The organism is Pseudomonas sp. o96-267, from assembly GCF_003935465.1.
In the GTDB taxonomy this organism is placed as follows: Bacteria; Pseudomonadota; Gammaproteobacteria; order Pseudomonadales; family Pseudomonadaceae; genus Aquipseudomonas; species Aquipseudomonas sediminis.
Genome location: NZ_RHQP01000006.1, coordinates 1 through 46,905, shown reverse-complemented (window position 1 = coordinate 46,905; position 46,905 = coordinate 1). Strand labels below are relative to the sequence as shown.

43 protein-coding genes and 3 pseudogenes are annotated in these 46,905 nt (G+C 62.2%); 17 read left to right on the top strand and 29 right to left on the bottom strand.

All coding sequences use genetic code 11. The annotated features are described in order from the left end of the window. Positions 1-204 precede the first annotated feature (204 nt). The 6 genes from EGJ86_RS05485 (at position 205) to EGJ86_RS05460 (ending at position 6,820) form a co-directional block, all read left to right on the top strand. On the top strand, positions 205-999 hold the full coding sequence (locus EGJ86_RS05485) for a gamma-carboxygeranoyl-CoA hydratase (RefSeq protein ID WP_099524477.1): 795 nt from the start codon (positions 205-207) through the stop codon (positions 997-999). Positions 1,000-1,001: 2 nt separating this feature from the next. Continuing rightward, a complete protein-coding gene (locus tag EGJ86_RS05480) occupies positions 1,002-2,930 on the top strand; it encodes an acetyl/propionyl/methylcrotonyl-CoA carboxylase subunit alpha (RefSeq protein WP_125834337.1) in 1,929 nt (642 codons plus the stop codon). Positions 2,931-3,028: 98 nt separating this feature from the next. Next, positions 3,029-3,928, top strand: coding sequence for a hydroxymethylglutaryl-CoA lyase (locus EGJ86_RS05475; protein WP_125834336.1), 900 nt, complete (start codon positions 3,029-3,031; stop codon positions 3,926-3,928). Between the two features lie 304 nt (positions 3,929-4,232). Next, entirely contained in the window at positions 4,233-5,060 is an 828-nt protein-coding gene (locus EGJ86_RS05470; RefSeq protein ID WP_125834335.1) for an alpha/beta fold hydrolase, read from the top strand. Next, positions 5,047-6,000 carry a GGDEF domain-containing protein gene (locus EGJ86_RS05465; RefSeq protein WP_099524484.1) on the top strand — a complete coding sequence of 318 codons (954 nt, stop codon included), beginning with the start codon at positions 5,047-5,049 and terminating at the stop codon, positions 5,998-6,000. Before EGJ86_RS05470 ends, EGJ86_RS05465 begins: the two co-directional genes overlap by 14 nt. A gap of 70 nt (positions 6,001-6,070) precedes the next feature. After that, positions 6,071-6,820 carry an ABC transporter substrate-binding protein gene (locus EGJ86_RS05460; protein ID WP_125834334.1) on the top strand — a complete coding sequence of 250 codons (750 nt, stop codon included), beginning with the start codon at positions 6,071-6,073 and terminating at the stop codon, positions 6,818-6,820. A 3-nt stretch (positions 6,821-6,823) separates the two neighbouring features. On the opposite strand, the gene EGJ86_RS05455 is transcribed toward EGJ86_RS05460, so the two are convergent. Next, on the bottom strand, positions 6,824-8,044 hold the full coding sequence (locus tag EGJ86_RS05455) for a PilT/PilU family type 4a pilus ATPase (RefSeq protein ID WP_177432777.1): 1,221 nt from the start codon (positions 8,042-8,044) through the stop codon (positions 6,824-6,826). Positions 8,045-8,193: 149 nt separating this feature from the next. Between EGJ86_RS05455 and EGJ86_RS05450 the strand changes: the two genes are divergently transcribed. Further along, positions 8,194-8,472 (top strand): peptidylprolyl isomerase, encoded by a 279-nt coding sequence (locus tag EGJ86_RS05450; protein ID WP_013715799.1) that lies wholly within the window; start codon positions 8,194-8,196, stop codon positions 8,470-8,472. Between the two features lie 7 nt (positions 8,473-8,479). Here the strand turns inward: EGJ86_RS05450 and EGJ86_RS05445 are convergent, their stop codons facing one another. The 4 genes from EGJ86_RS05445 to EGJ86_RS05430 all read right to left on the bottom strand — a co-directional run bounded on the left by EGJ86_RS05445 (position 8,480) and on the right by EGJ86_RS05430 (position 11,542). After that, the gene (locus EGJ86_RS05445) at positions 8,480-9,391 is read right to left on the bottom strand and encodes a LysR family transcriptional regulator (protein ID WP_125834333.1); all 912 of its coding nucleotides are present in this window, start codon (positions 9,389-9,391) and stop codon (positions 8,480-8,482) included. A gap of 68 nt (positions 9,392-9,459) precedes the next feature. Next, on the bottom strand, positions 9,460-9,939 hold the full coding sequence (locus tag EGJ86_RS05440) for a nuclear transport factor 2 family protein (RefSeq protein ID WP_125834332.1): 480 nt from the start codon (positions 9,937-9,939) through the stop codon (positions 9,460-9,462). Positions 9,940-9,948: 9 nt separating this feature from the next. Beyond that, the gene (locus EGJ86_RS05435; RefSeq protein ID WP_125834331.1) at positions 9,949-10,539 is read right to left on the bottom strand and encodes a TetR/AcrR family transcriptional regulator; all 591 of its coding nucleotides are present in this window, start codon (positions 10,537-10,539) and stop codon (positions 9,949-9,951) included. 82 nt (positions 10,540-10,621) lie between these two features. Beyond that, entirely contained in the window at positions 10,622-11,542 is a 921-nt protein-coding gene (locus EGJ86_RS05430) for a LysR family transcriptional regulator (RefSeq protein WP_125834330.1), read from the bottom strand. A 139-nt stretch (positions 11,543-11,681) separates the two neighbouring features. Between EGJ86_RS05430 and EGJ86_RS05425 the strand changes: the two genes are divergently transcribed. Continuing rightward, complete coding sequence (locus EGJ86_RS05425; RefSeq protein WP_125834329.1) at positions 11,682-12,077, top strand: RidA family protein; 396 nt, start codon at positions 11,682-11,684, stop codon at positions 12,075-12,077. A gap of 42 nt (positions 12,078-12,119) precedes the next feature. On the opposite strand, the gene nfsB is transcribed toward EGJ86_RS05425, so the two are convergent. After that, positions 12,120-12,770 (bottom strand): oxygen-insensitive NAD(P)H nitroreductase, encoded by a 651-nt coding sequence (gene nfsB / locus EGJ86_RS05420; protein WP_125834328.1) that lies wholly within the window; start codon positions 12,768-12,770, stop codon positions 12,120-12,122. A 404-nt stretch (positions 12,771-13,174) separates the two neighbouring features. Beyond that, the gene (pdxY, locus tag EGJ86_RS05415) at positions 13,175-14,053 is read right to left on the bottom strand and encodes a pyridoxal kinase PdxY (protein ID WP_125834327.1); all 879 of its coding nucleotides are present in this window, start codon (positions 14,051-14,053) and stop codon (positions 13,175-13,177) included. A 182-nt stretch (positions 14,054-14,235) separates the two neighbouring features. Here pdxY and EGJ86_RS05410 point away from each other — a divergent pair, with 182 nt between their 5' ends. Further along, on the top strand, positions 14,236-16,140 hold the full coding sequence (locus EGJ86_RS05410) for a patatin-like phospholipase family protein (RefSeq protein WP_125834326.1): 1,905 nt from the start codon (positions 14,236-14,238) through the stop codon (positions 16,138-16,140). A gap of 59 nt (positions 16,141-16,199) precedes the next feature. On the opposite strand, the gene EGJ86_RS05405 is transcribed toward EGJ86_RS05410, so the two are convergent. The 10 genes from EGJ86_RS05405 to EGJ86_RS05360 all read right to left on the bottom strand — a co-directional run bounded on the left by EGJ86_RS05405 (position 16,200) and on the right by EGJ86_RS05360 (position 27,142). Next, the gene (locus EGJ86_RS05405; protein WP_125834325.1) at positions 16,200-17,216 is read right to left on the bottom strand and encodes an ABC transporter substrate-binding protein; all 1,017 of its coding nucleotides are present in this window, start codon (positions 17,214-17,216) and stop codon (positions 16,200-16,202) included. A gap of 97 nt (positions 17,217-17,313) precedes the next feature. Then, a complete protein-coding gene (locus tag EGJ86_RS05400) occupies positions 17,314-18,180 on the bottom strand; it encodes an ABC transporter permease (RefSeq protein ID WP_074941051.1) in 867 nt (288 codons plus the stop codon). Between the two features lie 12 nt (positions 18,181-18,192). Then, positions 18,193-19,068 (bottom strand): ABC transporter ATP-binding protein, encoded by an 876-nt coding sequence (locus EGJ86_RS05395; protein WP_125834324.1) that lies wholly within the window; start codon positions 19,066-19,068, stop codon positions 18,193-18,195. 5 nt (positions 19,069-19,073) lie between these two features. Continuing rightward, a complete protein-coding gene (locus EGJ86_RS05390) occupies positions 19,074-20,117 on the bottom strand; it encodes an ABC transporter substrate-binding protein (RefSeq protein WP_125834323.1) in 1,044 nt (347 codons plus the stop codon). Positions 20,118-20,169: 52 nt separating this feature from the next. Next, positions 20,170-21,060 (bottom strand): TauD/TfdA family dioxygenase, encoded by an 891-nt coding sequence (locus tag EGJ86_RS05385; RefSeq protein ID WP_125834322.1) that lies wholly within the window; start codon positions 21,058-21,060, stop codon positions 20,170-20,172. 391 nt (positions 21,061-21,451) lie between these two features. Next, positions 21,452-21,934, bottom strand: coding sequence for a phosphatidylglycerophosphatase A (locus tag EGJ86_RS05380; protein WP_125834321.1), 483 nt, complete (start codon positions 21,932-21,934; stop codon positions 21,452-21,454). Between the two features lie 128 nt (positions 21,935-22,062). Then, positions 22,063-23,079 (bottom strand): CNNM domain-containing protein, encoded by a 1,017-nt coding sequence (locus EGJ86_RS05375; RefSeq protein ID WP_092375849.1) that lies wholly within the window; start codon positions 23,077-23,079, stop codon positions 22,063-22,065. Then, positions 23,076-24,449: a hemolysin family protein gene (locus tag EGJ86_RS05370; protein ID WP_125834320.1), complete on the bottom strand. Its 1,374-nt coding sequence runs from the start codon at positions 24,447-24,449 to the stop codon at positions 23,076-23,078. Before EGJ86_RS05370 ends, EGJ86_RS05375 begins: the two co-directional genes overlap by 4 nt. A 317-nt stretch (positions 24,450-24,766) precedes the next feature. After that, positions 24,767-25,957 carry a GGDEF domain-containing protein gene (locus tag EGJ86_RS05365; protein WP_125834319.1) on the bottom strand — a complete coding sequence of 397 codons (1,191 nt, stop codon included), beginning with the start codon at positions 25,955-25,957 and terminating at the stop codon, positions 24,767-24,769. Between the two features lie 402 nt (positions 25,958-26,359). Further along, the gene (locus tag EGJ86_RS05360) at positions 26,360-27,142 is read right to left on the bottom strand and encodes a MetQ/NlpA family ABC transporter substrate-binding protein (RefSeq protein ID WP_125834318.1); all 783 of its coding nucleotides are present in this window, start codon (positions 27,140-27,142) and stop codon (positions 26,360-26,362) included. A 283-nt stretch (positions 27,143-27,425) separates the two neighbouring features. Here EGJ86_RS05360 and EGJ86_RS25570 point away from each other — a divergent pair, with 283 nt between their 5' ends. After that, positions 27,426-27,578, top strand: a complete 153-nt coding sequence (locus tag EGJ86_RS25570; RefSeq protein WP_177431981.1) for a LasR-specific antiactivator QslA — start codon at positions 27,426-27,428, stop codon at positions 27,576-27,578. 98 nt (positions 27,579-27,676) lie between these two features. Here EGJ86_RS25570 and EGJ86_RS05355 read toward each other — a convergent pair whose 3' ends face one another. From EGJ86_RS05355 to EGJ86_RS05340, 4 genes are all read right to left on the bottom strand, one after another. Next, positions 27,677-28,522, bottom strand: a complete 846-nt coding sequence (locus EGJ86_RS05355) for an alpha/beta hydrolase (protein WP_125834317.1) — start codon at positions 28,520-28,522, stop codon at positions 27,677-27,679. Further along, entirely contained in the window at positions 28,519-30,888 is a 2,370-nt protein-coding gene (locus EGJ86_RS05350; RefSeq protein WP_125834316.1) for a TonB-dependent siderophore receptor, read from the bottom strand. Before EGJ86_RS05350 ends, EGJ86_RS05355 begins: the two co-directional genes overlap by 4 nt. A gap of 64 nt (positions 30,889-30,952) precedes the next feature. Continuing rightward, positions 30,953-31,870, bottom strand: a complete 918-nt coding sequence (locus tag EGJ86_RS05345) for a DUF4880 domain-containing protein (protein WP_125834315.1) — start codon at positions 31,868-31,870, stop codon at positions 30,953-30,955. After that, the gene (locus EGJ86_RS05340) at positions 31,870-32,388 is read right to left on the bottom strand and encodes a sigma-70 family RNA polymerase sigma factor (protein ID WP_125834314.1); all 519 of its coding nucleotides are present in this window, start codon (positions 32,386-32,388) and stop codon (positions 31,870-31,872) included. Before EGJ86_RS05340 ends, EGJ86_RS05345 begins: the two co-directional genes overlap by 1 nt. Before the next feature lie 460 nt (positions 32,389-32,848). On the opposite strand from EGJ86_RS05340, the gene EGJ86_RS05335 reads away from it, so the two are divergent. Further along, a complete protein-coding gene (locus EGJ86_RS05335) occupies positions 32,849-34,435 on the top strand; it encodes an ABC-F family ATPase (protein WP_125834313.1) in 1,587 nt (528 codons plus the stop codon). A 60-nt stretch (positions 34,436-34,495) separates the two neighbouring features. Here EGJ86_RS05335 and EGJ86_RS05330 read toward each other — a convergent pair whose 3' ends face one another. Beyond that, entirely contained in the window at positions 34,496-35,104 is a 609-nt protein-coding gene (locus EGJ86_RS05330; protein WP_125834312.1) for an FMN-dependent NADH-azoreductase, read from the bottom strand. A 119-nt stretch (positions 35,105-35,223) separates the two neighbouring features. Between EGJ86_RS05330 and EGJ86_RS05325 the strand changes: the two genes are divergently transcribed. Beyond that, complete coding sequence (locus tag EGJ86_RS05325) at positions 35,224-36,141, top strand: LysR substrate-binding domain-containing protein (RefSeq protein WP_106732468.1); 918 nt, start codon at positions 35,224-35,226, stop codon at positions 36,139-36,141. On the opposite strand, the pseudogene EGJ86_RS25565 reads toward EGJ86_RS05325, so the two are convergent. From EGJ86_RS25565 to EGJ86_RS05315, 3 genes and pseudogenes are all read right to left on the bottom strand, one after another. Beyond that, positions 36,126-37,124 (bottom strand): annotated as a pseudogene (locus EGJ86_RS25565) (methyl-accepting chemotaxis protein); the annotation flags it as partial. The gene EGJ86_RS05325 and the pseudogene EGJ86_RS25565 sit on opposite strands and share 16 nt — an antisense overlap. 159 nt (positions 37,125-37,283) lie before the next feature. Continuing rightward, positions 37,284-37,808: pseudogene (locus EGJ86_RS25560) on the bottom strand (cache domain-containing protein); the annotation flags it as partial. 115 nt (positions 37,809-37,923) lie between these two features. Next, positions 37,924-39,243, bottom strand: a complete 1,320-nt coding sequence (locus EGJ86_RS05315; protein ID WP_125834310.1) for a Na+/H+ antiporter family protein — start codon at positions 39,241-39,243, stop codon at positions 37,924-37,926. Between the two features lie 185 nt (positions 39,244-39,428). Here EGJ86_RS05315 and EGJ86_RS25555 point away from each other — a divergent pair. The 3 genes and pseudogenes from EGJ86_RS25555 to EGJ86_RS05305 form a co-directional block, all read left to right on the top strand. Continuing rightward, positions 39,429-40,667 (top strand): annotated as a pseudogene (locus tag EGJ86_RS25555) (chemotaxis protein); the annotation flags it as partial. Between the two features lie 150 nt (positions 40,668-40,817). Then, complete coding sequence (locus tag EGJ86_RS25550; RefSeq protein ID WP_372237959.1) at positions 40,818-41,573, top strand: methyl-accepting chemotaxis protein; 756 nt, start codon at positions 40,818-40,820, stop codon at positions 41,571-41,573. Positions 41,574-41,659: 86 nt separating this feature from the next. Further along, positions 41,660-42,256, top strand: a complete 597-nt coding sequence (locus EGJ86_RS05305; protein ID WP_125834308.1) for an NADPH-dependent FMN reductase — start codon at positions 41,660-41,662, stop codon at positions 42,254-42,256. 103 nt (positions 42,257-42,359) lie between these two features. Here the strand turns inward: EGJ86_RS05305 and EGJ86_RS05300 are convergent, their stop codons facing one another. The 4 genes from EGJ86_RS05300 to EGJ86_RS05285 are packed head-to-tail and all read right to left on the bottom strand — an operon-like array spanning position 42,360 to position 44,963. Beyond that, entirely contained in the window at positions 42,360-43,676 is a 1,317-nt protein-coding gene (locus EGJ86_RS05300) for an ATP-binding protein (RefSeq protein ID WP_125834307.1), read from the bottom strand. Then, a complete protein-coding gene (locus EGJ86_RS05295) occupies positions 43,673-44,341 on the bottom strand; it encodes a response regulator transcription factor (RefSeq protein ID WP_125834306.1) in 669 nt (222 codons plus the stop codon). Before EGJ86_RS05295 ends, EGJ86_RS05300 begins: the two co-directional genes overlap by 4 nt. Beyond that, the gene (locus EGJ86_RS05290) at positions 44,341-44,655 is read right to left on the bottom strand and encodes a PepSY domain-containing protein (protein WP_125834305.1); all 315 of its coding nucleotides are present in this window, start codon (positions 44,653-44,655) and stop codon (positions 44,341-44,343) included. The genes EGJ86_RS05295 and EGJ86_RS05290 overlap by 1 nt, the downstream gene beginning before the upstream one ends. Continuing rightward, the gene (locus EGJ86_RS05285) at positions 44,655-44,963 is read right to left on the bottom strand and encodes a PepSY domain-containing protein (protein ID WP_099526821.1); all 309 of its coding nucleotides are present in this window, start codon (positions 44,961-44,963) and stop codon (positions 44,655-44,657) included. The genes EGJ86_RS05290 and EGJ86_RS05285 overlap by 1 nt, the downstream gene beginning before the upstream one ends. A 146-nt stretch (positions 44,964-45,109) precedes the next feature. Between EGJ86_RS05285 and EGJ86_RS05280 the strand changes: the two genes are divergently transcribed. Both EGJ86_RS05280 and queD read left to right on the top strand, forming a co-directional pair. Next, on the top strand, positions 45,110-46,189 hold the full coding sequence (locus tag EGJ86_RS05280; RefSeq protein WP_125834304.1) for a patatin-like phospholipase family protein: 1,080 nt from the start codon (positions 45,110-45,112) through the stop codon (positions 46,187-46,189). 127 nt (positions 46,190-46,316) lie between these two features. Further along, complete coding sequence (gene queD / locus EGJ86_RS05275; protein WP_125834303.1) at positions 46,317-46,673, top strand: 6-carboxytetrahydropterin synthase QueD; 357 nt, start codon at positions 46,317-46,319, stop codon at positions 46,671-46,673. The last annotated feature ends 232 nt before the right edge of the window (positions 46,674-46,905 follow it).

Below are 46,905 nucleotides of genomic sequence, written 5' to 3'. Positions count from 1 at the left end.
CGACCCCGCCCGCCGCGCGTGCCGCGGCGCCCCCCCCCCGCGCGCGGCCCCCCCCCCCCCCCCCCCCCCCCCCCCTCGGGGGGGGGGGCGCCCCCCCCCCCCCCCCGCGCCGCCCCCCCCCCCCCCCCCCCCCCCCCCCACACCCCCCCCCCCCCCCCCCCCCCCCCCCCCACCAGAGCCAGCGCATATTTCGAGCCTGACACCATGACCGACTTCACCACCGTACAGCTTGAGAAAGATCCACGCGGCTTCGCCACCTTGTGGCTGAACCGCGCGGAGAAGAACAACGCCTTCAACGCCGAGATGATCCGCGAGCTGATCCTCGCCCTCGACGCTGTCGGTGAAGACAAGAGCCTGCGTTTCCTCCTGCTACGTGGCCGTGGCAAGCACTTCTCCGCCGGCGCCGACCTGGCCTGGATGCAGCACGCCGCCACTCTGGATTACAACGCCAACCTGAACGACGCCCGCGAACTGGCCGAGCTGATGTACAACCTGCACGGCCTGAAGATCCCAACCCTGGCCGTTATCCAGGGCGCGGCCTTCGGCGGTGCGGTGGGCCTGGCCAGTTGCTGCGACATGGCCATCGGCGCCGAGGACGCGCTGTTCTCGCTGTCCGAGGTGCGCATCGGTCTGGCGCCAGCAGTGATCAGCCCCTTTGTCGTGCAGGCCATTGGCGAACGCGCGGCCAAGCGCTACGCACTCACCGCCGAACGCTTCGACGGCAAACGTGCCCGCGAACTGGGCCTGCTTGCCGAGTGCTTCCCGGTCGCTGAGCTGGATGCTCAGGTCGAGGCCTGGGTGGCCAATCTGCTGCACAACAGCCCGCAAGCCATGCGCGCCAGCAAGGATCTGCTGCGCGAAGTCGGCAGCGGCGAGCTGACCCCCGCCCTGCGCCGCTACACCGAGAACGCCATCGCCCGCCTGCGCGTCAGCGCCGAGGGTCAGGAAGGCCTGCGCGCATTCTTGGAAAAACGCCAACCGTCCTGGCAGGAGCAATGACCATGATCGACACCCTGCTGGTCGCCAACCGTGGCGAGATCGCCTGCCGCGTGATGCGCACGGCCAAGGCCATGGGCATTCGTACCGTGGCCGTGCACAGCGCCATCGATGCCAATGCACGGCATGTGCGTGAAGCCGACATCGCTGTGAACCTCGGCGGCGCCAAGCCTGGCGAAAGCTACCTGCTGATCGACAAGATCATAGCCGCCGCCAAGGCCAGCGGCGCGCAGGCCATCCATCCCGGCTACGGTTTTCTCTCGGAAAACGCCGGTTTCGCCCGCGCCATCGAGCAGGCCGGATTGATCTTCCTCGGTCCGCCCGCCTCGGCCATCGACGCCATGGGCAGCAAGTCGGCTGCCAAGTCGCTGATGGAAGCTGCTGGCGTGCCGCTGGTGCCCGGTTACCACGGCGAAGCGCAGGATCTCGACACCTTCCGCGAGGCCGCCGCGCGCATCGGCTACCCGGTGCTGCTCAAGGCTGCCGCTGGCGGCGGTGGCAAGGGCATGAAGGTCGCCGAATCGGAGGCGCAGCTCGCGGAAACGCTGGAATCGGCGCAGCGCGAAGCGCAATCCGCCTTCGGCGACTCGCGCATGCTGGTGGAAAAATATGTACTCAAGCCGCGTCACGTGGAGATCCAGGTATTCGCCGACCAGCACGGCAACTGCCTGTACCTCAACGAACGCGATTGCTCGATCCAGCGTCGCCATCAGAAGGTGGTCGAAGAAGCACCGGCACCGGGCCTGAGCCCCGAGCTGCGCCGCGCCATGGGCGAAGCGGCTGTCAAGGCGGCGCAGGCCATCGGCTATGTCGGTGCCGGCACCGTGGAATTTCTGCTGGATGAGCGCGGCGACTTCTTCTTCATGGAGATGAACACCCGCCTGCAGGTCGAGCACCCGGTCACCGAAGCCATCACCGGGCTCGATCTGGTCGCCTGGCAGATTCGCGTCGCCCGTGGCGAGCCGCTGCCGATCAGCCAGCAGCAAGTACCGCTGAACGGCCATGCCATCGAAGTGCGGCTGTACGCCGAAGACCCGGATCACGATTTTCTCCCGGCCACCGGCACTCTGGCGCTTTACCGCGAGGCCGCCAATAGCGACGGCCGGCGTATCGACAGTGGCGTGGCCGAGGGCGACAGCGTTTCGCCCTTCTACGACCCGATGCTGGGCAAGCTGATCGCCTGGGGCGAGAACCGCGAACAGGCGCGCCTGCGCCTGCTCGCCATGCTCGACGACACTCTGGTCGGCGGCGTGAAGACCAACCTGGCGTTTCTGCGCCGTATCCTCGCCCACCCGGCGTTCGCTGCCGCTGAACTGGACACCGGTTTTATCCCGCGCCATCAGCAATTGTTGCTACCGACACCCGCTGAATTGCCGGAGATCTTCTGGCAACTGGCGGCCGACGCCTGGGTACAGAGCGAAAGCCCTGTACAGCGAGCGGACGACAGCCATTCACCCTGGGCCGCCCGCAGTGGTTGGCGTGCCGGCGGTGCAGCGGAAATCGAATTACACCTGAGTTGCCAGGGCGAGAGCCGCAAGGTGCGCGCAAGCAACCGGGCGTGCTTGCAAGGCGAAGAGCTGCTGGCCGACATCGACGGCACGCGCCAGCGTCTGCGCGCCATTCGTAAAGGCGAAACCCTCTACCTGCAATGGCAAGGCGAGCTGCACGCGATCACCCGCTTCGACCCAATTGCCGCTGCCGACGCCAGCCATGCCCAGCAAGGCGGCCTCAGTGCACCGATGAACGGTAGCATTGTCCGCGTACTGGTCGAGCCCGGCCAGGCGGTCGAGGCCGGCACTGCACTGGTGGTGCTGGAAGCGATGAAAATGGAGCACAGCATCCGCGCGCCAGAAGCCGGCACGGTCAAGGCGTTGTATTGCCGCGAAGGAGAAATGGTCAGCGAAGGTGCGGTGCTGGTGGAGCTGGAGCCGTAGGGGCGATCCACTTCAGCCCATAGTTTTAGCTCAGTCCTGCCGCAAGCGGTGCGCACAGCGCACCCTACGGCCAATCGCGACAAACATGAGGAAACCCGATGAACCTGCCCAAATCTGTACGCCTGGTGGAAGTCGGCCCGCGCGACGGCCTGCAGAACGAGAAGCAACCGATCAGCGTCGCCGACAAGGTACGTCTGGTCGACGACCTCACCGCCGCCGGCCTGAGCTATGTGGAAGTGGGCAGCTTCGTCTCGCCCAAATGGGTTCCGCAAATGGCTGGCTCCGCCGAAGTGTTCGCCGGCATCCAGCGTAAACCGGGCGTTACCTACGCCGCCCTGACGCCCAATCTGAAAGGCTTCGAGGCTGCACTGGAAGCCAAGGTCGAGGAAGTGGCCGTGTTCGCCGCCGCCAGCGAGGCCTTCTCGCAGAAGAACATCAACTGCTCCATCGCCGAAAGCCTGCAGCGCTTCGTACCGCTGATGGAGGCGGCCAAGGCCGCGAACGTGCGTGTACGCGGCTACGTTTCCTGCGTACTGGGCTGCCCCTACGATGGCGATATCGCGCCGGAACAGGTCGCCCGCGTCGCCAGCGAACTGTACGCAATGGGCTGCTATGAAGTGTCGCTGGGCGACACCATCGGCACCGGCACCGCCGGCAAGACGCGTTCGATGCTTGAGGTGGTCGGTCGCGACATCCCGCGCGACAAGCTCGCCGGGCATTTCCACGACACCTATGGCCAGGCCCTGCCCAACATCTACGCCAGCCTGCTCGAAGGCATCAGCGTGTTCGACAGCTCGGTCGCAGGTTTAGGCGGCTGCCCCTATGCCAAGGGCGCCACCGGCAACGTCGCCAGCGAAGACGTGCTCTACCTGCTGCAGGGCCTGGGCATCGAAACCGGCGTGGATATGAACAAGCTGATCGCTGCCGGCCAGCGCATCTGCGAGGTGCTGGGCAAGGCCAACGGCTCGCGGGTAGCGCGGGCACGCCTGAGCCGATAAGCGCCGTAAAGTGGATGATGCTTTTTTCGTCCACCGTTGCGAGGAGATTGGCCGGGTGACATGCGCCAACACCACGCGGCCAAACAGGCCGGCGAAGATCGCCCTCGGCCAACCGGTGAAGAACACCGATATCCTTGAAAATCCAAACAAACGCTAGAGATGTATCGCAGCCTGGCAGAGCTGCGAAACGAGCTGTAGCGATAAGCCACCAGTCAGAAAAAATCACTATACTGGCGCCATTTTTTCGTCTTCACAGCAGCTGAGTCGTGGCCAAGGCCGCCTCGGCAAATGGCAAGGTGGCGGCATGAACATCATCCAGCGCAACAACGTTCAACGCTTGAAAACGGAAACAGCCGATGCCCCGACGCTCATCTACGGCCACGGCTTCGGTTGCAATCAGGAGATGTGGAGCAAGGTCACGCCAGCCTTCCGCCAGCACTGGCACCAGGTACTGTTTGACTATGTCGGCAGCGGCCGCTCCGATGCCAACGCCTTCCACCCTGCCCGCTATGCCCAGCTTGAGGGTTACGTGGACGACCTTCTGGAAGTTTGCGACGCGCTGGAACTCTCGGGCGATCTGACCTTCGTTGGCCACTCGATCAGTTGCAGCGTCGGCATTCTTGCTGCCATCAGGCGCCCCACGCTGTTCTCCCGGCTGATTCTTCTCGGCCCTTCTCCCTGTTTTCTCAACGATCCGCCCGATTATCGGGGCGGGTTCGAACGCAGTGACCTGGAGGGGCTGCTGGATCTGATGGCTCATAACTATCTGGGCTGGGCCCAGCAATTCGCACCACTGGTATCAGCCGACGAGACTCCCGCAGTCACCCGGCAGCTCTCCGACAGCTTCTGCTCGACCGACCCAGTAATGGCCCATGCTTTCGCTCACGCCACCTTCTTCTCAGATATTCGTCCGGCGCTACAGTCGTGCCCGTCGCCCTGCCTGATCCTGCATCACCAGCATGACGCACTGGTTCCCACATCAGTGGCCGACTATCTGCAAAACGCACTTGCAGACAGCACCCTGGAAACGCTGGACATCAGTGGCCATTGCGCGCACATGAGCCATCCAGAGCTGGTGAGCGCCGCCATGCATCGCTACCTGCAGGGAGCACGCACACGTGTTCTATCTTGACCGCCTACCCGGCCCGGTACTGGTCACTGACTGCAACGGCCGAGTCAAGCACTCCAATTGCGATTTCAAGCGCCTGGCAGGTGCGGGCGCGGCCGAAGGCATGGACCAGTTCTTTCCGCCGCCCAGTCGCATCTTCCTGCAAACCCACGCCTGGCCCCTGCTGCTGCGCAACGGCGAGTTCAGTGAGCTTTACCTGCAACTGCGATCAGAAAACGGCCAGTCGATACCCGTCATGACCAACGCGCGCATCAGCGAAGTCGATGGCGCGCCGGAGGTCATCTGGCTGTTCTTCGTAGCCAAGGATCGCCAACGTTTCGAAGCAGAGCTGCTCAAGGCTCGTGAACAGGCGCAGGAAAGCGCGGCACAATTGGCCAGGGCCAACCTGGCGCTGCAGAGCGCCTATGCCCAGTTGGCCAACTACGCGGTTGAAATTCAGAGCGAAGCCGAGCAGCTTGCACAACTGAGTCATACCGACCCACTCACCGCGCTGAGCAATCGCAGAGCACTGTCTGTGCACGTCGAGCAGTGGATCGGCAGCGTCAGCGAGCTTACCTGGGGCAGCCTCCTGTTGATCGATATCGACCACTTCAAACAGATCAACGATCGCTTCGGCCACGCCGAGGGAGATCGAGTCCTGGTGGACATGGCGCAACATCTTCTGGTCAGCGTGCGCAGTGGCGACAGCGTGGTGCGCTACGGCGGCGAAGAGTTCGCAATATGGCTGCCCAACGCCGATCTCGATGAAGCCAGCGACATCGCCGGGCGCGTGCATGATCAGATCAAGGCGGTTGAGGTTGCCAACGAGTCGGTCACGGTAAGCATCGGCATCGCCAGCCTCAAACCATGTGAACATTATCTTGAGAACCTGCTGGCGGCAGCCGACAAAGCTCTCTACACCGCGAAAGCACAGGGAAGAAATCGCAGTATTCGGCATGAGTAACTGAGACACAGGGCGGGCCGGAATGCCCAGTCAGAAATGCCCTCTATACTTCTGCCACAGTGACAACAGGATGTTCGTCGTGCCCAAACCCTTGCGCCTGCTCGCGGCCTTGCTGATCGTCGGAACAACATCAGCCAACGAGCCTATCAAGCTGTACATGCCGGACGCGCCGCCGCTAACCCTGCATCACTACGTGGGTGGCCATGGCATGGTGGGAGATGTGGTGCTGACTGCACTGGCCAGAATCGGCAAGCTCACCCATATCGTCGCCGAGCCCTGGCCACGCGCTCAAATACGGGTCGCCAAGGGCAAGGACATGTTGATCATCCCGCTGTCGCGCACACCCGAACGCCAGAGTATCTATACCTGGATTGCCCCGATCATGGAGTTGGAGCGCGCCTTCTTCAGCCTCGATGAGCCCGTCACCAGCTTCGCTCAGGCGCGTCAGCGCTACCGCCGCATCGGTGTTGGAATGGGAACGGCGCAGGTGGGCATCCTGCAACGCGAGGGCTTCAGCAACGAGCAAATCGTGCAACTAAAGCTGGGTGAAAACCCGGCCCATCTGCTCAGCCTTGGACGTATCGACGCCTGGTTCACCGGGATACCGGAGGCGCTGTATATCTGGGAAGCCTCGGCTTATCGCGAGCAGAATCTGCGCCAAAGCCCAAGCCTGGCCAGCACCGGTCTGTATCTGGCCTGCTCGAGGGACTGCGATGCGCAACTGGTCGAGCAGTTGCGCATCGCCATCAACCAACTGGAGCATGAAGGCGTCAGCATTCTCTTGCGCCAGGCCTATCTCCCTCTGCAGCCCGACCCATAGTGCCTAGATCCCCTGCCGCCCCGGGTCCTCTGGCGGCTGCTCCTCTTCGATATCCTCGAGCGTCAATTCCAACCCCCAATCGCCTGGTGGGGTGACTTTGGCTGGCGCAACGGGCGCCGCCACCGACGCAGCGGCAGCAGGCGCAGGCCTGGCATTGGCAGGGTTGTCTCGATGCAGTTTGAGCTTCAAACGAACGTTGTTCGCCGAGTCGGCATTCTTCACCGCCTCCTCCTCATCGATTGCGCCTTCGTGCACCAGGTCGATCAGCGCCTGATCGAAGGTCTGCATGCCGAGGTTCTTGGATTTCTCCATGATTTCCTTGAGCTCGGAGAATTCGTTGCGCTTGATCAGGTCGCGCACCGTCGGCGTGCCCAGCATCACCTCCACCGCTGCGCGGCGCTTGCCATCGACGGTCTTGACCAGGCGCTGGGAAACGAATGCCTTGAGGTTGTTACCCAGGTCGTTGAGCAGCTGCGGGCGGCGGTCTTCCGGGAAGAAGTTGATAATGCGGTCCAGCGCCTGGTTGGCGTTGTTGGCGTGCAACGTGGAGATCGCCAGGTGCCCGGTGTCGGCAAAGGCCAGGGCATGCTCCATGGTTTCGCGGTCGCGGATCTCACCGATCAGAATCACGTCCGGTGCCTGACGCAGGGTGTTCTTCAATGCCGCATGGAAGCTGCGGGTGTCCACACCCACCTCACGCTGATTGATGATCGACTTCTTGTGCCTGTGCACGTACTCCACCGGGTCTTCGATGGTGATGATGTGGCCGCCGCTGTTGCGGTTGCGGTAGTCGATCAACGCCGCCAGGGAGGTCGACTTGCCTGAGCCGGTACCGCCAACGAACAGCACCAGGCCGCGCTTTTCCATTACGGTACTGAGCAGCACTTCGGGCAGTTTCAGGTCTTCGAAGCGAGGAATATCCAGCTTGATGTTGCGCGCGACGATGGACACCTCGTTGCGTTGCTTGAAGATGTTGATGCGAAATCGCCCGACGCCTGCCAGGGAAATCGCCAGGTTCATCTCCAGTTCTCGCTCGAACTCCTCGCGCTGCGCGCTATCCATGATCGAATCGGCAATGGCCGCCACATCGCCCGCCTTCATTGGCTCCTGGCTCAGCGCCTTGAGCACGCCGTTGAACTTGGCGCAAGGCGGCGCACCGGTGGACAGATACAGATCGGAGCCATCCTGACTGGACAGGATTTTCAGCATTGCGTGGAGATCCATGGCGGCGTTTTCCGTGGGCACGATTGAAATACCATAGGCCATGATTCGCCCGCATTGCGGATGAGGCATAGCCCACAAAATTGACGCCATTCTGCTGGCGCAATGAATGCTGGCACAATAGCGCCCTGACAGATTTGAGGAACCCATCAATGGCAAAGGCAATGGCCCGCCACATCCTGGTCAAGACCGAAGCGGAAGCCGCCGCGCTGAAAAAGCGCATCGCTGCCGGCGAGGCCTTCGATGTGCTGGCGCGCAAGCATTCAACCTGCCCCTCCGGCAAGAAAGGCGGCGATCTTGGTGAAGTGCGTCCCGGGCAGATGGTGCGGGCGGTCGATCAGGTGATCTTCAAGAAGCCGCTGCGTGAAGTGCACGGCCCGGTGAAGACCCAGTTCGGCTATCACCTGATCCAGGTGTTCTACCGCGACTGAGTCGTGCTCAGGCGCCTGGCTCGCCCATGAATTCGACGATCTTGCTCCTGAGCCAGCGCTCGGCCGGGTCGTTGTCGGTCACCCCGCTCCAGACCATGGACAGATCCGAGTTGACCAGTTCGAAGGGCGGGTCATCAGCGCGCAGACTGGTCCCGTCGATCAGCGCCGCAGCAGCGAAATCAGGTACGGTCGCGAGCATTTCCGTACCCGCGATGATCGAGCGCAAGCCACTGAACTGCGGCACAGCCAGTACTACGCGGCGTGAGCGATCCAGGCGCGCCAGGTCGTTGTCGATGTTGCCGCACAGATCGCCCGAGAACGACACCAGCGCATGCGGCCGCGAGCAGTACTCATCCAGCGTCAGTGAGCCCGGGCGGTCATCGCCACGCAGCACCTTGACCTTCATTTCGCGCAACTTGCGCCGCTTGGCGTTGGCCGGCAGTTCGGTGGTGTAGCTGACGCCAACGGAGATTTCCCCCGAGGCCAGCATCGACGACATCAGCAGGAAGTTGACCCTCCGCACCACGATCACCACCTCCGGTGCCTCTTCACGGATCTGGTTGAGCAAAGCCGGGAACAGGCCGAACTCGGCGTCATCGGACAGGCCGATGCGGAAGGTGTCGCGGTTGGTCGCCGGGTTGAACTCACGGGCACGGCTGACCGCGCCCGAGATGGTGTCCATCGCCGGCTGCAACTCCTTGAGAATCGCCAGTGCCCGCGCCGTTGGCTCGAAGCCACGACCATTGCGTACTAGCAACGGGTCGTCGAACAGGTCACGCAAACGGGCCAGCGCCGCACTGACTGCCGGCTGGCCGAGAAACAGCTTCTCGGCCGCCCGGGTCAGGTTCTTTTCGAACATCAGGGTTTCGAAGATCACCAGCAGATTCAGGTCGACGCGGCGCAGGTCGTTGCGATTCATCCAGAGGGCCTCGGGGCACAGGTTTATTGGCGCATTAAAGCAGCAACTCCCGTGCCCACATAGCCCGATCAGAGCCCCAGTTCGGAGAGGCCTGGATGATCGTCAGGGCGACGTCCCTGAGGCCAGCGGAACTTGCGCTCGGACGCCAGGATCGGCAAGTCGTTGATGCAGGCATAGCGGTTGATCATCAGCCCGTCGGCACCGAACTCCCAGTTCTCGTTGCCGTAGGAGCGAAACCAGTTGCCCGAGTCATCGCGCCATTCGTAGGCATAGCGCACGGCGATGCGATTGTCGGTGAATGCCCAGAGCTCCTTGATCAGACGGTACTCCAGTTCCTTGGCCCACTTACGCTCGAGGAACGCCCGCGCCTGATCGCGGCTATTGGCGAACTCGGCGCGGTTGCGCCAGCGCGTATCGAGGCTGTAGGCCAGCGCGACCTTGGCCGCATCACGGCTGTTCCAGCCGTCCTCGGCCAGGCGGACCTTCTCGATGGCGCTCTCGCGAGTGAACGGCGGTAACGGCGGACGAACTTCAGTATTTGACGACATGACGGCACCTCAGGCTTGCGGGGGGTTGGGCCCATCGCTGGGCGACAGGGATTGCAGAAGCAATTGCGCAGTACGGCCGGCGCTGTCGGCAGCATCCGCCTGGCCGGTAACCATGGCGACGGCGGTAGCGCCATCGATCAGCAGAAGAAACTGCCAGGCCATTTCCTCGGCTTCGGCAAAGCCGCAGGCCGCGGTCAGCTCGTTCAGATAGGCCAGCAGACGTTGTTTATGCAGCAGCGCCACGGCGCGGATCTCGCTGTCGGGATCACCGACCTCCCCTGCCGCATTGATAAAGGCGCAGCCATGGAAATCCGCTGCCGAAAACCAGCTGCGCAGCAGCGGAAACACAGCCAACAAGCGCTCGCTTGGCGAGCCAGCGGAAGTACCCGCGATGAACCACTGCATCCAGCGCTCATCACGCGCACGCAGCGCAGCGGCAACCAGCGTTTCCTTGTTCGGATAGAGGCTATAGATGCTTTTACGCGCCACCCCGGATGCCTTGACGATGGCGTCCATCCCGGTGGCGTTGATACCGCCGGCATAGACCAGGCTTTCGGTGGCTTGCAGCAAGCGTTGCTGGATTGAGGCGTCTTCGAGCATGGTTCAAACCAAAGAGAATGATCGTTCTCAATAAAGTAGAACGATCATTCTCGGCAGTCAACTCAATTCTCGAAACACTGGATCAAAGGTGCATCAACACCGGTGTATGCTCAGCCATCAACTCCACCACCCAATCGATGAACACTCGCAGCTTGGCGCTGACGTGGCGGTTCGGCGGGAAGGCCAGGGACATCGGCATCGGTTTCATCTGCCAGTCCTCGAACAGGCGCACCAGCTCGCCGCTGGCCAGGTGTGGTTTGGCCATGTAGTGCGGTAACCAGATCATCCCCAAACCTGCCAACCCTGCGGCCAGGTAGGCATTACCATCGTCTACGATCAACAGCGGGCGGCCCTGCGCTTCGATTCGCTCCTCGCCGCGCCACATGGCATAGGGCAAGGCCTTGCCAGTGCGCGACCAGAGAAACCCCACCGTATGATGACCAGCCGCCTCCAGCTCACGCGGATGTGTCGGCGTGCCGGCGCGTTGCAGGTAGCCCGGCGTGGCGTAGATACCGAGCTGCAGATCGCCGACATGCCGCGCGATCAGCGACTGATCGGTGATCTCGCCGCCGCGCACCACGCAGTCGACGTTCTCGCCGATGATGTCGATGATTCGGTCGCTCACGCCCAGAGTCAGCTGGATTTCCGGATAACGCGCATAGAACCCCGGCAAGGCCGGGATCAGTAGCATGCGCGCGAAGGGGCTGGACACATCCACTCGCAAACGACCCCGTGGCGCCAGCGCCGCACTGGACAAACTGGTCTCGGCGTCGTCGACATCAGCCAGCAGACGCACCACACGCTCGTAGTAAGCAGCCCCGTCAGCGGTGACGTTGACCTTGCGCGTGGTGCGGTTGAGCAGGCGCACGCGCAGCCGCGCCTCCAGTTGCTGCACGAGCTGGGTCACGCTGGTCTTGCTCATGTGCAGGGTGGCAGCCGCCTTGGTGAAACTGCCGGTTTCCACCACCCGGGCGAAGGCCTGCATCGCATCGAAACGATCCATCTCACGTCTCTCTCAGCCATTGATTGTTTGGATTCTACAAACAGTCATGACCAGAGTTGCTCGTTTATCCAGCCCGGTGGAGTTTTTAAAGTGGCTTCATCGTTCACAACGGGCCGCAGTGGCCCCAATGGAGTCAACCATGAGTAACAAACGTGATGTGGTTTTCCCGGCCGACCGCCATGACCTGTACGAACTTCATCGCTACTCGCCAGCGATTCGTTCCAACGGTTTTCTGTTCGTATCCGGCCAGGTCGGCAGCCGCAAGGACGGCTCGCCAGAGCCTGATCTGAAGGAACAGGTGCGCCTGGCCTTCGCCAACCTCAATGCGATCCTCGCGGAGGCTGGCAGCAGCTTCGAAGACGTGGTCGACACCACCATTTTCATGGTCAACCCGCACGCCGAATTCGAAACCATCTGGGAAGTGGCTGCCGATTATTGGGGCGAAGCACCCTACCCGACGGTGACCGCTATCGGTGTCACCTGGCTGTCCGGCTTCGACTTCGAGATCAAGGTGATCGCCAAGCTGCCGGAATGAGCAGAGGTTGCTCCCCTGCAGACGAGGGGCGCGGCATGAGGTTCAGAGGTGAGTAAAGACGCGCTCGGCTGGCAGACGCGACTTCGGCAGTGCGGCATTGAAATCGCTGTCGCTGTGATATCCCAGCGCCACTGCGACCATACTGCTCAGCCCCTGAGCGGCCAGCCCCAGTTCCTCATCCAGCGCCTCGCGGTCGATGCCCTCCATCGGCGTGGCATCCACACCTTTGGCAGCAGCGCCCAGGAGCAAGGTGCCGAGCGCCAGATAAGCCTGTTTCTCCGCCCAGTGCGGGATATCGCCCAGGCCGCGGTGCAGTTCGACGTAGCTGCTGCGGGTGTTGTGCTGAGTGGTGCGTGCCGCGTCATCGCGGAAGCGGCCATCGTCAGCTTCCTGCTGCAGCACATCAGCCAGATAGGCATCGTCGAGGTCGCGGCGGGCGCAGATCAGGATCACATGCGAGGCATTGAGGATCTTAGGCTGGTTGTAGGCGAAGCCGCCCTGAGCGCCCTTGGCCAGGCGTGCCTTGCCCTCGGCTGTACTCGCCACGACGAAGTGCCAGGGCTGCGAATTGACCGAAGACGGCGACAGACGCAACAACTCCAGCAGCTCATCGATGATCGCCTGATCCACCTGGCGGCTCGCATCATAAGCCTTGGTGGTGTAACGCTGACGCGCGAAAGAAACGGGGCTCATGAACACACTCCTGATCGATGGATGACGCAAAATGGACACCAGTCTGCAGCATGCCTGTGCATGAAAAAAGCAGGCAATGCCGCTAGGAGTTTCAAATAAAAAATGAAAATACTGGCAGGTGCCGGCGTTCGACCTGCCGGAAGGCAGCTCCCTGCTGACTTCGCCCTCGCTTTGCTACCGGCAGGCCTTCCGTGCTGGGCCAAGCCAACGAACTAGCCACCCCAAGCATCGCCCTAGCCCCCCAACGTCACGACATCGAGCGTTACGCAAAGGCGCTTGAGCAAGCGGGCTCCTTACTGTCCGGTAACTGGCTGGCCGGGGCCGGGCTTAAGCGTTGAAGCTAATAGCTCCAACCATACTTCAATCGTTTGCAGGCTGCCTGCCTCGCCTATATTTGAGGACTGTTAGCCCATGAAAAGCTGGCTGGCTCCAAAGCGCTTACCCGGCGCCACGATCTGCTCCTGCGCCGCCACCAACGGCAGGTCACGCGCGCCCTCGGCAGTCTGCTCGACCAGCGCATAGAGCGTCGCGGTAGCCAGCTCCAGTGCCTGCGGCAGCGCCTGTCCGGCCAACAGCCGGCCCAGCAGCGTGGCCGAGAACACATCACCCATGCCATTGGGCAATGGGTGCAGCGCCAGGCGTGGGGTGGTCACCAGCCAGGCACCCTCTCCGTTCACCGCCAGCGTACCCAGCTCGCTGTCAGGAATATCCGGCGTGGCCAGGCTAGTGACGATCACCACATCCGGGCCACGACCACGCAACTGCCGGGCGACCTTCACCGCCTCCTTTAGATTGGCCGGTTTCGAGCCGGTGAGCAGCTCGAACTCGAACTGGTTGGGCGTGATGATATTGGCGAAGGGAATCGCCTGGTCACGCAGGAAATCGGGAATCGCCGGATTGACGAACACGCCGCGCCCGACGTCGCCCATCACCGGGTCGCACAGGTAGCGAACCGCCGAGTTGTGTTGGCGAATCTCCCCTACTGCCTCGAGAATCACCCGCCCGGTATCAGCATCGCCCAGATAACCGGAAAGCACCGCCGACAGCCGCGGCAGCACACCGCGTTCACGCAGCCCGAGCAGTACCTCGCGCACATGCTCGGCGCCGAACACCTGGCCGCGAAACTGGCCATAGCCGGTGTGATTGGAGAACTGCACGGTGTGGATCGGCAGCACCTCGAAGCCCAGCCGCTGCAAGGGGAAAACCGCAGCAGCATTGCCGACATGGCCCCAGGCCACGTGCGACTGAATGGACAGAACGAGGGACGGTAGCTTAGCGCTCATGAAGGTCTCGGGTGGTTGGGTACAGCGAAACGGAGATTATTCGTCAAGCCACGCGGCCCTGTCACGCCTGGGCCGCCACGACACACCCCGCTACCGTACTTGCTCGCAATACTGGCATATAGCCGCACGAGCCGCGTTATCATGCCCGCGCCAGCGTTCGGCATGAGCACAAGGAGCAGCAGATGAGCGATTCGCGCCAGGCGGCGTTTGCCCGGGAATGCGACCTGATCATGAAAGGCGGCATCACCAGTGGCATCGTCTACCCGCTGGCCATCACCGAGATCGCCAAGGCGTTTCGTCTGCGCAGCATCGGCGGCACTAGTGCCGGCGCCATCGCTGCAGCGGCAGCAGCTGCGGCCGAGCTGGGCCGCCAACGCTATCAGCAGGGTGAGTTGAGAGACGACCCGGCCGGCTTCGCGACAATCGAACGACTGCCCCAACACCTCTGCGTGCCCGCCGCCAATGGCCATGGCACCAAGCTGCTGGCGCTGTTCAAGCCGGCCTCGGCAGTACGCCCCCTGTTCGATACCTTCATCGCCATTCTCGAAGCCAAGGGAAAAAGCCCCTGGGCGCGGTTGTTCGCGCCATTGAAAGTCATGCTCCTGCGCCACAAGCTCGCCGCCCTGGTCGGCGCGATGCTGGCAGGCGGGCCGCTGTGGTGGAGCGCCATCAATAGCGCCAGCGCCCTGGTCTGGCTCTGGGTGCTGCTGTTCGCCGCACTGGGTGGCGTCGCGGCCGTGCTCGGACGCATGGCCATGGTGGCATTGCGCGAATTGCCGGCGAGCGGTTTCGGCCTGTGCAGCGGCATGCCAACGGCCGATGACGACGCCCCGGATGAAGCCCTGACCACCTGGCTGGCCCAGTACTTCGACCATCTCAGCGGCCAACACCACTACTGCGCCGGCCAGGCCGACGCTATCGAATGCGAACGCCCCCTGACCTTCGGCGATCTGCGCCGCCATGGCATCGACCTGCAGGTGATGACCACCTGCCTGAGCATGGCGCGACCGTTCCGCCTGCCCTTTCGTGACGATGACAAGGTGCGCGAGAACAACCAGTTTCACTTCCGCCAGGAGGAATTCTCACGGCTATTCCCTCAGCGCGTGGTGGCCTGGATGCGCGCTCACCAGCGCCCCGGCACTGACCGTGACGACGGCTACCTGCGCCTGCCGCTGCCTGACGACCTGCCGGTGATCGTCGCCGTGCGCATGAGCCTGAGTTTTCCCCTGCTGCTCAGCGCCGTGCCGCTGCATGCCGTGGACTATCGCAAGAGCGCGAAGAAGCTGGAGCGCTGCTGGTTCACCGATGGCGGCATCAGCTCCAACTTTCCTATCCACTTCTTCGATGCCGCGCTGCCCAGGCGCCCCACCTTCGGCCTCGACCTGGGCCCAACCGATGGCGCCGACGAACAACGCGTGCGCTTCCCGCGCAACAATGGCGATGCGCGGCTGGCCTACTGGCGCCGCTTCCCGCAGAAGGGCCTACCAGCCCTGCGCGGCTTCCTCGCCCTGCTCAGCAACGTTGCCAAGGACTGGAACCACGAAACCCTATCGCTGATGCCCGGCTTTCGCGACCGTATCGGCCTGATCCAGCTGACCCGCGAAGAAGGCGGCCTCAACCTGACCATGCCCACCGAGCGCATCGAACGGCTGACCCGTTACGGACGTGAAGCCGGCCAGCAGTTCGTCCTGCGCTTCGGCGACCCGCAGCACTGGCAGCCCGGCGCCCAGGCATCGCCGATGAACTGGGAGCACCACCAGATCATCCGCCTGCGCCTGCAACTGGCCAGCGTCGCCGAACAACTACAGAGCCTGGAAAGAGCCTGCCGCGAACTGCACGGCACCGAGCAGGACTACCAGCGCTTCTTCAGCGCCGATGCCAGGCGCTACAGCTACCCCTTCAAAGGCCTGCATGACCTGGAGCAGGACCCGGACACCGGCCTGTATCGCACCCAGGCCGGCCTGGCGCAGGCCATGTTGGGCAAGCTGCGGGAGATCGCCCAGATGATCGAACAGCACCCGGACAGTCACCCGGCGATCGACGCCCCCAAACCCACGCCTGAACTCAAGCTGCGGCCGCGTCTGTAGGGCGCCAGCAAACGACAAGGCTCCCAAATGGGAGCCTTGTTTGCACACGACTGGGGTGATCAGCTACCCGGATGGGCATAGGCCTCTTCGAAGAAATAATCCTTCCAGGACGCCGCCTTGTTCTTCAGCACACCCAGCTCATGCAGCTTCTCGGCATAGATGAAAGTGCGCTGCGGCGAGATGGTGAAGTCGTTTTCCGGGTCCTCGATGATCTTCTTCACGAAGTCCAGCGGCAGCTTGGAGTTCTCCACGCGAATGTACGTCTCGGCGGCTGCGGCCTTGTCTGCCTTGATGATCTGCTCGGCTTCCACCAGCGCGTCATAGAAGGCCTTGTAGGTCTTGGGGTTCTCGTCGTGGAATTTCTCGGTGGCGTAGAGCACGTTGAACGTGGCCTGGCCGCCGAGGATGTCGTAGCTGCTGATCAGCTTGTGCACCTTGGGGTTCTCCAGCGCCTGGTACTGGAACGGCGGGCTGGAGAAATGCGCGGTGATTTCCGAACCGCCCTTGATCAGCGCCGCAGTGGCGTCCGGATGCGGCAGACTGACGGAAATATTGTCGAAGCGCTGGAAGTCATCCTTGCCATAGCGCTTGGCGGCCTCGAGCTGCAGGGTGCGCGATTGGAAGCCAACACCGGCTGCCGGCACGGCAAGACGATCCTTCTCGGACAGATCGTCCAGCGACTTGACGTCTTCACGGTTGCTCAACACATAGCCCGGCAATGAGCCCAGCGCCGCCACCGCTTTTACGTTCTGCCGCCCGTGGGTGCGATCCCACACGGTAAGCATCGGCGGCACACCCGCCGAGACCACGTCGATGGCACCGGCCAGCAGCGCCTCGTTCATCGCGGCGGCACCGGAAATGGTGCGCCATTCGACTTCGATCTTGTCCAGGCCCTGGGCCTTGGCGTGCTTCTCGATCAGTTGCTGGTCCTTGACCACGTGCAGCACCAAGTAACCGATGCCGAACTGCTGAGCGATGCTGATCGTGCCTTCGGCCTGCGCAGCCAGCGGAGTTGCCAATGCGCCGAGCAGGCCCAAGGCGGCGGCCAGACGGCCGAATTTGAAGGTGTTGGTCATGGTGTAGTTCTCGTTATGTGATCAGTGAGTTGGTCTTGTAGGGTGGGCCGGGCGGCGATCCGCTTCAGCCCACCAATTGGGTACGCCGCTGGTGGGCTCAACGCTGCATCCCCCAGCGCTTGACCGTTACCCGCTCGACCGTGGCGAACACCAGGTTCTCCACCAGCAGGCCGATCAGAATCACCGCCGCCAGGCCGGCGAAGACCTTGTCGGTGTACAGCTCGTTGCGGTTCTGGAAGATGTACCAACCCAGACCGCCCTTGCCGCTGGAGGCGCCGAACACCAGCTCGGCGGCGATCAAGGTGCGCCAGGCGAAGGCCCAGCCGATCTTCAGACCCGAGAGGATCGACGGCAGCGCCGCCGGAATCAGGATGAACAGCACGAAACGCAGCCCTCTGAGGCCATAGTTGCGCCCGGCCATGCGCTGGGTCTCGGAGACGCCGAGAAAACCGGCGTAGGTATTCAGCGCCAGCGCCCAGAGCACCGAATGCACCAGCACGAAGATCAGGCTGTTCTCGCCCAAGCCGAACCACAGCAGCGACAGCGGCAGCAGCGCGATGGCCGGCAGCGGGTTGAACATCGAGGTCAGCGTCGACAGCAGGTCGCGGCCCAGTTGGGTCGACACCGCCAAGGTGGTGAGCAGGAAGGCCAGGCCGATGCCGAGCAGATAGCCCTTGATCAGCACCGATAGCGAGATCGCCACCTTCTCCAGCAGCTCGCCACTGCCGATGCCCTCGACGAAGGCCTTGGCCGTCTGCACGAAGCTGGGCAACAGCAGGTCATTACCCTGATAACGTGCTGCCAGCTCCCAGATCAGCGCCAACACCAGCAGGATCAGCGTCTTGCGCAGCCAGCCCTGTTGCCACAGACGCTGCAGCAACGGCAGCTCACGTTCCAGCTTGAGATCCGGCAGAGGCTGCAGAGCAATTTCGTAATCTTCTCGGCGTGCGGGGGAAAGACTCATGGTGCACGCTCCTCAGTAGGCAATGCGGATGTCATGGAAGCCCAGCTCGGCAGCGGCGCGTGCGCCCTCTTCGCTGTCTTCCTCGAACAACAGGTGATGGATGCGTTGCGCGGTCTGCTGGAACGCTGTACCACCCAGGCTGTGCAGGTCGAACTGATGGCTGCCCACCTCCGCTCGCACCCGCCCCGGATGTGGCGACAGCAGCAGAATGCGGTTGCCGACTATCAGCGCCTCCTCGATAGAGTGAGTGACGAACAACAAGGTGAAGCGCACCTCTTCCCACAGTTGCAGCAACTCCTCCTGCATCTTGCGGCGGGTCAGGGCGTCGAGCGCGGCGAACGGCTCGTCCATCAGCAGGATCTTCGGCTGCATGGCCAGCGCACGGGCAATCGCCACGCGCGCCTTCATGCCGCCGGACAGGGTGTGCGGGTAGGCATCGGCGAAGGCAGCCAGGCCGACCTTCTCCAGATAGTGCAGCGCCCGTTCTTCGGCCTCGCGACGGCCCAGGGTGCGCGACGCCAACAGCGGGAACATGACGTTCTGCTTTACCGTCTTCCACGCTGGCAACTGGTCGAACTCCTGAAACACCACGATGCGGTCAGGGCCAGGCTCGCGCACCTCGGCGCCATCGAGGCGGATGCTGCCGCCAATCGGCTCGATGAAACCGGCGACGGCCTTGAGCAGCGTGGACTTACCGCAGCCCGAAGGGCCAAGCAGCACGAAACGATCGGAGCGATCCACCTCGAAGCTGACTTCGTGGGTGGCGCGCACCACGCGTTGTGGGGTGCGGTATTCGAGGCTGACCTTGTCCACCTGCAGAACGGTGTCGAAAGTCGCGGCGGTTGACTGTGGGTTGCTGGCCGTGTGGCCTTGCAAAGGGGCATTCATGGGGTTCAGCTTCCTTGGCCGATGGCGGCGTCTTCGAAGAAGTAGTCCTGCCAGGAGGTGGGCTTGTTCTTGATCGCGCCGACGCGCTGAAGGAATTCGGCCAACGGGTAGGTGTTGGTCGGCGTCACGCTGAACTGGAATTGCTCGTTATCGATGATCTTCAATAGATCCTCACGGCTGATCTTGGCGCCGGTCACGCGGATGTAGGTGTCGGCGGCCGCGCCCTTGTCGTTCTGGGCGAAGTCGGCAGCCTCGGCCAGTGCAGCGACGAAGGCCTTGTAGGTCTTGGGGTTGTCGTTGCGGAATTTCTCGGTGGCATAGAGCACGGTCGGCGAGTTCGGGCCGAGCAGCTCGTAGGTGTCGAGCACCACATGCACGTTGGGGTTCTCCAGCGCCTGGTTCTGGAACGGCGGGTTGGAGAAATGCCCGGTCAGCTCGGTGCCGCCGGATAGCAGCGAGGCAGTGGCATCCGGGTGCGGCAGCGCCACGGTGTACTTGTCGAGGCGGTCGAACGCCTTGTGGCCCCACTGCTTGGCGGCGGCGTACTGGAGGAAACGCGACTGCACCGACACGCCCACCGCCGGCACGGCGATGCGATCCTTCTCGGTGAAATCGGCGATGGTCTTGACCTTCGGATTGTTGCTCAGCAGGTAGTACGGGAAGTTGCCCAGCGAGGCCACGCCCTTGACGTTCTGCTTGCCGTGGGTTCGATCCCAGACGGTGAGCAACGGGCCAATGCCGGCACCGGCGATATCGATGGCGCCGAACAACAGCGCATCGTTGATCGCCGCGCCGCCAGAGAGCTGCTGCCAGTCGACCTTGATATCCAGGCCATCGGCCTTGCCGTGCTTCTCGATCAACTGCTGGTCACGCACCACATTGAGCAACAGGTAAACGATGCCGAACTGCTCGGCGATGCGAATCTGCCCCTCGGCCTGCGCCGCCTGAGGCGCCGCCAACGAGCCTGCCAGCAGACTCAGGGAAAGAACGATACCGCTGGCCAGCCGGCCAAAACGCGGAATGAAGGGAAAGCGTTTGCCTAGAGACATGGTGTGACTCCATTCGGATACAAGCGAAAAGGGAATTAGGGGGTGCGGTCAATCAGAACGGCACGTCGCCCTGGATGGTCGTGCGGTGCATGCGCCGGCGCAGGTGGCTCGGACAACCGGTGGCCAGGTGAATCAGCGCGCGGTTGTCCCAGAACACCATGTCGTGTGGCTGCCACTGGTGGCGGTAGATGAACTCGGGTTTGGCGCCGTGCGCGTAGAGCTCAGCGAGGATCTGCCGGCTCTCGTCCTCGGAAACGTCGAGAATATGGGTGGTGAAGTTCTCGTTGACGAACAGGCCCTTGCGCCCGGTTTCCGGGTGGGTGCGCACCACCGGATGCACCACCGACTTGACCTCGGCCAGTTGCGCCTCGGTCAGGGTCGGACGGCGGATGCCGGCGAATACTTCATCGGCATAACGGGCCGTATAGGAATGCGCAGCGCGCTTGCCTTCGATGGCCTGGCGCAATTCGGCTGGCAGGGTTTCATAAGCCAGTTGCTGGCTGGCGAACAGCGTATCGCCACCCTCCTCCGGCAGCTCCTGAGCCAACAGCATGGAGCCCAGGCTGGGGAATTCCTTGTAGGACAGATCCGAATGCCAGAACTTGCCGGCATCGCCCAGACCGATCGGCTGACCGTTCTCGATGATGTTGGAGATGATGAAAATCTCCGGGTGATCGGCCAGCAGAAACTGCTTGAGCACGTGGATCTGCAGCGGGCCGAAACGGCGGCTGAAGGCGATCTGCTGCTCGGGCGTGATGCGCTGGTCACGGAACACCAGCAAGGTGTGATCGAGGTGAGCGCGATGGACACGAGCGAAGTCTTCATCGCTGAGCGGCCGGGTCAGATCCAGACCGATGATCTCGGCGCCAACGGGCGCATCGAAGGGGCGAACCTCGAATGACTGTGCCGACGCCGCGGTGGTGGTGTGGGCTACTGCCGACATAGATAACTCCATGCATAGGCGCCAATCGGCGCGTCACTTTGACCGGCCGAGGGTTCGGCCATGTGTTCAGTGCGGCGCGCCGATTGGTCGGCAGGTACGCATGGGATGTGACTTTATAGGTATAAGAAAATTACTTTAAATACCGAATAAGAATATTCATATGACCTGTCAGCGAGTCGCGCCATCAGGTGTCACGCTCGCCGCCACTATCGGGCGCTTCGTCAGCCAGACAGTCACTTGCTTTAGGCAAACAGGACCGGCCTAGACCGATGAATCAATCGCAAATAGCCGGCCTCGACTAGCAGATAGTTGTCGTTAAGAGGGTCGGCTATCGGCGAGAAGAGGTCATGGTGTTAACGATATGGGCGGATTCGATAGGCTCTCTTTGAGCTCATATGGCCTGTTTTTTACAGAACCAACGCCATAAACGAATAGCAACCGCGATCACAATCCAGCTGTAAACGGCCGCCATAAGGTCGTCCAGGACGATACCCAGCCCACCACCGACTGCCTCGAGAAAATTCAGCGGCGGCAGCTTGAGGGCATCGAACAAGCGAAATAGCACGAACGCTGTCAGGAGCACCCAGGGACGGCGCATTGAAGCGAGCCCGATCACCGAGACCGGAAACACCAGGTACTCGTCTGCAACGATCTGTGGAATATCCCCGCCCCCCAGCCACAGCGAAGCCCAGTGGCAGAGCGGTACAGCTACAACCAGCAGGATCACCGCGATGAGAGCCTGCCGCCTCGGTGGATGACCCAGCAGCCACCAGACCAGAGGCAAACCAAGCAACGAGCCGAAGGTTCCGGGCATGAACGGCAACTGGCCGAGACCGAAGCCCGTTGCTGCCTGCACGACCAGGGTTTCTATCATCAGAATCGCAGATCCATCTCACGCATCTGGAACAGGCTACAGGTCGGTTAGCCACGGGCAGCCTGTCAACGCGAGCCCAATCCCGTCAGCCCCGGAGTAACTTGGTCCGGGGCTGACGGGAGAGTCGGCTAGGAAGCGGTCGCCAGAGGCAGTATGCGCGCCAGTATGTCGGCGAGCGTTACCACCCCTTTCAACTGCCCGTCTTGCATGACCACCGCAAGCTGAACGCTCGACTTACGCATGAGCGCCAGGGATTCGTAGACCGGCGTTTTCGCGTCCAGAACGAAAACCTGGCGGGCGATTTCCCGCGCCGGTCGCGTATTCGGTTCAAGCAGAGTGTCACGCAGGTGAACGACCAAAGGCAGCTTGTCGCTGGCGCCGAGTATCAGGATCCGCAGATGGCCTGACTGAGCAGCGATGGCACGTACATCCTCTACGGACGCATCAAACGTGACATGCACAGGGACAGCGTTACTCGTTACCAGCTCCTCGATCGGCAAGGTGCCAAGATCAATAAGACTGGAGATCTGCTGCTGAAGAGCAGGCTGGAGCGTTCCAACCTCAGCAGAGTGCTCGACGAGCTTGCGAATGGTGGCGATGTCCTGCCCACCCACCGCAGCGCTTTCGACAGGCTCGACACCGGACGCCTTGACCAGGCGGTTCGCAATCCGATTGACCCACCTCATCAGTGGTCGCAATGGCCAGATGTACGCGCGCGATATCAGCCCCACGGCAAGTGCCGAACGTTCCGGGTGCGCAATCGCCCAGGATTTCGGTGCCATCTCGCCAACGACCAGGTGCAGGAAGGTCACCACGAAGAGCGCGAGCGCGAAGGACGCACCACCCGCCGCCCACTCGGGCACACCCCAGGCGATCAGCAGCGGGCCCAGCCAGGTGTCGACAGCAGGCTTGGTCACGGCGCCCAGTGCGAAGGTACAGAACGTGATGCCCAGCTGAGCACCAGCCAGCATCAGGGTCAGGTCGTTCATGCCGCGCAACGCGGCGCGTGCAGAGCTGCTGGTCGGAGCCAGTTCCTCGAGGCGGTGACGACGGGCACCGAGCAGTGCGAACTCGATGATGACGAAGACTGCACTGAGCACGATGAGGACAATGGTCACCAATGTGATGATCAGGGGATCATTCATTGCGCTTCCTCCTGTTGCAACGTCTCGACGAGCGTGACACGCACCTGCGTCGGCACGTACCGCTCAACCCGCAGTACCTCGATCACTAGCTGACGCGCCACGGGCAGATCGGAAACCAGCTCTGAAGGATCCTCAGGCAAGGTTATCGTCACGATGTCGCCTTCGGCGGGCAAAGCACCCAGCTCCGCGATCAACAGGCCCGCGATGGTTTCGACGTCCTCGCAAGGCAGGTCATAGCCGAGCGCACGCTCGACCTCGTCCAGGTGCACGTCGCCATCCATGATCCAGATGCCGTCACCGCCAGGCATGAGCGGATCGGCGCTCTCTTCGTCATGCTCATCGGTAATTTCGCCGACGATTTCTTCAGCGAGGTCCTCAAGGGTCAGCACACCTACGAAGCTGCCGTATTCATCGATGACGCAGGCCAGCTGGTTGTTGGTCTGAATCAGCTCGGCAAGGGCATCCGGTAGCGCCATGAGGGTAGGCATAACCGTGGCCGGTCTCATCACCGACTCAACAGTGTCTTCAGTATCCCCTGCTAATAGTCGCAACAGAACATCCGTGAGGTGAACGACGCCGACAGGGGTGTCCTCGTGGATGACGGGGTAACGGGTATGACCACTGGCCATGAGTTCGCGCAGTTTGACCAACGTCGTCTCAGGGGGCAGCCAGTCGACCTGTGAGCGGGGAATCATGGCGTGCTCAACGTCTTGCTGAGGGAAGTCGAGAATACGATCCAGCATCAGCGAGAGCTCTACGGGAAGATCTCCACTGTCACGCGAGTCAGAGATGATGTGCGGTAGATCGTCGGCCGAGACACTTACGTCCAGATCGTGGACGGGTTCGATGCGCAGCATGCGCAGGAAAATGTTGGCCGACTTGTCGAAGAAGCCGATCAACCAACCGAATACCGTCAGGTAAATCAGGGTCGAGCGGGCAAGACCTCTGGCCAGAGGATCGGCATTGGCGATTGCCAGGTTCTTCGGATAGAGCTCGCCAAAAATCATCTGGATAATCGTGGCAACCACCAAGGCAAGCAGCGTACCGACGGTTACGCCGACCTCGGACGGAATGCCGACCCCGCCCAGCAATACACCGAGCGACTGTCCAACCAACGGCTCTGCCACGACACCGACCAGCAGACCTGTCACAGTGATGCCCAGCTGGGCACCCGACAGCATAAAGCTGGTCCGCTTCGTCACTTCAAGCGCGCGCTTGGCGGAGGCATCACCGTCGGCAGCCAGTACGGCAAGCCGCGTACGGTCGACGGCCATGTAGGCGAATTCCTGGGCGACGAAATAGCCGTTTGCCGCAATGATCGCCAGGATAACGAGGGTACCGAACAGGAGAGTGAGGGTCGGCTCGATCACCGCATCACCTCATCATTTTTCGTTTCAGAAGAGCGTCTACAACCGCTGGGGCTTGATGTGTCCACAATGGATCCGAAGTGACAAAGGGCCGCCATTATATTCCTTCCCAGGCCCCATGCCACTTTGATGATCAATGCAGAAACTGCTTACGCAGGCCCGTAGATTGTGGTTTCTAGCACTGTGAGCCGAATTTCTAACATTTGAATACAAATGCGAACTCGAGATCGGGCACTCGATACAACCATGCCGTTCGTACCTAACCCGCCCAAAACGCCTCTACTTTATGAGGAAATGCCGTGACCGCTTTTGGCCAGCCGTTATAGCCCGTACATCTGCACTGACCGCTCTACTCCCCCTGCCCACTCCACCCGATTCCGCCCCTGTGTCTTCCCCCGGTACAGGGCGGCATCCGCCTGCTGCAGAAACGCGTCGAAGTCCTGCGCAGCTGTAAAAGCCCCCGAAGCACCAAGGGTCGCCGTACAGCGAATCGGTTGCTTCAGGCCTGTGCCGGCCACTTCGTTGTGCTCGATCGCCGCTCGCATGCGCTCGGCGAGTTGCTGAGCGCCGGCGCTGTCGGTGTCCAGGGCGATGACCACGAATTCCTCGCCGCCCAAGCGGCAGACCAGGTCGCCCTGGCGTGCCGTAGCCTTGAGCACAGCGGCGACGTGGCTCAGAACACGGTCACCGGCCTTGTGGCCATAGGTGTCGTTGATACGCTTGAAGTGATCGATATCCACGATCAGCAGATACGCCGGGCCGGCTGTGCGCGAGCGAAAGTACGCGTCCAGAGCATCCATCAGCCCGCGCCGGTTCAGCAACTGGGTCAGTGGGTCATGCGCTGCCAGGTTGCGCAGTTCATCGGTAAGGCGGCGCAGCACCAGCCAAACGGCGCAGGGCGGTAGCACGGTCGCCAGGAAAGACATGTAGATATAGAAAATCTTCTGGAAGCCGCTGCTCATGTCGATGGCAGCCAGACCGCCATCGAGAATTACCGCGAACTTCATGGCATTGAGGATGCAGATGCCGCCGATCAGCACGGCGAACACGAGCATTTCGACACGCAGATCCCTGGCGAAGGTTCGCCGGCCGTAGAGCACCGCCAGCGTCATAGCCAGAAATAGTGAAGCGCAGGCCGCGGCCAGCATGGCGTGGCGGGCTTCGGTTCCCAGCAGCCATTGCACCAGCAGCTGCAACACCGTGTAACCTGCCGCCAGTGTGAGCAACGGACGCAGCACCGGGGTCGGACGCTCGAAAAAGTGCATGGCACCCAGCACATAGACGACAGGGGCACTGAGCGTCAGCGTGTGGTTGACCACACTCACCAGTACCTCATCCGGTGGGCCGCCGAACAACTGCAGGATGTAGGCGAGGCCAAGCAGCAGGTTACCCAGCGCGAAGACTTCCACGCCCATTTTCTTGCCGTTCAGCCGGGTGCTGATCAGCAGGAACATCACGGAAAAGCACAGCAGGTACACGCAGAGCATGCCAAGGATGACGGTAGTGACCATGGGTTCGCGCAAGTTGAGAGGTGGCAACAGGAGCCTAGCACTGAGGCTTTGACGCAAATCATGTGCGCCCTAGCCTCTCTCTGCGTTTCAGAGGCCGTCGGCATGGCATTTCAAACCAGCGAATCGTAGGCACATAGCGCCGGGAAGGCAATTTGCCATTCATGCACGCCGGCAGGGGCAGCCTGGCTGTGCTGGCCTATCGTGCGAAAAAAGAACGCCGAGTCGGCTGAGCCGGCTCGGCGTAAACGCAAACCCGTTTGCACAGGTTTACTACCGTGTTCAACGGTGGGCAGCTAGGACACAAAAAACTTCCGGGAGAAGTTTTTGACGTCGCGCCGCGACGGCCCGCAGGGTGGCTGCCAGGGATGGCGAGCCACAAAAAGAGCCGCCTTGCACGTTCGATCAGAAGGCCGGCAGTACCGCGCCTTCATAACGTTTTTCGATGAAAGCTCTCACTTGCGGGCTGGTCAGCGCGGCGGAGAGCTTCTTGATCGCCTCGCTGTCCTGGTTGTCCGGGCGAGCCACCAGGTAGTTGACGTAAGGCGAATCGCTGCCTTCGATCACCAGCGCGTCGCGCTTGGGATTGAGCTTGGCCTCCAGCGCATAGTTGGTGTTGATCAGCGCCAGGTCGACCTGATTCAGTACGCGCGGCACGGTGGCTGCCTCCAGCTCGCGGAACTTGAAGTTGCGCGGGTTATCGGCGATGTCACGCGGCAGCGCCTGGGCGCTGTTGGGATCCTTGAGGGTCAGCAGGCCAGCCTTCTGCAGCAGGAGCAGCGCACGGCCGCTGGTGCTGACTTCGTTAGGGATGGCAATGGTGGCGCCGTTCGGCAACTCATCGAGGGATTTGTACTTGGTCGAATAAGCGCCGAAGGGTTCGACGTGTACGCCCTGCACGATCACCAGTTCGGTACCGCGCTGCGCATTGAAGGTGTCCAGGTACGGCTTGGTCTGGAAGTAGTTGGCATCCAGGTTCTTCTGGCTCACCTGCAGGTTGGGCTGAACGTAGTCGGTGAAGACCTTGATATCCAGATCCACGCCTTGCTTGGCCAGCTCGGGCTTGATCAGTTCGAGAATTTCGGCGTGCGGCACCGGGGTGGCGGCAACGCTCAGTTTTTCGCCAGCATGGGCCAGAGAGGCAGTCAGGGCAGCGGCCAGAGCGGTCAACAGCAGGGTCTTCTTCATGATGTCCTTGTTCTCGGTCTGTGGCACCGGCTGGATCAGCAGTCCGGCGCGTTTGGCAGACGCCCGGCGGATGTGCGGGGCTGAGCGCGACAGTACGAAGAAATCTTTATTCCATAAAATAATTATTAATTATTTTCTTATACTCAAAATAATCTTCCACTTCTGCTTGTGAGCCCAGCCTGCTCCCGCCTAGAGTGAAAAGCCTTCGCTCCCTGGAGGCTCCCATGCGTGGGTAACCGGGGACAGACCACGATATTGATGTACCCACCTGTCCACTCGAGGCATGCTGGCGCAGGTCAAGCTGGACGACGCCAACATTGGCTGGCTGTGGGCCTGTATGTTGATGAAGCGCCAGCTTTACCCACCGGAAGCACAACACCATGTCTTCGCGAAGGGTTTCTCAGCCGCGTCCACCAGCGTTCGTGTCCGCCCTTAGCTGGCGAGCACTGGGCCAGCCGCCTAGTCCATGCATGGGTCCCGAATCAACCCGATTGGACCTCAACACACCCTGCTCAGCTCTAGATGCGGCCCTACTCAGTAGCGCCGCGTGCTCATCAGCTCTTCCAGCACCCGAGAAGTGACACGAAACGGGATCGACATATGGTCCTCGCCCGCCTCGAGCTGGAAATCACTGCGCAGACCGTACTGCGAGAGGGATTCCAGACGCAGTTGCAGTGAGCGCACATCCTGAATTTCCTGCGGCATTTCACGGTCGCCCACCCACATGCTCAGGCTCCGGTGGGTCAGATCTAGTTCTCCTGCATGCGCTCGTTTGGTGAATGCCCGCTCATGCTCCAGCAGGTAGCGGTCACGCCACCACAGGCTGGGACTGATGGCGACGACATGCTGGAACAGCTGCGGCCGGGTAAACAACGCGTAGATGCCGAACATGCCACCGAAGGAATGGCCGACGAGGCTGATCTGGTCCTGATCGACCTTGAAGCGCTGGTTGACCCGCGGCATGAGGCGCTGCTCGATGAAATCGAGAAACAGGTCCTGACCACCTTGCGGTGGATCATTGCGCTCGAGCAGTTGCGGCGGCGACAGGTCGAACGCACGACGCTCGAAATCCAGCGGCGTGCTGCTGGGGTAGCCGATGGCGACGATAATCGCCTTGCGCCATTGCTTTTGCGCCCGCTTGGCTGCATGGAATGCCGGAAAGTAGGCATTGCCGTCGAGCAGATAGACCACCGGGTAGCCGCCGGTATAAGGCACATCGCCCTCCGGCAGGCTGACCATGATGCGGTAGTCACGGCCCTCGGCACTCTTCATCAGCCATTGTTCACTACCGTCCAGATTGACCGGGTCGGCCTGGGCAGTGGCAAGGCCACCCAGCAGCAGCGCCGTTACGGCGCCGCGCAGCCAGCTCAGCGCACTCACCAACTGTAGCTCAGGCTGGTGATTACGCTGCGCGCCTCGCCACGATAGCAATAGCCATCCTGACAGTTGACGTATTGCTTGTCGGTCAGGTTGCGGGCATTGACGGCTAGACGCACACCGTCCAGTTCGCCAGCGAAGTCGTAGTGCACCCCGGCGTCGAACAGGGTGTAGTCCTCGCTTTTCACCGTGTTCATGTTGTTGCCGTAGACGCTGCTGGTGTAGCGCGCGCCCGCTCCGAAACCGAGACCAAGCGGTAGTTTGTAATCGAGCCACAGCGCCGCCATGTGGCGCGGCGTGTTTTTCGGGTCCTTGCCCTGGTTGCCATCGTTGCTCTTGGTCACCTCGGGGTCGTTGTAGCTATAGCTGGTTGTCAGATGCAGGCGATCGCTGAGGTCGGCCACGGCCTCCAGCTCGAGACCACGTGATACCTGTTCGCCGGTCTGTACGGTGTTGAGCGGATCGAGTGGGTCGCGGGTCGAGACGTTCTCCTGCGTCAGGTGATAGAGCGACGCGGTGAACAGTGCACTGGTGCCAGGCGGCTGGTACTTGAGGCCGATCTCATACTGCTTGCCTTCGGTCGGTTTGAGCGGGCCGGCGGCGTTGCTGCCGCTCTGCGGCAGGAAGGACTCGGCATAACTGGCATAGGGCGCCAACCCATTGTCGAACAGGTACAGCGCCCCCAGTTGATAGGTGGTAGCAGAGTCACTGCGCTTGCTATTGCTATCGCTCAGGTTGTCGCTGGTGCGCACATGCACCCAGTCGCGGCGCACGCCGGCCGACAGACGCCAGCGGTCGAGTTCGATCTGGTCCTGCAGATAGATGCCACTACGCTGGGTCAGGCTGTCCTGGTCAGCCAGCAAGGTGCCTGGACGACTGACCGGCTGGTGATAATCCGGTGCGTTGATGTCGATCGACGGCGCCGGCCCGGAGGCGTAAAGCACCGAACTGTCGAACCAGGCGTAATCCCAGCCAGTCAGCAGGGTGTGCTGCAGTTCGCCAGTGGCGAAACGGCTGACCAGGCGAGTGTCGCTGCTCACCGACTCCATATCCTCGTATACCCCGACGGCATAACGCTCCATCACCCCGTTGGTGATCGTGCCGTTGGGTTGCAGGTACTGGTTGGTGGTGTCCAGCTGGCCATAACGCAGATTCTGCTGCAGGCTGAAAGTGTCGTTGAAGGCGTGTTCGAACTCGTAGCCGAAGGTCCACTGACGCTGGCCGAGCTTGTCGAAGTACTCATCGCCCTGCCAGAAATCGGTGAGGCGGTTACCGTCGTGATAGAGCATTGGCGAGGCGGCGGTCTCGCGCTCCTGATATTGCGCGAGCAGGGTCAAGCTGGTGGCCGGATCGATCTGCCAGCTCAGCGACGGCGCCAGCATGCGCACGTCATTGTTCAGCTGTTCGATGTCGTAGTGGGCGTCACGATAGACACCGACGGTGCGAAACAGTACATCGCCCGCCTCGTCCAGCTTGCCGCCGACATCGAACTGCCCTTGCTGGTGATCGTGATTACCGGCCTGGATTTCCACCTGATTCTTCGCCTGCAGGCTAGGCCGCTTGCTCACTCGGTTGACCATGCCGCCGGGGCTGATCTGCCCGTACAACACCGAAGCCGGGCCCTTGAGCACCTCGATGCGCTCCAGGGCGTAGGCCTCCGTGCCGTAGATCGACAACCAGCCGTTGTAGGGCTGGCGCAGACCGTCGAGGAAGTCAGCGGACATGGTCGTGTCGAAGCCGCGGATGTTGATCTGATCGAAGCGCGGATCGAGCCCCGAGCCGCCGGTACGCACGCCAGCGCTGTAGGCCACGGCGTCTTCTACGCGATCGACCTTGCGATCGGCGATCTGCCCGGCGGTGACCACGCTGATGCTCTGCGCGGTCTGCAGAATCGGCAAATCGGTCTTGGTTGCCGTGCTGGCATTGCTGGCGAAATAACCCGGCAGCGGCGCAAAGGCGCTTTGCGTCGGCGCGGCCTCGACGGTCACAGGCTGCAGCTGATAGCTGTCATCGGCGCGTAGCGGCCGCACCACATAGCCGGACGCGGTCTCCTCGGCCACCAGCCCGGTGCCGCCGAGAATCTGCGACAAGCCTTCCTCTACCGAGTGCGCGCCTGCCGAGCCGGGGCTTACCCGCCCGCGGACTGTCTCCGGCGAGTACGACAAGGTAATACCAGCCCGCTCGGCATAGAGGCTCAGCGTTTGATCCAGCGACCCGCCCGGTACATCAGCAGCGGCGGCACGTGGCGTCGGCTCGGCCGCCAGCAACGTGGGGCTGGTGGCTGCGCCGCCTAGCGCCAGGGCGATACAAATGGCAGTGGACAGCTTGCGCGGTTGCAGGCGCGACGGCAGAGAGCAGGTAGAGCGCATGAGGGTATCCATTCAGGGAGTGATCACCCCTAACCGGATGAGCCGCCAAAGTCCGACAAGTTTTTTATGCGACTGGCACAACGCGCACCCACCAACGGGTTCGCTCGACCAGCGCCACCGGCAACAGATGAGTGATATTGCGCAGCATCAACTCGGGCTCAGCGAGGCGGAACACCCCGGACAGGCGCAGGTCGGCCACCGCCGGATCGCAGCCCAGCCAACCGTGCCGATAGCGCCCGGCCTCGGCGAGAAAATCCGCCAGGCGAATGTCGTTTACCACCAGCAGCCCACGTGTCCAGGCGAAGGGGTCGAGCGCGCTTCGCCCCAGCGGGATCATACCCCTCGCCGATACCGCCAGCCCCTCGCCCGCCTGCAACTGGTGATGCCCTGCGGCGACGCGAACCTGCACCTCACCCTGCTCGACTCGTATCTCGCTGCGGTTGTCATACTCGCGCACCGACATCCGCGCGCGGTGCCCCACGCATTCGGCAAAGGCACAGCGCAGTTGCCAGTGCTCGCCCTCGACCAGCGCCTCGCCGCTACGCAACGAGAGTTTCTGGCCGTGAATATCGATCGCGCTACCCGTGTTGAGCAGCACCTCGACATCACCCGGCAGCTCGAAACGCCGTGTTTCGCCGGTGGCCGTCGCGAAGTCAGCGCGCCACACCGGTACCGAGGCCGCCGCCAGCAGCGTGGCGCTACCAGCCGTCAGGCCAAGCAGCTTGAGCATGCGCCGCCGGCTCAGATCCGCCTCGGCCCGCTGCAACAAGGGGATGGCCTGCGCCGCATCGCCCAGCGGATGCAGCTGAAAGAACCCGGCCATCTGCTGCAGGCGTTGCCAGGCCTGGTCGTGCTGTTCGTCCTGCGCCAGCCAGTCATATAACTGGCGGTGTAGCTCGACGCAGGCAGGCTCGGCGCGCAGACGCATCTGCCATTCGATGGCCGCACGGACGATAACCTCGGAAGGCTGCCCGGCGGCCATCACGGCGCAGCCTCGAAACACAGGCGATAGCAATGCAGCAAGGCGTGGGCTACATGGCGCTCAACGGTGCGACTGGAAACGCCCAGTTGCCGCGCCACCTGCGCATGGTTGAGGCCGCCGAGCTGATAAAGCAGAAACGCCTCGCGCACGGCGGGCTTCAATCCTTCGAGCAGCTGCGCGATGCGCTCCAGGGACTGTAAGGCCTCGTAGCGAACCTCCGGCGACGGATGGCTCGCCTCGGGCAACAGCGCCAAGGCTTCGAGATACGCGCGCTCCAGCGCATCGCGCCGCCAGTGATCGATCACCAGGCCACGGGCGATACGTGCCAGCAAGGCACGAGGCGCCCTATTGTCGACAGGCTGATCACGCACCAGCAGGCGCAGAAAGGTGTCCTGAACCAGATCAGCCGCCTGCTGCGAACAGCCGACCGAACGCCGCAGCCAGCCATGCAGCCAGCCCTGATGCGTGCCGTACAGCACCTCAAGGGGAATGATCGAATCGGTTTCGGACGATGACATAAAGCGGCGCTTACCAGCAGGCTGAAAACACCATGGAGAGCATGGCTACCGCCGCGAACATTAATAGCGAATCATTCTTATTACAAATTTTTCAGTTTGCGAAGCATCAGCCTGGCGAGTCAGGTCGTCCCACCTCGCCCTTTTCGGCTAGCGGTGGTCACTAAAACGACCGCCGCCTTGCCACCTTTTATCTCGAGCGGCCCATGACGGGCTGTGGTTCGAAGTGCCAAGTGATACCATTGCGCTCTTCAACGTCGCCCTGAGCAGCACCAGGCACCGGCGCCACGATGCCCGACACTCCCCCCATGCCTCACCAGCCTTATCGGCTCGTCTGCCGGCAGGGGCGTGGCGTTCACTTATATGCGCAGGTTCGTCTTCCTCAGTTCGGGCCGGGCTGAAAGGCTCGAAAGCGGTATCACCCTTTAAACAGCGCACCTCAAGTTATTGATAGGTAAGTCCTTTGATTTCCACCGCTAACATCACCATGCAGTTCGGCGCCAAGCCGCTGTTCGAGAACGTTTCCGTCAAGTTCAACAACGGCAACCGCTACGGTCTGATCGGCGCCAACGGCTGCGGCAAGTCGACCTTTATGAAAATTCTTGGCGGCGACCTCGAGCCTTCCGGCGGCCAGGTGATGCTCGAGCCGAACGTGCGCCTGGGGAAGCTGCGCCAGGATCAGTTCGCCTACGAAGAATTCAACGTGATCGACACCGTGATCATGGGTCATGAGGAGCTGTGGAAGGTCAAGGCCGAGCGCGACCGCATCTACTCGCTGTCAGAAATGAGCGAAGAAGACGGCATGAAGGTCGGCGAGCTCGAAGGCGAGTTCGCCGAGATGGACGGCTACACCGCTGAATCGCGCGCGGGTGAGCTGCTGCTTGGCCTGGGCATCCCGCTCGAGCAGCATTTCGGCCCGATGAGCGAAGTCGCCCCCGGCTGGAAGCTGCGCGTGCTGCTGGCCCAGGCGCTGTTCTCGGACCCGGACGTGCTGCTGCTCGACGAGCCGACCAACCACCTGGATATCAACACCATCCGCTGGCTGGAAACCATCCTCACGGCGCGTAACAGCACCATGATCATCATTTCCCACGACCGTCACTTCCTGAACTCGGTCTGCACCCACATGGCCGACCTGGATTACGGCGAGCTGCGCCTGTTCCCGGGCAACTACGACGAGTACATGACTGCCGCGACCCAGTCGCGCGAGCAGCTGCTGGCCGACAACGCCAAGAAGAAGGCGCAGATCTCCGAGCTGCAGAGCTTCGTCAGCCGCTTCTCGGCCAACGCCTCCAAGGCCAAGCAGGCGACCAGCCGCGCCAAGCAGATCGACAAGATCCAGCTGGCCGAGGTCAAGCCGTCGAGCCGCGTCAGCCCGTTCATTCGCTTCGAGCAGACCAAGAAACTGCACCGCCAGGCCGTGACCATCGAGAAGGTGTCCAAGGCCTTCGACGACAAGGTGCTGTTCAAGAACTTCAGCTTCACCGTCGAAGCCGGCGAGCGCGTGGCGATCATCGGCCCCAACGGTATCGGCAAGACCACCCTGCTGCGCACCCTGGTCGGCGAAATGGAGCCGGATGCCGGTTCGGTGAAATGGACCGAGAGCGCCGAGGTTGGATACTACGCACAGGATCACGCCCACGATTTCGAAGATGACGTGACCCTGTTCGACTGGATGGGCCAGTGGACCACCGGTGAACAGGTGATCCGCGGCACGCTCGGGCGCATGCTGTTCTCCAACGACGAGATCCTCAAATCGGTGAAGGTGATCTCCGGTGGTGAGCAAGGCCGCATGCTGTTCGGCAAGCTGATCCTGCAGAAACCCAACGTGCTGGTGATGGACGAACCGACCAACCACCTGGACATGGAATCGATCGAGGCGCTCAACCTGGCGCTGGAGAACTACCCGGGCACGCTGATCTTCGTCAGCCATGACCGCGAGTTCGTTGGTTCCCTGGCCACGCGCATCATCGAACTGTCGGACAACGGCGTGACCGACTTCAGCGGCACCTACGACGACTACCTGCGCAGCCAGGGCATCATCGTCTGAGCACACGCTACAGAAACAACAAAGCCCGCTTTTGCGGGCTTTGTTGTTTCAGCGCTCTGCTCAGGCAGTAGCGAACAACTCGGAGATACGCTGTGCAGCACCTTTCATGGCTTCGGCGCGCGGCTCTTCGCCGTAGGCCAGGCCTTCGGCGCGAACGATCTCGATGTCATCGATGCCGAGGAAATTCAGCACGCGCACCAGGTAGTCCTCATGCGCCTGGCCAGACGGCTGGCCGGCATGAATACCACCGGCGCTGGAGGCGATCACCACGGTCTTGCCACCTGCCAGCCCTACCGGGCCATTCTCGGTGTACTTGAAGCTCTTGCCGGCGACGGCGATACGGTCGATCCAGGCCTTCAGCTGGCTGGGAACGCTGAAGTTGTACATCGGCGCACCGATGACGATGGCATCGGCTGCCAGGAACTCTTCCAGGGTGCGCTCGGCCAATTCGGCCTCGTGCTTCTGCGCGGCGTCACGCAGCTCGGCCGGAGTGCCGGCGGCTACCAGGCTGGCAGCGGAGAAGTGGCTGATCGCATCACTGGCCAGGTCACGGTAGGTAACCTGGGCATTCGGCGCGGCAACACTCCAGGCTTCGACAACAGAGCGGCTGAGCTGACGGGAAGCGGACGCATCACCCAGGATGCTGGAATCAATGTGCAGTAGTTTCATGGTGTATCTCCAGAGAGTGGTGCAACGTGGCGGCACAATGGAGCTGATACTACCGATGAGCCCAATAACCGATAAGATGGCAAAATCGTGATGCTTCGTCCCACACATAGGACAGTGAAATGCAGGACCTCAACGACTTGTTCTACTTCGCCAAGGTAGTGGAAGCCGGTGGTTTCGCCGCGGCCGGACGTGCGCTGGGCATTCCCAAGTCGCGCCTGTCGCGGCGCATCGCCGAGCTGGAGCAGCGCCTGGGTGCGCGCTTGCTGCAACGCTCGACACGCAAGCTGGCGCTGACCGATATCGGCGAACGCTACCTGCGCCATTGCCAGGCGATGTTGCTGGAAGCGGAACAGGCCGAGGAAACCGTCACCAACCTGACCAGCGAGCCGCGTGGCCGGGTACGCTTCTCCACGCCCCCGGGCTTGGCCCTGCTACCCGATCTGATCAATGATTTTCTGAAGCGCTATCCCAGGGTGCAGCTGGAGGTCGTGCAAACCAGCCGCCGTATCGATCTGCTCAATGAGGCGGTGGACGTCGCCCTGCGCGTACGCAGCGTCGATGATGAAGAGCCGGGCCTGATCACTCGCCGCCTCATACCCGCCCATGCCTGTGTGGTGGCATGCCCGAATCTGGTCGCCGGGCTGCGCCTGGAGCAGCCGGAAGACCTGCAGCAGTTGCCAGCGCTAGGCGCTATTGGAGCCGACCGGCGCATTCATCTGCGCTTTCATCACAACACGACGCAGGAGGCCCGCGAGATCGCCCTGGAAGCACGCTTGGCCGTCGACGACTTTCCCATACGTAAATCGGCAGCATTGGCCGGAGTGGGCATCACCTTTCTGCCCACCATTTACTGCCACGAGGAATTGGCCGATGGCAGCCTGGTTTCATTGCTGCCGCACTGGACGGTGCCTCAGGGCTATGTCCAGCTGGCTTACACCCACAGGCGCGGCATGTCGCCGGCTGTCCGCGCCTGGATCGAGTTGCTCAGCGATGCATTCAGTCGCTGGAGCTACCCACTGACTCAGATACGGAACTGACGCACCAGCGCGCCGAGACGATCACCCAGGCCGGCCAGGCTGCGCGCCGTCTGCGCACCACGTTCGGTTTCGTCGGCGACGCTGTCCACGGCAACAGCTATCTGATGCACGCTGCGATTGATCTCCTCGGCTACTGCCGTCTGCTCCTCGGCGGCGCTGGCAATCTGCGCGTTCATCGCATTGATGGTGGCGATCAGCTGGGCGATGGCGTCGAGCGATTCGCCGGCCTTGTTGGCCTGCTCGCTGGTCAGCTCACCGGCATCACTGGAACGCCGCATCGAGGTCACCGACTGCTGCGTACCCTGCTGCAGACGGTCGATCATGCCCTGGATTTCCTGGGTGCTCTGCTGGGTGCGGCTGGCCAGGGCGCGCACCTCATCGGCGACCACGGCAAAACCACGCCCTGCCTCACCGGCACGCGCCGCCTCGATGGCGGCGTTGAGCGCCAGCAGGTTGGTCTGTTCGGCGATTGAGCGGATCACGTCGAGCACGCTGACGATGGACTGCACGTCCTGCTGCAGGCTATCGAGCGAGACGCCGCTGCTGCGAATATCTTCCACCAGCGAGTGAATACGCTGGATGCTGCCATCGACCACGCTTTTGGCTGCCTGCCCCTCGCGATCGGTCTGCTGCGCGGCTTCGGCGGCATTCTGCGCACTCTTGGCGACTTCGTGAGCGGCGGCGGACATTTCGTTGATCGCCGTGGCCACCTGGTCGGTCTCGTGACGCTGCTGACCCATGGCCTGTTCGGAGCGCTGCGCCTGCTCAGAAACCTGGCCCACCAGTTCGGTGAGCTGCCCGGTCATTTCGACGATCTGCCTTACCAGGCCATGCACCTTCTCGACAAAACGGTTGAAGGAGCCGGCTAGTTGGCCGAGTTCATCGGTACTTGTCACGGGCAGACGACGAGTCAAGTCGCCCTCGCCTGCGGCGATGTCGTCGAGGTTGGCCTTGATCTGCTGCAGCGGACGCAGGAAAGCGTTGCTCAGCCAGACACCTATCACGCCAAACACCAGCAGAAGGATCGCCGCCACTACCATGATGCTGGTAATGATGGTGCCGATACGGCGATCGATTTCGGACTGTACTTCGACGATCTGCGCTTCGATACCGTCGAGGTTGAGCGCGGTGCCGAGGGCCATGTCCCATTTGGGCAGGTAGTAGCTGTAGGCAAGCTTGGGCACCTGTACGGCCTCGTTGCCCGGCAGCGGCGACGAGTAGTTGACGAAGTAGGTGTTGTTCTTCGCCACGTTGACCAGCTCACGGTTGATGTAAACGCCATTGGAGTCGCGCCGGTCGACAAGGCTCTTGCCGACATCCACCGGGCTGTCGCCTCGGAACAGACGCACCACGTTGGAGTCGTGACCGAAGAAGTAGCCGTCGGCGCCGTACTTGATCTTGGAGAGGATGGTGATGGCCTGTTCACGGCTGGCCATATCGCCCTGCGCCGCCCCATCGTAGAGCCCTTTGACGGAACCTAGAGCGATCTGGATGTAATGCTCCAGCTCGCTGCGTTTCTCTTGCAGCAGGCGCTCACGGGTCTCGGCGACCTCGTCAGCGGCCAGGCTTTGCAACACCCGCGCCGCTGTGCCGCTGAGCACCAGCGCGAAGAGGATGACGGGAACCAGCGCAAGCAGTATGACCTTGGCTTTCAGTGTCAGGCGCATTCTTAGTGTCCTTGTGTGCGAAACCAAAAACGGGGCTACCGATGTATCGGCAACCCCGTGGCAGAATTAAGCGACCCAAGGCGCCGAGAACTTAATCCGGCGTCTGTTCACGCCTTTACAGCAGCATAGCGGCAGCCCAACCGAACGCCAGCAGCGGCAGGTTGTAGTGTAGGAAGGTGGGCACCACGCTGTCCCAGATATGATTGTGCTGGCCATCGGCGTTCAAACCCGAAGTTGGCCCCAGCGTCGAGTCCGAAGCGGGTGAACCGGCGTCGCCCAGGGCACCGGCAGTGCCGACGATGCAGACGATAGCCAGCGAGCTGAAACCCAGTTGCACGCCCAACGGCACGAAGATCGCTGCGATGATCGGGATGGTCGAGAAGGACGAGCCGATACCCATGGTCACCAGCAGCCCGACCAGCAGCATCAGCAACGCGCCAACGGCCTTGTTGTGGCCGATCAAGGCTGCCGAACTGTCAACCAGCGTCTTGACCTCACCAGTGGTCTTCATCACCTCGGCAAAACCGGCGGCGGCGATCATGATGAAACCGATCATGGCCATCATCTTCATGCCTTCGGTGAACAGACCGTCCGCTTCCTTCCAGCGCACCACGCCGGACACCGAGAAAATCACGAAGCCGATCAGCGCGCCGATGATCATCGAGTCCAGCCACAGCTGCACGATGAACGCTGCGGCGATGGCCAGCCCCGCCACCAGCAGGCTCAACGGGTTGTACTGCACGTCCACACGCTCGGCCTGCGCGACCTTTTCCAGATCATAGGTGCGCTTGCCGCGATAGCTGAACAGCACCGCCACGAGCAGACCGAAGAGCATGCCCAGCGCCGGAATCGCCATGGCCTGGGTGATGCTGATGCCCGTGACGTCGACACCGGACTTGGCCACGTTGGCCAGCAGGATCTCGTTGAGGAAGATGCCGCCAAAACCGACCGGTAGGAACATGTACGGCGTGATCAGGCCGAACGTCAGCACGCAGGCGATCAAGCGGCGGTCGAGCTGCAACTTGCTCAGCACATAGAGCAGCGGCGGTACCAGCAGAGGAATGAAGGCGATATGGATCGGCACCAGGTTCTGTGAGGAGATCGCCACCGCCAGCAACAGCGCGATCAGCAGCCATTTCAGCGCACCGCCAGCACCATCCTGCTGTTTGTCGACCAGCGCCAGCGCCTTGTCCGCCAGGGCGTGAGCCAGACCCGACTTGGCGATGGCCACGGCGAAAGCGCCCAGCAGCGCGTAAGACAGAGCAACCGTCGCCCCGCCACCGAGCCCCTGGTTGAACGCTTTCAGCGTGCCCTCGACGCCCAGCCCACCCAACAGGCCACCGGCCAGCGCACCAATGATCAGCGCCACGACCACGTGTACGCGACAGAGGCTAAGGACCAGCATGATGCCGACCGCAGCGATTACAGCGTTCATAAAGCTCTCCACCTGCTCGGCGCAAAAAGCCGCGTACTCTGCCGTATGCAGGCTATACCTGTCAAAACGCTCGACCGTTCATTATTAAAATCTAAACGTGCATAATTTCGATCAAACGCCGTATCAATCAAGAATACGAGCCGCACACCGATAACCCTGTTAGTCCATGCAGAAAGGAACACATCATGCTGTTCAGCCGTCTTTCGATCCAATGGAAGATCACCCTGCTCGCCGGCCTGTGCCTGCTTGCGATCGTCACCCTGCTGGTAGGCGCGTCGCAGTATCAGTCCAGCCGCAGCGCCAGCCTGGTGCGCGAGGCCAGCTCCGGCATGCTGGAGGAAAGCGCCAAGCTGCGCCTGAAAGCTCGTGGCGAGCTGCAGGCAATCCGTATCCAGCGCTACTTCATGGACGCCTACCAGTACGGTAAAGGATTCTCCCGGCAGATCCTGTTCCTGCGTGAGCAGGCCGAGAAGCGCTTCCTTGATGCCTTCGACCTGCGCGAAGACCTGACCCGCCAGGTGCGCAGCAGCCTGGAAGCCAACCCCGCCCTGCTCGGTTTGTACCTGGTGTTCGAACCCAACGCGCTGGATGGCAAGGATGAGCTGTTCGCCGATCAACCCGACCTCGGCAGTAACGAAGCCGGCCGCTTCGCGCTGTACTGGGCGCAGCCCACGGTCGGTAAGCTGGAAGCCGAGGCAATGACCGAGCAACTGCTCGGCGACACCACGCCTGGTGACAACGGCGTGGCCTACAACGCCTGGTACACCTGCCCGCGCGAGACCCGCCAAGCCTGCGTGCTGGAGCCTTATTACGACGACGTCGGCGGACAGAAGACGCTGATGACCAGCATCGCCTTCCCGCTGGAACTCGACGGCAAAATCATCGGCGTGATGGGCGTCGATATCAGCCTGGCCAGCCTGCAGCAGATCAGCCAGGAAGCCAATCGCGAGCTGTACGACGGCCAGGGCCATATCAGTATCTTCAGCCCCAGCGCACTGCTGGCGGGCAATAGCCGCGACGGCAGCCTGTTGAGCCTGCCTGTCGAACGTGCCTTTCCCGAAAACGCTAGCGAACTGCGCGGCCTGATCCAGAGCGGCAGCGATGCCGAGTTGCGCCACGGTGACATGCTCCGTGAACTCAGCCCGTTCAAACCCATCCCCGAGGCCAAGCCCTGGTCGGTACTGCTCGAGGTGCCTCAGCAAGTTTTGCTCGAACGCGCCATCAAGCTTGGCGCACAGCTCGATGCCAACCGCGCCAGTGACAGCCTGATGGCGCTGCTGATGGGGCTGGTCGCGGTGATCGCCGGCCTGTTGCTGATGTGGTTGACCGCACGCGGCGTGACGCGGCCGATTCTCGGGGTGGCGGCCATGCTCAAGGACATCGCCAGCGGTGAAGGCGACCTGACCCGCCGTCTGCAATACGCCCGGCAGGATGAACTGGGCGAGCTGGCCAGCTGGTTCAACCGCTTCCTCGACAAACTGCAGCCGATCATCGCCGACGTGAAGAACAGCGTGATCGACGCCCGTAGCACGGCCGATCAGTCGGCGGCCATCGCCAGCCAGACCAGCACCGGCATGCAGCAGCAGTACCGCGAGGTCGACCAGGTGGCGACCGCCTTCCAGGAAATGAGTGCCACCGCCCAGGATGTTGCCCACAACGCCGCGCAGGCCGCAGAGGCTGCGCGCAACGCCGACCAGGCCAGCCGCGAAGGCCTGCAAGTGATCGATCGCACCACCAGCACCATCGACCTGCTGGCCAACGAAATGAACGTGGCCATGCAGGAAGTCCAAGGCCTGGCCAGCAGCAGCGAGCAGATCGGCTCGGTGCTCGAAGTGCTCCGTTCGATTGCCGAGCAGACCAACATGCTCGCCCTCAACGCCGCCATCGAGGCCGCGCGCGCCGGTGAAGCCGGTCGCGGTTTTGCCGTGGTCGCCGACGAGGTGCGCAACCTGGCCAAACGCACCCAGGATTCGGTCGAGGAAATCCGCCAGGTGATCGAAGGCCTGCAGAGCGGCACGCGCGAGGTGGTCAGCACCATGCACAGCAGCCATCGCCAGGCACAGGGCAGCGTCGAGCAGGTGCAGCAGGCCGTGGCCGCGCTGCAGCGCATCAGCCAGGCGGTCAGCACCATTACCGACATGAACCTGCAGATAGCCAGCGCGGCGGAGGAACAGAGCTCGGTAGCCGAGGAGATCAACCGCAACGTCGCCTCGATCCGCGACGTCACCGAGGCCATCACCGCGCAGGCCGATGAGTCGGCGCAGGTGAGCCAGAACCTCAACCGCCTGGCCAATCACCAGCAGAGCCTGATGGACCAGTTCCGTGTTTGACGCCAAATCATCCCTGATCTGGCAGCGCGTCCCTTGCAGCGCAGGCAGGCAATCGCCTAGCCTGCGTTCTTTTTTGGGGAAGCAGCATGCTCAATATCGCCTTGGTCGCCGGCTCCAGCCGCAAAAACAGCCAATCGGGGAAGGTCGCTCGCGTGCTGCGTCAACGCTTGATCGAAATGGGGCAAACCTCTCAAGACAGCAGCAGCATCATCGATCTGGGCCTCGCGCCGCTGCCGCTGTGGCCAGCTGAAGATGCCGGCCCCTGGGGCATGTACCAGCAGCAACTGGCGGCCGCCGATGCGGTGGTGATCATCGCGCCGGAGTGGAATGGCATGGCCTGCCCGGCGATCAAGAACTTCTTCATCTACGCCAGCAAGGCCGAACTGGCGCACAAGCCGGGCCTGCTGGTAGGTGTGTCCTCCGGCATCGGTGGTGCCTACCCGATCGGCGAACTGCGCGCCTCCAGTTACAAGAACTGCCGTCTGTGCTATCTGCCGGAGCACTTGATCGTACGTCAGGTCGAGAAGGTGTTGAACGGTCCACAGCCGGTGGACGAGGCCGATGAACGAATCCGCTCCCGCATCGATTACGCGCTCGACGTGCTGGTGCGTTACGCCCACGCCCTGCAGCCGGTACGCGCCGCCATCAGCTTCGACAACCCGGCCTTTGCCAACGGGATGTAAGGGATCCGTAGGGTGGATTAGCGGCGCTGAATACAGCGCTCGCAAACGCCAGCGAACTTATCGCGCCGCGTAATCTACCAGCGATGGCCCGCCTAACCTTGGCTCAACGCCGTGGCAAGCTGACCATCACTTGCAGTCCACCCAGTGGGCTGTCCTGCAGTTCGATACGGCCATGCCAGGCCTCGATGATATCGCGCACGATACCGAGGCCCAGGCCGTGCCCCGCCACCTGTTCATCCAGGCGAGTACCGCGCCCCAGCACGGCTTCACGGCGCTCGGCATCGATGCCGGGACCGTCATCATCGACATATAAGCGATAGCCCTCGGCGCTCTCCTCCACCGTCAACTGCACGCGCTGATCGGCCCATTTGCAGGCGTTGTCCAGCAGGTTACCGAGCAACTCCAGCAAGTCTTCACGGTCACGCGGTAGCACCAGCCCCGGCGGCGCCTGCCACTCTAGACTCAGGCCACGGTCATGAATCATCGACAAGGTGTCGAACAGCCCTGGCAACTCCTGCGCGCAATCGAAGCGTGCCCCCGGCAACACCTCACCAGCAAGGCGCGCACGCCCCAGCTCGCGGCTGAGGCGTTGCTCGATCTGCTCTAATTGCTCGCGCATGCTAGCGCGCAACGCCGGATGCGCGGCCAACTCCTCGCGACCGGCCAGGCTGATCAACACAGCCAGCGGCGTTTTCAGCGCATGGCCCAGGTTGCCCAGGGCATTGCGCGAGCGCTTGAGGGTATCTTCCGTATGCGCCAGCAGGTGGTTGATCTGTGCCACCAGCGACTCCAGCTCCTCAGGTACCTCGGCATCCAGGTCGGTACGCCGGCCCTGCTGCAACTGCGCGATCTGCCGGCGCACCTGCTCCAGCGGGCGTAATGCGCGGTGCACGGTGTAGCGCTGGGCGATCAGGATCAGCAGCAGCGCCGCACCACCCAGGCCGAGTCCGACCCACTGCATGCGACGAAAGCTCTGCAGTATTGGCTGGTAGTCCTGCGCCACGCTGATCGACAGATTCTCCCCATAGCGGCGGTAGTCGGCGCGGTAGATCAGCAGCAGTTGGCCTTGCGGGCCATCGCCCAGCTCGGCCTGCATGCCCGTGCCATCAGGTTTGAGCAGTTCACGATCCCACAGCGAGCGCGAACGCCAGCTTCGCTCATCGGCAAAGTCGATGCGAAAGTAATGCCCGGAAAACTGCCGCTGGAACGAGGGATCAAGACGTCGCTCATCCAGTTGCAGACCAGACGGCCCACGCACCAGCGCCGTCAGCAGCCCCTGCGCCTCGTCGCGCAGGTCTTCCTCCAGATAAGCGCGCAGGCCATGATCGAAGACCCAGAGGCTGGCCTGTGCCAGAACCAGTCCGGCCAGCAACAGCGTCGCGGCCAGGCCAATGCCGAGCCGACGCTGAATGGACCTCAACCCTGCTCTCCGGTAAAGCGGTACCCCTGCCCGCGGCGAGTCTCGATCACGTTGCGTCCGAGCTTGCCGCGCAAGCGGTTGACGTGCACTTCGATGACGTTGGAATCACGCTCTGTCTCGCCGTCATACAGGTGGTCGGCGAGGTGACTCTTGGACAGGATCTGCCCCGGATGCAGCATGAAATAACGCAGCAAACGAAACTCGGCAGCAGTCAGGTCGATGGCTTCGCCACCTGCTGTCACGCACTGGCGGCTCTCGTCCAGTTGCAGGCCGGCAGCCTCCAGTTGCGGCTGGTTAGCCAGGCCATGAGCGCGGCGCAACAACGCCTGAATACGCAAGGCCAACTCTTCGGGATGGAAGGGTTTGGTCAGGTAGTCATCGGCGCCGGCCTTCAGCCCCTCGATGCGCTCGGCCCAGGAGCCACGCGCGGTGAGTACCAGCACCGGTGTTGCCAGGCCACCGGCACGCCATTCCTGCAGCACCTCCAGGCCCGGCTTGCCCGGCAGACCGAGGTCAAGAATGATCAGGTCATAAGGCTCGCTGGCGCCCTGATAGGCCGCATCGCGACCATCGGCCAGCCAGTCCACGGCATAACCCTGGCGAGCCAGGCTGACGGTCAGTTCATCGGCCAGGGGTACATGGTCTTCCACCAGCAACAGGCGCATCAGTCGTCTTCCTCATCCTTCAGAATATTGCCGTTGCGGGCATCCAGTTCGAGCTCACGTACCACGCCCGAGGTGGTCAGTATCTCGACCTCATACACCAGCACACCGTCCTCCTCTTCCAGCTCCGCCTCAAGTAGCGTGGAGCCGGGGTAGGCATTGCCGATGTGCTGCATCAATTGCTCGAGAGGCATGATGACACCCTCGCGGCGCAGACGCAGCGCTTCATCCTGATCGAGATCGCGCGCAATACCCGGCACGCTGGCAAGGCCGCTTGCCAGAACCAGCAACAGCGCGGTGGTACGACGAAACTTCATCAATCGTCCTGGTGGTTCTTGAGAATTTCCCCGGTGCTGGCATCCAGCTCCAGGTCCCACTGCACGCCCTGGGCGTCGCGCAGCTCGATCTGATAGATATAGCGGCCGTATTCGTCTTCCAGCTCAGTTTCTTCGATGCTCCCACCCGGGTGCTGAGCGAGTGCCGCCTCATTGAGCTGTTCGAAAGACTTGATGGTTCCGGCATCACGCAGACGCAGCGCCTCGTCCGGACCGAGATCACGCGCCTGGGCAATGGTAGCGGCGCTGACGAGGGTGGCAAGTGTTGCAAGGCTGAGCAATCGTTTCATGGGGGTTCTCCAGCAGTGAATCAGTGACTGCCACTGTAGGCCCAGGCACTTAATTCAAGCTGAATTCACTTGCGTCATTCACCGTGTGAAGTGGCTTGGCCTGCCCATTCAGGGCTCTATAATCGCCTGTTCGAAAGGAGGCATCGATGAGCGCGATCCATATCAAATCCCCTGCCCTGACCATCAAGGCTGGTACCAGAGCCCTGGCGCGCATTCGCCAGAATGGCCTGAGCCCGGCAGACGTCGGCATCGTGCCTGGCGCAGCAGGCGGCCCCAAGGGCATCGGTATTCAGGGGCTGGATCTCGCACTGTTTGGGGACTGGCTGCCTCGTGCGCCCCGCGAGCGCGCCCTGATCGGCGCCTCCATCGGTTCCTGGCGCTTCGCCAGCGCCTGCCTGCCGGACGCCGCAGCAGGTATTCGACGACTCGGCGAGCTCTACACCTCTCAGCGCTTCGCCAAGGGCGTGAGCATGGCCGAGGTGTCCGGCAGCTGCAGGCAGATGCTCAATGAGCTACTCGCCGATCAGGACGCCGCCATCATCGCCAACCCACACTATCGTCTGCACATCGTCGTAGTGAAGAGCCATGGCCTGCTGCAACATGATCATCGCGGCAAGCTCAGCCTCGGCCTGTCCTCGGTGATCGGTAACAACTTGCTGGCCCGCCAACGCCTTGGCCGTCATTTCGACCGGGTGATTCTGCATGATGCACGGCAGGTCCCGCCGCTCGCGCAGCTGAGCGACTTCCGCTCGCACTTCCACGCACTGACGCCGGAAAACCTGCGCCACGCCCTGCTCGCGTCGGGTTCGATTCCCATGGTAATGGAGGCGATTCGCGAGATTCCTGGCCTGGAGCCAGGCGCCTATCGCGACGGAGGCCTGCTCGACTACCACCTCGACCTGCCCTACAACGGCGAAGACATCGTGCTCTATCCGCACTTCACCGACCGAGTCATACCCGGCTGGTTCGACAAGAGCATGCCCTGGCGCCGTGGCGACCGCACCCGCCTGCAGGACGTACTGCTGCTGGCACCATCCCGCGACTACCTGGCACGCCTGCCGCACGGCAAGCTACCGGATCGTACCGACTTCAAGCGCTACCTGGGCAACGATGAAGGGCGTGAACGCTACTGGCGCCAGGCCATGGCCGAAAGCGCACGCCTCGGCGACGAATTCCTCGAACTGGTCGAAAACGGCCGCCTGGCAGAACGCCTGCAACCCCTTTGAGTCACCGGGGTTATGAGCCGGTCGTTCAATCTATAGGGCCGACGTGATGAGGCGGCAATCGGGCCAGACCTGATAAACTGCGCCGCTCAACGCCAATCAGGCGGAATCATTTACGCGAGCGCTGTCAGTGGAATTGTTCAAAGAGTTCATCTTCGAGGCGGCCCATCGCCTACCACACGTACCGGAAGGCCACAAATGCGGCCGCCTGCATGGCCACTCCTTCCGAGTTGCCATCTACATCGAAGGTGAAGTCGATCCCTATACCGGCTGGATTCGTGACTTCTCCGAGATCAAGGCGATCTTCAAACCGATCTACGAACAGCTCGACCACAACTACCTGAATGACATCGCCGGCCTGGAAAACCCCACCAGCGAAGTGCTGGCCAAATGGATCTGGCAACAGGTCAAGCCATTGCTGCCGGAGCTGTCGCGCATACGTATCCACGAAACCTGTACCAGTGGTTGCGAATACCGCGGCGATTGACCTCTCAGAAACACCAAAGGCCACCTTCAAGTGGCCTTTTTCTTGATGCCGATAACGCACTACCCCGTAGGAGCGAGCTCTGCTCGCGAAGCTACGTAGGGTGCGCCATGCGCACCGCGGTTACCGCGTCTTGGTCGGTGCGCGCAGCGCCCCCAACGCGATGGCCTGAGAGTGTTTTCCACACTGCAAAGAAGAAACCCCAGACAGCTTTCGCGATCTGGGGTTTCGTATA

What these genes read in the sequence shown, in the direction of transcription:
- EGJ86_RS05470 (WP_125834335.1), top strand. Translation starts at nt 4,233, where the DNA reads ATGAACATCATCCAGCGCAACAACGTTCAACGCTTGAAAACGGAAACA.
- EGJ86_RS05410 (WP_125834326.1), top strand. Translation starts at nt 14,236, where the DNA reads ATGAGCGATTCGCGCCAGGCGGCGTTTGCCCGGGAATGCGACCTGATC.
- EGJ86_RS05455 (WP_177432777.1), bottom strand. Translation starts at nt 8,044, where the DNA reads ATGGATCTCCACGCAATGCTGAAAATCCTGTCCAGTCAGGATGGCTCC.
- EGJ86_RS05285 (WP_099526821.1), bottom strand. Translation starts at nt 44,963, where the DNA reads ATGAAACGATTGCTCAGCCTTGCAACACTTGCCACCCTCGTCAGCGCC.
- EGJ86_RS05480 (WP_125834337.1), top strand. Translation starts at nt 1,002, where the DNA reads ATGATCGACACCCTGCTGGTCGCCAACCGTGGCGAGATCGCCTGCCGC.
- EGJ86_RS05390 (WP_125834323.1), bottom strand. Translation starts at nt 20,117, where the DNA reads ATGTCTCTAGGCAAACGCTTTCCCTTCATTCCGCGTTTTGGCCGGCTG.
- EGJ86_RS05400 (WP_074941051.1), bottom strand. Translation starts at nt 18,180, where the DNA reads ATGAGTCTTTCCCCCGCACGCCGAGAAGATTACGAAATTGCTCTGCAG.
- EGJ86_RS05305 (WP_125834308.1), top strand. Translation starts at nt 41,660, where the DNA reads ATGCTCAATATCGCCTTGGTCGCCGGCTCCAGCCGCAAAAACAGCCAA.
- EGJ86_RS05405 (WP_125834325.1), bottom strand. Translation starts at nt 17,216, where the DNA reads ATGACCAACACCTTCAAATTCGGCCGTCTGGCCGCCGCCTTGGGCCTG.
- EGJ86_RS05365 (WP_125834319.1), bottom strand. Translation starts at nt 25,957, where the DNA reads ATGGTCACTACCGTCATCCTTGGCATGCTCTGCGTGTACCTGCTGTGC.
- EGJ86_RS05385 (WP_125834322.1), bottom strand. Translation starts at nt 21,060, where the DNA reads ATGTCGGCAGTAGCCCACACCACCACCGCGGCGTCGGCACAGTCATTC.
- EGJ86_RS05445 (WP_125834333.1), bottom strand. Translation starts at nt 9,391, where the DNA reads ATGAATCGCAACGACCTGCGCCGCGTCGACCTGAATCTGCTGGTGATC.
- EGJ86_RS05375 (WP_092375849.1), bottom strand. Translation starts at nt 23,079, where the DNA reads ATGAATGATCCCCTGATCATCACATTGGTGACCATTGTCCTCATCGTG.
- EGJ86_RS05340 (WP_125834314.1), bottom strand. Translation starts at nt 32,388, where the DNA reads ATGTCATCGTCCGAAACCGATTCGATCATTCCCCTTGAGGTGCTGTAC.
- EGJ86_RS25550 (WP_372237959.1), top strand. Translation starts at nt 40,818, where the DNA reads ATGCAGCAGCAGTACCGCGAGGTCGACCAGGTGGCGACCGCCTTCCAG.
- EGJ86_RS05290 (WP_125834305.1), bottom strand. Translation starts at nt 44,655, where the DNA reads ATGAAGTTTCGTCGTACCACCGCGCTGTTGCTGGTTCTGGCAAGCGGC.
- EGJ86_RS25570 (WP_177431981.1), top strand. Translation starts at nt 27,426, where the DNA reads ATGCTGGCGCAGGTCAAGCTGGACGACGCCAACATTGGCTGGCTGTGG.
- EGJ86_RS05280 (WP_125834304.1), top strand. Translation starts at nt 45,110, where the DNA reads ATGAGCGCGATCCATATCAAATCCCCTGCCCTGACCATCAAGGCTGGT.
- EGJ86_RS05345 (WP_125834315.1), bottom strand. Translation starts at nt 31,870, where the DNA reads ATGGCCGCCGGGCAGCCTTCCGAGGTTATCGTCCGTGCGGCCATCGAA.
- pdxY (WP_125834327.1), bottom strand. Translation starts at nt 14,053, where the DNA reads ATGAGCGCTAAGCTACCGTCCCTCGTTCTGTCCATTCAGTCGCACGTG.
- EGJ86_RS05295 (WP_125834306.1), bottom strand. Translation starts at nt 44,341, where the DNA reads ATGCGCCTGTTGCTGGTGGAAGACCATGTACCCCTGGCCGATGAACTG.
- EGJ86_RS05460 (WP_125834334.1), top strand. Translation starts at nt 6,071, where the DNA reads ATGTTCGTCGTGCCCAAACCCTTGCGCCTGCTCGCGGCCTTGCTGATC.
- EGJ86_RS05435 (WP_125834331.1), bottom strand. Translation starts at nt 10,539, where the DNA reads ATGCTCGAAGACGCCTCAATCCAGCAACGCTTGCTGCAAGCCACCGAA.
- EGJ86_RS05425 (WP_125834329.1), top strand. Translation starts at nt 11,682, where the DNA reads ATGAGTAACAAACGTGATGTGGTTTTCCCGGCCGACCGCCATGACCTG.
- EGJ86_RS05395 (WP_125834324.1), bottom strand. Translation starts at nt 19,068, where the DNA reads ATGAATGCCCCTTTGCAAGGCCACACGGCCAGCAACCCACAGTCAACC.
- EGJ86_RS05315 (WP_125834310.1), bottom strand. Translation starts at nt 39,243, where the DNA reads ATGAACGCTGTAATCGCTGCGGTCGGCATCATGCTGGTCCTTAGCCTC.
- EGJ86_RS05325 (WP_106732468.1), top strand. Translation starts at nt 35,224, where the DNA reads ATGCAGGACCTCAACGACTTGTTCTACTTCGCCAAGGTAGTGGAAGCC.
- EGJ86_RS05485 (WP_099524477.1), top strand. Translation starts at nt 205, where the DNA reads ATGACCGACTTCACCACCGTACAGCTTGAGAAAGATCCACGCGGCTTC.
- EGJ86_RS05330 (WP_125834312.1), bottom strand. Translation starts at nt 35,104, where the DNA reads ATGAAACTACTGCACATTGATTCCAGCATCCTGGGTGATGCGTCCGCT.
- EGJ86_RS05360 (WP_125834318.1), bottom strand. Translation starts at nt 27,142, where the DNA reads ATGAAGAAGACCCTGCTGTTGACCGCTCTGGCCGCTGCCCTGACTGCC.
- nfsB (WP_125834328.1), bottom strand. Translation starts at nt 12,770, where the DNA reads ATGAGCCCCGTTTCTTTCGCGCGTCAGCGTTACACCACCAAGGCTTAT.
- EGJ86_RS05350 (WP_125834316.1), bottom strand. Translation starts at nt 30,888, where the DNA reads ATGCGCTCTACCTGCTCTCTGCCGTCGCGCCTGCAACCGCGCAAGCTG.
- EGJ86_RS05380 (WP_125834321.1), bottom strand. Translation starts at nt 21,934, where the DNA reads ATGATAGAAACCCTGGTCGTGCAGGCAGCAACGGGCTTCGGTCTCGGC.
- EGJ86_RS05475 (WP_125834336.1), top strand. Translation starts at nt 3,029, where the DNA reads ATGAACCTGCCCAAATCTGTACGCCTGGTGGAAGTCGGCCCGCGCGAC.
- EGJ86_RS05440 (WP_125834332.1), bottom strand. Translation starts at nt 9,939, where the DNA reads ATGTCGTCAAATACTGAAGTTCGTCCGCCGTTACCGCCGTTCACTCGC.
- EGJ86_RS05430 (WP_125834330.1), bottom strand. Translation starts at nt 11,542, where the DNA reads ATGGATCGTTTCGATGCGATGCAGGCCTTCGCCCGGGTGGTGGAAACC.
- EGJ86_RS05450 (WP_013715799.1), top strand. Translation starts at nt 8,194, where the DNA reads ATGGCAAAGGCAATGGCCCGCCACATCCTGGTCAAGACCGAAGCGGAA.